The following is a 56,716-nucleotide window of genomic DNA, read 5'->3' on the forward strand; positions in this document are numbered from 1 at the left end:
GCGGCCGGACGTCACGCCGAGACCAGCGGCCGTTCCCGCCGTGCCCGCGCCCGTGCCATCGCCGCGGGCGTGAGCACCGGGGCCGGCACCACGATTCCGCAGCCCGTGCAGACGGCGCCCGAGGAAGGCTCGTGCGCCAGGCCGTGCGTCCAGACGAGATCGGACCGCGCGCACACCGGGCAGACCGTGCCCGGCTCGCGTTCGAGCGCCGCGATGAGCCGGCGCAGTACCTCGGCGAGCGGCTCACAGGGATGGACGCCGGGGTCGTCGCACCAGGCGACCCCGCACCCTCCCCAGGTGCAGCGGTGCCAGTCGTCGACGCTGCCGGGGCTGCGGAGCCCGTCGTGCTTCTCCTTGCGGCGGCGTTCCGCGAAGCCCTCCTCGTAGGCGAGCCAGACCGCCCGCGCCGCTTCCAGTTCGTCGAGCGCGGCCACGAGCCGCGCCGGGTCGGGCGACCGGTCCTCGGGCCCGAAGCCCGCCCGGGAGCACAGATGGTCCCAGGTCGCCCGGTGGCCGTAAGGGGCGAACCTCTCCAGGCACTTGCGCAGCGAGTACCGTCGCAGTGCCAAATCACTCAGCGGATCACGCACCTGTCTCGCGAGACTCCGGAATCCGGCCATCGCCCTGCACCTCCGTCGCACGTTCTCGGACGTTGCCGAGTAGACGTATCGACACGCGATTCGGCTCCCTTGTGGCCCATCCGATTTCGGATGGCTGTCATCAGACCCGCGATGTGGAGCTCTGAGCAGTGATGATGTGGCGATTCTGGAAAAGCGACGCATGTTCATCTTCCGGGTTCGGCAACCCGCCAGTAACCTCCGCCCCAACTCCCTCCCACAGGAGCACAAGCGGAGCCCAGAGGAGCACACATGCGACAGCGCATCGTCCGGCTCAGAACCCTCACCGCCACGGCGGCGCTCGCGCTCGCCGCGGGTCTCCTGGCGCCGCAGCCGGGGACGGCCGCCGCCGACGAGCCACCACCGGCCACCGACTACTGCGGGGCGCAGTGCGCGGACGTCCTGCCGCCGGGCGCGAACGGCAACGCCACACTCGCCGAGATCCTCAGCCACCGGGTGTTCGGCACACAACCCGCGCACGCGAACGACCAGTTGGGCCCCTACGACGCGCTCTCCTCCGGCTATCAGTCCCTCACCGACGACAAGCTGACGGAGTTCTTCAACGACGCCTCGTTCGGTGTCCGCGACGGCCAGGTCGCCTCCGTCACCAAGCCGCGCGACGACGTGACGATCACCCGGGACAAGAAGTACGGCATCCCGCACATCAAGGGCAGCACGCGCTACGGCACCGAGTTCGGCGCGGGCTTCGCGGCCGGGCAGGACCGGCTCTGGCTCATCGACCTGTTCCGGCACATCGGCCGCGGCGAGCTGACCTCGTTCGCGGGCGGCGCGCTCGCCAATCAGGGCCTGGAGCAGCAGTTCTGGCCGCAGGCGCCGTACACGGAGAAGGACCTGGAGAAGCAGGTCGAGTACATCAGGTCGACCCAGGGCGAGCGCGGCAAGCAGGCCATGGAGGACGCGCAGGCCTACATCGACGGCCTCAACTCCTACCGCGTGAAGTCCAAGAACGGCCGCTATTTCCCCGGTGAGTACGTCCTGACCGGCAAGATCGACGCGATCACCAACATCGGCGAGATCGAACCCTTCAAGATCACCGACATGATCGCCCTCGCGTCCGTCGTCGGCGGACTCTTCGGCAACGGCGGCGGCGGAGAGGTCGAATCGGCCCTCTCCCTCCTGAAGTCCCAGGAGAAGTACGGCGTCGAGAAGGGCACGAAGGTCTGGGAGTCCTTCCGCGCCCGCAACGACCCCGAGGCCGTCCAGACCATCCACGACGGCACGAGCTTCCCGTACGCGGGCAAGCCCAAGGACGCGCGCGGCACCGCGATGCCCGACGCGGGCTCGGTCGAGCGCGAACAGCTCGTGTACGACCGGGAGGGCGGCGCCAAGACCGCGGCCAAGGACCCGGTCAAGGCGCCCAAGAAGCTCGAACCGCTCCAGGGGATGTACGACGACGGGGTGCTCCCCGGCGACCTGTTCCAGCAGGACGGCCACAAGAAGGGCATGTCGAACGCCCTGCTCGTCTCCGGGAAGCACACCGCGAGCGGAAACCCGGTCGCCGTCTTCGGTCCGCAGACCGGCTACTTCGCGCCTCAGCTCCTCATGCAGCAGGAGCTGCAGGGCCCCGGCATCAGCGCGCGCGGCGTCTCCTTCGCGGGCGTCGGTATGTACGTCCAGCTGGGCCGCGGCCAGGACTACGCCTGGTCGGCCACATCAGCGGGGCAGGACATCACGGACACGTACGCCGTCGAGCTCTGCGAACCGGGCGGCGGCGCCCCCACGAAGCAGTCCACGCACTATCTCCACCACGGCACCTGCACCCCCATGGAGAAGCTGGAGCGCAAGAACGCCTGGAAGCCGACCCTCGCCGACTCCACGGCCGCGGGCTCCTACCGCATGCAGGTCTTCCGCACGAAGTACGGCGTCGTGACGCACCGCGCGAACGTCGAGGGCAAGCCCGTCGCGTATGTCTCGCTGCGCTCCACCTACCGCCACGAGGCCGACTCGATCATCGGCTTCCAGATGCTGAACGACCCGACGTACGTCAAGGACGCGTCGACCTTCAAGAAGGCCGCCGAGAACATCAGCTACGCCTTCAACTGGTTCTACGCCGACTCGCGCGACACCGCGTACTACAACAGCGGCGCCAACCCGCGGCGCGCGAAGGACATCGACCCCGCCCTGCCCGTCAAGGCCCAACAGGCTTACGAATGGCAGGACTTCGACCCGGAGAACAACACATCGGCACAGACGCCGGCGGCCGAGCACCCGCAGTCCGTCAACCAGGACTACTACATCTCCTGGAACAACAAGCAGGCCAAGGACTTCAGCACGGCGGGCTTCGGGGTGAGCGCCGTGCACCGCGGTGACCTGCTCGACGGACGGGTGAAGAAGCTCACCGAGGAGGGCGGCGTCACGCGGGCCTCGCTGACCCAGGCCATGTCCGAGGCGGCCGTCACCGACCTGCGCGGCGAACAGGTGCTGCCCGAACTCCTCAAGGTGGTGCGGAGCAAGCCCGTCACCGACCCCCAACAGGCCAAGGCCATCCAGCAGTTGGAGGCCTGGCGCAAGGCCGGGGCGCAGCGCAACCAGACGGCGGCAGGCTCCAAGACGTACGCCCACCCCGACGCCGTACGCATCATGGACGCCTGGTGGCCCCTGTTGATCGAGGCCGAGTTCAAGCCGGGCATGGGCAAGGAGCTGTACGACGCCCTGACGGCGCAGCTCGGCACCGACGAGTCACCGTCCGCCGGGCACGGCCCGACCGGGGCGCACGCCGGATCGGCCTTCCAGTACGGCTGGTGGGGCTTCGCGGACAAGGACCTGCGGTCGGTGCTGGGGCAGCCCGTCGAGGGCGAGCTGGGCGACGCGTACTGCGGCGAGGGAAAGCTGGACGCCTGCCGTGACGCGCTCCTGGCCACCCTGACGCAGGCCGTGGCCAAGCCCGCGACCGAGGTCTATCCCGGCGACGACAGCTGCAAGCCCGGCGAGCAGTGGTGCGCGGACTCGATCATCCACCGGGCGGTCGGCGGCATCACGCACGGGCCGATCCAGTGGCAGAACCGGCCCACGTACCAGCAGGTCGTCGAATTCCCCAAGCACCGCTAGGGAAGGACGAGCGGTCCCAGGGCAAAAGAGTCACGCCCGAGCGATCCGCCCTGCGGCGAACACGACACGCGCCAGCTCCTCATGGCAGATGTCACTGTGTGCGCCGGAGGGCGGACCGCCGCGCCGCACCACCGACGACGCGTCCACGCTCACGCACCCCTTGGCGGGGATCGCCCGGCCCAGCTTGACGCGCTTGGCGCCGTCCACCGCCCGGATGCCGTCGTACCCGATGGCGCCCCAGCGCTCCCAGAGGCCGAGGAAGGTCGAGGAGTCCCCGGCGATCTTCGACGCCAGGGGATAGATCTTGCCCAGGGCGTCGTCGTGGCGGGAGTAGCAGGACACCAGCGGGCCGTCGATCCGCCGCTGCACCCCGTTGAGCGCGCCGCTGCGCGAGGGAGCGTGCGGCAGGCGCTTGGAGAACGCGTAGTGGGAGAAGGCGCCTTGGAGCAGCGTCGTGGACTTCACACTGCGCACCGGCGCCGGCATCCCGCGCAGCGCGTACGACACGAGCCGTGCCCCGAAGCTGTGCCCGATGAGATGCACGCGCACGTCCGGTGCCTCGCGGGCGAGCAGCCCGATCGCGGGGCCGAGGCCCAGCTGGCCCACGGAGCCCGCCCGGCGTTTCATGGCGTAGTAGCTGGCCTGGCGCAGGAGTTCGTGCGCCCCGTTCCACAGACGTCTGCGCAGGCTGCCGAAGAGCTCCTGCTGTCCGGTCTCCTCCATCGCGGCGGCGAACACCTGGCACACCTCGACCGCGTCGTCGGTCAGCATGGCGGGCTCGCCCGCCCAGGTGTCGTTGGCGAAGCGCTGGGCCGCGCTGTTCTGGTGCACGGCGACCAGGTCGCGTACGAGGCGTCCGTACTCGTAGAGGCGCGAGGGCACCTCGGAGCGCTCCTCCAACAGTTCGCCGATGCGCCGGAGTCCGGCTTCGTGGTCGGGGAACGTGCGCGTCAGGAGGAGCCGGGTCGGCTCGTCGAGCTGGGGACCCACGCCGGGCGGTGGGCCCGCCCCGGTGTCCGTGAGCGAGGGTTCGAAGTCCGGGATCGGCTCGTCGGGGAAGCGGATGGCGGGCCAGAGCACGCCCACGTATCCCAGGCGTACGCGCGGTCCCGCGAGGCCCTGGCACGGAGCGTAGAACCGTCGGTAGAGGTCGGTGGCCATGTCTTGGTCGTTGTTCCAGCCGTGCGCGAGGACGAGGAGATCGGTGACGCGCTCGGCGGCCACCTCGGCGAGGAGGTGGTCGCGCTGCGTGGTGTCGACGTCCCCGTCGGCGTCGAAGGTCAGTTCCCAGTAGGGCTCCACGCGGCCATCGTCCTGCGGCCCCGGTGTACTGACCAGATGTCCCGCAGCACGCGTTGGGGCAGACGCCCACCCCCGGCGGCACCTGCCCCGATGCGGTCCCGTGTGCCGTCGGTCAGCCGACGGCCTTCCGCGAATCCCGCCCGCGCGGCGAGCCGGGCAGCGCCTCACGCCAGTTCACGCTCGCGGGTTTCCGGAAGTGCGAGAACACACACCAGGGACACGACCGCCATCGCGCTCACGTACCAGCCCACCGACGAGGATCCGAACGCCGACTGCAGCCGTGTCGCCACCAGAGGGGAGACCGCGCCACCGAGCACGCCGCCCAGGTTGTAGGCGAGCGAAGCACCCGAGTACCGCACGTTCGCGCCGAACAGCTCCGGCAGATACGCGCCCATCGGCCCGTACACCACCCCCATGCAGAACAGCGCGCCGCCGAGCGCCAGGGCCATGAGCACAGGCTGCTCGGTGTCCAGGAGGGGGAAGAGCACCAGACCCCACACCACCGCGAGCCCGGCGCCCGCGAGAACCAGCTTGCGACGACCGGCGCCGTCGGAGCGCGTCGCGGCCAGCCACGTACCGGCCGCGAGGAACAGACAGGCGACCAGCGAGAGGCCCAGCATGGTGTTGCGTGAGACACCCAGGGTGCCGGTGGAGTAGGCGAGGCAGTACGTCGTCGCCGTGTAGAAGAGCCCGTAGGCGACGATCATCCCGCCCGCGCCGAGCAGCAGTTCGCGCGGATGGCGCCGCAGCACGTCGAGCGTGGGGACCTTGCTCGCCTCCTGCGCGTCCATGACCTTCGTGAAGACCGGCGTCTCGCTGATGCGCAGGCGTACGAAGAGTCCGACGCCGACAAGCAGGAAGGAGAGCAGGAACGGCACGCGCCAGCCCCAGGACCTGAACGCGTCGTCGGAGAGCGCGGCGGACAGCAGCCAGAAGACACCGGTCGCCGCGAAGAACCCTACGGACGGGCCGAGTTGGGGGAAGGCGGCGTACATCCCGCGCTTCTTCTTCGGCGCGTGCTCCACCGCGAGCAGCGCGGCCCCGCCCCACTCGCCGCCGAGCCCGATGCCCTGCAGGAAGCGGAGCAGGATGAGCAGGATCGGCGCCCAGATGCCCAACGTGCCGTACCCGGGCAGGAGTCCGACGAGCGCCGTCGAGAGCCCCATGAGCAGCAGCGAGGCCACGAGCACCGACTTGCGCCCGACCCGGTCGCCGAAGTGCCCGAAGATCACCGACCCGATGGGCCGCGCCGCGAACGCCACCGCGTAGGTGGAGAAGGAGGCGAGCGTGGCGTTGACCGGGTCCAGGGTCGGGAAGAACGCCTCGTTCAGGACGAGGGCGGCCGCCGTGCCGTAGATGTAGAAGTCGTAGAACTCGATGGCCGTCCCGATGAAGGACGCGACGGCCACCCGGCGCATGCTCTCGGGGCTGCCTCCGGCGTCCTGGACCTGCTGTTCCTCTGCTGCTGTCGTTTCACTCCGCACGATCGGCACTGTCGCGTTGGATGTAGGGGGCAGTCAATACCTGGGACGGCTTGTCTCGGTCATTGAGACCGGCGGTGAGCTGCCGTGACGTCGTGCAGGTGGACGAGGATGTCGTGCGTGGGCGCGAGGCGGATCTTGTACGGCCCGTCCGGCCAGCCGGAGCCGATGCTGCGGGTCACCCGGGCCTTGCTCAGCCACGTCCGGGCGGCCGGGGGAGCGGTCCGCAGGTCCAGGAAGTAGTCGTCGTACCGCACCCTGTCGAGCGTGTACTCGTTCATCCCGCGCGTGGCCGCGCCCACCGAGCGGGACTTCCATGACTCGGACTCGGCGCCCTGCGCCAGGAACGACCCCTGGTCGAAGGTGAACCCGATGCTGACGTACCGATCGCCGAGCCGGTCCCGTAGGAAGGCGCCCTGCATCTTCGGGTAGCGCGGGTCGTAACTCTCGTACCCGACATGGGCGTTGTGGGCCGACAGGAGCACCTTGTCGCCCGTCCTGCGCTGCCACCACGCGGTGTTCTGCGCCATGAGGCGGTCGCGGTACAGCATCGCTTCCTTCTGGCCCTCGGGGGCGTCCAGGGCGAAGGCGTAGACCGTGGCGGTCTGCGAGAGCGACCGGGCGTGCTGCAGTGCCCAGGTGAACGCCCCATCAGCCGACGAGTGCTGACGCTGCTTCAGCAGCTTCAGCGCCTCCCGCGCGTTGCCCGCCAGCTTCTTCCGCTCCTCAAGGGGCCTGCCCATGTACGTGTCCCCGTCCGCGAGGCGGCGGATCGGCGCGTACAGCTCGGTGATCCTGGGCAGCAGATCCGGCTCGTGCGCGCGGACATAGTCCTCGACCCCGTCGAACAACTCGCCGCCGATCTCGGGATAGTTGAGGTCGTTGCCCATGAAGCGCACCTGGCGGCCCGGGTGCTTGTCGTTGTACGCGCGCATCCACGTCAGGAGGTCGACGTACTCCTCGGTGTCCCAGGGCGTCTTCGCCAGCTCCTTGTGGACGAGCTCGCGCACGTCTCCCGCGCCCCCGCGCACGTACGCGTCGAAACGCAGGCCCGTGGTCCAGCTGACCTCCTGCGCGAAGGTGGTGAACCCCTTCTCCTCCACGAGGTAGCGGAAAACGCGGTCCTTCATCGTGAAGAATTCGTGCGAGCCGTGTGTGGCCTCGCCCAGGCCCACCACCGAAGCGTCACCCACCATCCGGCCCATCGGCCGCAGGTCCTTCGCGGAACCGCCCGGATCGGTCGAACGCAGGGGGTGCGCAGCGCGCTCGATCGCCGGGACGGGATCCGGGGCCTTGGGTTCGGCCCCGGCGGCCTGGGGCGCGACGAGCACCCCCAGGCCGAGCGTTCCGGCCAGTGCGAGCCGAACCGTGCGGCGTGCCGTCCGTGCCATGCGGGGGTCTCCTCAACTCGGGCGTACGGAGCTGAAGATCACGATCCCGGTCCGGCAGGGGTACCTGCCATCCGGCAGGCACCCCTCTCACCGGTGGGGCGTACCCCACCTCCCGGCTAGGGATAGCGCAGATACCGCTTCCGCACGGCACGGAACCGTGCGAGGTCGTCCTGCCAGGCGGCCACCACCTCGTCCGTGTCCGCGCCCGCGTCGATCATGGTGCGGACCCGTGTGGTGCCCGTCAGCTTGTCGATCCAGTTGTCGGGGCGCCAGGCGAACCCGCTCCACGTCTTCTTGGCGGTCACCAGGAGCGCGATGCCGGTGCGCACCGGGTCGTACGACTCCCGGTCGTGCACGTGGAGCTGGACGCCGCCGATCGTCTTGCCCTGGAACTTGGAGAACGTCGGCGCGAAGTAGGCCTCCCTGAAGTCCACGCCGCGCAGCCCCACGTCGTTGGCGGCGGCCGCCCACTTCCGGTCGATGCCCTCCGCGCCGAGCAGTTCGAAGGGACGGGTCGTGCCGCGCCCCTCGGAGAGGTTCGTGCCCTCGAAGAGGCAGGTGCCGCTGTAGACCAGGGCGGTGTCGGGCGTGGGCATGTTCGGGCTCGGCGGCACCCAGGGCAGCCCGGAGGCGTCGTAGAAGTCCGAGCGCTTCCACCCCGTCATCCGTACGGTCTCAAGATCGGCGGGCCGCTCCAGGAACTCGCCGTTGAACAGCAGCGCGAGCTCCGCCACCGTCATCCCGTGCGCCTGCGAGATCGGCTGGCGCCCGACGAACGTCGCGAACTCCTTGTGCAGGACGGGCCCGTACGCGCCGCGCCCCGTCACCGGGTTCGGCCGGTCGAGGACGACGAACCGTTTCCCCGCGAGCTCGGCCGACTCCATGCAGTCGAAGAGCGTCCAGATGTACGTGTAGAAGCGCGCCCCCGCATCCTGGATGTCGAAGACGATCGTGTCGACGCGTGATGCCGTGAAGATGTCGGCAAGGGCCTTGCCGCTCTTCTGGTACGTGTCGTAGACCGGGAGCCCGGTGGCCGGGTCGTCGTACCGCCCCTCGGAGCCGCCCGCCTGGGCCGTCCCTCGGAAGCCGTGCTCGGGGCCGAAGACCGCGACCAGGTTCACGCGCTCGTCGGCGTGCATGACGTCGACGATGTGGCGTACGTCCCTGGTGACGCCGGTCGGGTTGGTGACGACGCCGACCCGTTCCCCGTCCAGGAGCGCGTAGCCGTCGGCCGCGAGCCGCTCGAAGCCGGTGCGCAGCCGCCGGCCGCCGCCCGAACCGCCACCGCCTCCCGCGGCCGCTGCGGGGGCCGCCGAGGTGAGGGCCGTGGCGGTGGTGGCGGCCAGCAGGCCCCGTCTGGACAGACTGCGGCGGGACAGGTTCATGCAGAGACCTCCGTGAGCGCGGTGGCTGTCATGGCCACGCACGCTAGCGCGCGGACCCTCCGCGGGGAACGAACCTGGCGGCCCGGCCCCCTTCCATCCGAACATACCGACTGGTTAGTCTGCGATCACAGCGGAGCCGCAGTCGAAGGAGACTGATCGTGGAGACCCTGCAGGACAAGGGAGTTGTCGTCACCGGTGCCGGAGGCGGAATCGGGGCCGCGCTGGCCCGCCGGTTCGCCGCCGCCGGGGCGCGCGTCGTGGTCAACGACCTGGACGCCGCCAAGGCGAAGGCGGTGGCCGACGAGATCGGCGCCGTGGCCGTGCCGGGCGACGCGTCCACGGTCGTGCCGGAGGCCAGAGAGGCCCTGAGCGGCACCATCGACGTGTACTGCGCCAACGCGGGCCTCGGCTCGGGCGGCTCGGAGGCGGCGCCGGAGGAGGTCTGGGCCACGGCCTGGGACGTCAACGTCATGGCCCATGTCCGCGCGGCCCACGCGCTGCTCCCCGACTGGCTGGAGCGCGGCAGCGGCCGCTTCGTCTCCACCGTCTCGGCGGCCGGCCTGCTCACCATGATCGGCGCCGCTCCCTACAGCGTCACCAAGCACGGCGCGTACGCCTTCGCCGAGTGGCTCTCGCTCACCTACCGGCACCGCGGGATCGACGTCCACGCGATCTGCCCCCAGGGCGTGCGCACCGACATGCTCGCCGCCACCGGCACCGCGGGCGACATCGTGCTCACCCCGACCGCGATCGAGCCGGAGGACGTGGCGGACGCCCTCTTCGCCGGGATAGAGGAGAACCGCTTCCTGATCCTGCCGCACCCCGAGGTCGCCGAGTACTACCGCACCCGCGCCGCCGAACCCGACAAATGGCTCACCGGCATGAACCACCTCCAGCAGAAGTGGGAGGCGGCGGAGCAGTGAGCGACGCGACCCCGACTGCGTCCATATACGCCGCCAAGCCCTGGCTCGCCCGCCTCAGCGAGGCCCAGCGCGGCCCCGTCGAACCCGCCGCGTCCGTCGTGCACGCCTTCCGCGCCTCGGTGCTCAAGGCCCCCGAGCACACGGCCCTCGCCTACTTCGACGGGCGCCTGAGCTACCGCGAGGTGGACGCCCTCACCGACTCCGTCGCCGGGCACCTGGCGGCGCGCGGCCTCGCGCGCGGCGACCGGGTGGCGATCCTCCTGCAGAACACCCCGCACTTCGTGATCGCGCTGCTCGGCGCGTGGAAGGCGGGCGCCACGGTCGTGCCGGTCAACCCCATGTACAAGTCGGCCGAGGTCAGGCACGTCCTGGCGGACGCCGACGTGGCCGCGCTGATCTGTTCGGACCGCGCATGGGAGACGTATCTGCGCGAGACGTCCGCGGCCTCCTCCGTGCGCATCGTGCTCACCGCGTGCCAGCTCGACCTGCAGACCCGGAACGACACCCGCGTCCTCGACTTCGAGCGCCTCCCGCAGGCCGCCGACGTCGAGGACCTGGTGACGGTCGCGCGCCAGGGGCTCCCGGCTCCCGGAGACCGCGGGCTCGGTCCTTCCGACATCGCGCTGATCAGCTACACGTCGGGTACGAGCGGCACCCCCAAGGGCGCCATGAACACCCACGGCAACATCACCTACAACGCCGAACGGCAGCGCACGGGCTCCGGCATCCCCGAAGGCGCCTGCTACTTCGCGATGGCGCCGCTCTTCCACATCACGGGCATGGTCGCGCAGGTGGTGGGGTGTCTGACCAACGCGGGCACCCTCGCGCTCGCCTACCGCTTCGAGGCCGGGGTCGTCCTCGACGCCTTCGCCGAGCACCGGCCCGCGTACACCGTGGGTCCGTCCACGGCCTTCATGGCCCTCGCCGCGCACCCCTCCGCCACACGGGAGCACTTCGACTCCTTCGCGATGATCTCCTCGGGCGGTGCGCCGCTGCCGCCCGCCCTGGTGGAGAAGTTCCGCGCGGGCTTCGGCCCCTACCTCCACAACGGGTACGGCCTCACCGAGTGCACCGCTCCTTGTGCCTCCGTGCCGCCGGGCCAGGAGGCCCCGGTCGACCCGGTGTCCGGCACGCTGGCGGTCGGCGTCCCCGGCCCGGAGACGGTCGTCAGGATCGTCGACGACCACGGCGCGGACGTCCCCTTCGGGGAACAGGGCGAGATCACCGTGCGCGGCCCGCAGGTCGTGCCCGGCTACTGGAAGCGCCCCGACGCCACGGACGAGGCGTTCCCCGGCGGGGAGCTGCGCACCGGCGACATCGGCTTCATGGACGTCGAGGGCTGGCTCTACGTGGTCGACCGCAAGAAGGACATGATCAACGCGTCCGGTTTCAAGGTCTGGCCGCGCGAGGTGGAGGACGTCCTCTACAGTCACCCGGCCGTCCGTGAGGCGGCGGTGATCGGTGTCCCGGACAGTTACCGCGGCGAGACGGTCAAGGCGTTCGTCAGCCTCCGGCCGGGGGCCGACGCGGCACCGGACGACCTCGCCGCGTACTGCAAGGAGCGGCTCGCCGCCTACAAGTACCCGCGCGCGGTCGAGATCCTGCCGGAACTCCCGAAGACCACAAGTGGGAAGATCCTCCGGCGGGAACTGCGTTCCCACACCCACACGGGCTCTCGGCAAGACGAGAGCTAGCCAAACTCGAAAGGCAGGTGGCGGCAGTGGCCAGGACGACGGACGGTGACGGCACGCCCGTCCCTCAGCGGCTGCTCGCCGCCGCCACCCGGCTCTTCGCCGACCGCGGCTACGACCGCACGTCGGTGCAGGAGATCGTGGAGTCGGCAGGCGTCACCAAGGGTGCGCTCTACCACTACTTCGGATCGAAGGACGACCTCCTGCACGAGGTGTACGCACGCGTCCTGCGCGTGCAGCAGGAGCGTCTTGACGCCTTCGCGGACGCCGACGCGCCGATCGAGCAGCGGGTGCGGGACGCGGCGGCCGACGTGGTCGTCACGACGATCGACAACCTCGACGACGCCTCGATCTTCTTCCGCTCCATGCACCACCTGAGCCCGGAGAAGAACAAGCAGGTACGGTCCGAGCGCCGCCGCTACCACGAGCGGTTCCGCGCGCTGATCGAGGAGGGCCAGGAGGCCGGGGTCTTCTCCAGGGCGACCCCGGCGGACCTGGTGGTGGACTACCACTTCGGCTCCGTCCACCACCTGTCCACCTGGTACCGCCCCAACGGCCCGCTCACCCCGCAGCAGGTCGCCGACCACCTGGCGGACCTGCTGCTGAGGGCGCTGCGGCCGTGAACTGAGCGCCGCCCGGTAGCGCCCCGAAGGGGCGCGGGGAACTGCGCGACCAGCCACGACGAACCCGCAGCGACGCACAGTCCCCCGGAAGGGCCCCTACAGGTACTTCTTCAGCTCCCGCCGCGCCAGCGACCGCTGGTGCACCTCGTCGGGCCCATCGGCCAGTCGCAGCGTCCTCGCCGCGGCCCACAGCTCGGCCAGCGGGAAGTCCTGGCTCACTCCGCCCGCGCCGTGCAGCTGGACGGCCTGGTCGAGGATGCCGACGACCGTGCGCGGGGTGGCGATCTTGATGGACTGGATCTCCGTGTGCGCGCCCTTGTTGCCGACGGTGTCCATCAGCCACGCGGTCTTCAGGACGAGCAGCCGCAGCTGCTCCACCGCGACCCGGGCGTCCGCGATCCACTCCTGGACGACGCCCTGCTGGGCGAGCGGCTTGCCGAAGGCCGTACGCGCCACCGCCCGCTGACACATCAGCTCGATGGCACGCTCGGCCATGCCGATGAGCCGCATGCAGTGGTGGATGCGGCCGGGACCCAGGCGCGCCTGGGCGATGGCGAAGCCGCCGCCCTCCTCGCCGATCAGGTTGCTCACGGGGACCCGGACCCGGTCGAAGACGACCTCGGCGTGCCCGCCGTGGGAGTGGTCCTCGTAGCCGTACACCTGCATCGCGCGCCGTACCTCGACACCCGGGGTGTCGCGCGGCACGAGCACCATGGACTGCTGGCGGCGCGGGTCGGCGCCGTCGGGGTCCGTCTTGCCCATCAGGATGAAGATCTGGCAGTCGGGGTTCATGGCCCCGGAGATGTACCACTTGCGCCCGGTGATGACGTACTCGTCACCGTCGCGCTCGATGAGCGTGGTGATGTTCGTGGCGTCGGACGAGGCCACCTCCGGCTCGGTCATCGCGAACGCCGAGCGGATCTCACCGGCGAGCAGGGGCTCGAGCCACTGCTTCTTCTGCTCGTCGTTCCCGAACTGGGCGAGGACCTCCATGTTGCCGGTGTCCGGGGCGGCGCAGTTCAGCGCGGTGGGCGCCAGGTGCGGGGAGCGGCCGGTGATCTCGGCGAGCGGGGCGTACTGGAGGTTCGTCAGCCCGGCGCCGTGCTCGGCGTCCGGCAGGAAGAGGTTCCACAGGCCCTGCTTGCGGGCCTCGGCCTTCAGTTCGCCGACGACGGCCGGGGTGTCCCAGGGCGACGCGAGGAGTGCGCGCTGCTCGTCGGCGGTCTTCTCCGCCGGGTAGACGTGCTCGTCCATGAAGGTGAGGAGCCTGTCGCGCAGCTCTTCGGTGCGGGCGTCGAATGCGAAGTCCATGGCTGTCTCAGCCTTCCTGTCGTCCTTGGAGGGTGGTGAGGCCGTGCTCGATGAAGACGGGGACCAGCTCCCCGATGCGGTCGAAGCCCGCGCCGACCGTCTGGCCGAGGGTGTACCGGTAGTGGATGCCCTCCAGGATCACGGCGAGCTTGAACCACGCGAACGCCGTGTACCAGGAGACGGCGGAGACGTCGCGCCCCGAGCGCGCGGCGTACCGCTCGATCAGCTCGGCGGCCTGCGGGTGTCCCGGCGCGCCCGCGGTGGTGCTGATGGGGGAGTCCGGGAGCTGGAGCCTGGTGCTGTACATGACGAGCAGACCCAGGTCGGTGAGCGGATCGCCGAGCGTGGACATCTCCCAGTCGAGGATCGCCTTGATCCGGTCGTCCTCGCCGATCAGGACGTTGTCGAGGCGGTAGTCGCCGTGCACGACGGTGGCCGCGGGGGAGACGGGAAGCTGCCGGCCCAGGGCCGCGTGCAGCTCGTCGATCCCCGCCAGGTCGCGGTTGCGCGAGGCGTCGAGCTGCTTGCCCCAGCGGCGCAGCTGCCGGTCGAGGAAGCCGTCGGGCCGCCCGAAGTCGCCGAGGCCGACGGCTTGCGGGTCCACGGAGTGCAGGTCGACGAGGGTGTCGACGAGCCCGATGACCGCAGCGCGGGTGCGTTCGGCGCCCAGCGGCGCGAGCTCCTCGGCGGTGCGGTACGGGGTGCCGTCCACGAATTCCATGACGTAGAAGGGCGCACCGATCACGGCGTCGTCCTCGCAGAGCAGCAGCGGCTCCGGCACCGGCACATCGGTCCCGTGCAGCGCGCTGATCACCCGGTGCTCGCGCTTCATGTCGTGCGCGGTCGCGAGCACGTGCCCGAGCGGTGGCCGCCGCACGACCCAGCGGGTGGTCCCGTCCGTCACGGCGTACGTGAGGTTCGACCTGCCGCCCTCGATCAGCCGGGCGGTGAGCGGGCCGCCCACGAGGCCCGGCCGCTCGCGGTCCAGATGGCCGCGCAACTGGTCGAGGTCGAGGCCTGGTGGATGGTCTGAGCTCATCTTCGCTCCTGGTCGGACGGTCGTCGTCGAAATGCCGCGCTGCGTCGCGCTGACGTTCATGATGCCGACCAGTCGGTATGTAGTCCAGAGCGCAGGGGGAACGTGATCGGGATCGCGGTGGCCCGGACGCCCCCGAACACACCGATCCCCCGCCACGGACTGCCAGTTGGCGCCCGCGCGGGGGAAGTCGGCCGAGAGTGGGTGGCGGCACCCCTCAGTGGTCGTCTCGTGGTCGTCTCAGTGGTCGTCCCAGTGCCCGTCGTGCGCCGCGTGCCGGTGGCCGTCGTGGACGTAGTCGACGTGGTCGCCGTGCAGCACCGAGCTGTGCCCGCAGCCCTCGCCGTGCCGGTGGTCGTGCCCCTCGTGCACGGAGTGCTCGTCCGGCTCGCACTCGTCCCAGTGGCCGGAGTGCAGACGGTGCATGTGGCCGTCGTGCGCGTAGTCGACGTGATCGCCGTGCGGCACCTCCGGGTGGCCGCAGGCCGGGCCGTGGATGTGCTCGTGGACGGGGTGTTCGTGGTGGAGCGTGCTCATGGCGCGTGCACCTTCTGTGGGAGGGGGTGACCCTCTCAGGCTAGTACTCGATGCCCCTTTGATGGGGATATGGAAGCCTTGTTGATGTTTCCACCACCGGAGGACCACCGGAGACCCCATGAAGGCGATCAGCTACCGCCAGTACGGCGGCCCCGAAGTCCTCGAGTACGGCGATGTCCGCGACCCCAAGGTCGGCCCCGACTCCGTCCTGGTGAAGGTCCGCGCCGCGTCGGTGAACCCGGTCGACTGGAAGTGCATGGGCGGGCACCTCGACGGCATCCTCGACCCCGTCTTCCCGGTCATCCCCGGCTGGGACGTCGCGGGCGTCGTGGTGCAGCCGGGCGCCGCCGTCCCGGAGTTCGTGGTGGGGGACGAGGTCATCGGCTACGTACGCGAGGACTTCCTCTCGCGCGGCACCTTCGCCGAGTACGTCGCGGCCCCCGTGCGCACCCTCGCCCGCAAGCCGCGCAACCTCACCTTCGAGGAGGCGTCAGGACTGCCGCTCGCCGGGCTCACCGCCTTCCAGGTGATCACCAAGACGCTCGACGTGACGGAGGGCGACGTCGTCCTCGTGCACGCGGCGGCCGGCGGCGTCGGCTCCGTCGCCGTCCAGCTGGCCCGGCACGCGGGCGCCCGCGTCATCGGCACCGCGAGCGAGCGCAACCACGACTTCCTGCGCGAACTCGGCGCGCAACCGGTCACCTACGGCGACGGTCTGGCCGAACGCGTGCGCGCCCTCGCGCCGGAGGGGGTGGACGCCGCCTTCGACACGGTCGGCGGCGACGCCCTCAAGGTGTCCGCCGAGGTCCTGGCGCCCGGCGGCCGCCTCGCGTCCATCGCGGACGGCGCGGTGATCGGCCTGGGCGGCCACTACTGCTTCGTACGTCCGGACGCCGACGACCTGCGGCGCCTGACGCAGCTCGTGGAGCAGGACGTCGTCACGGTCCACGTCTCCGAGACCTTCCCGCTGGAGCGGGCGGCGGACGCGTACCGCCTCAGCGCGGAGGGCCGTACGCGGGGCAAGATCGTCGTCACGGTGGACTGGACGGCGGAGGACTGAGGACGGGCCCGCAAGGCACTGGGCACGGGCCCCGCGCGGAGCGCCCGTCAGAACACCATGGCCGTCGCGCACGCCGCGAGCGCCATCGTGCACAGCGCGGCCGTCGCCGCGGCCCGCGCCGAGAGCCGCCGCGGCCTGCTGGTGGCGGCGAGTTCGGTCATCCTGTGGTGCGCCACACCCAGGAAGCCCAGCCACAGGAGCAGGCACAGGGCGCAGGCGACGACGGCCACCGCGGTGGTTCCCTCCTGCAGGGCGGCCCGCGCCGCCAGGACCGCCGCGACGGTGCAGGACAGGGTCGTACGCCGCCACGCGAGCCTCGTACGCTCCGGCTGCAGCCCCGGATCGCGCTCGGGCACCCCGGCCTCGTCCCGGTCCGTCACCCCTCCCACCCGAAGAGCACGACGACGACCATGGCGAGCGCCACGACCGCGACGGCCAGGCTCAGGACGGTCGGGAAGCGCGAGACGGGCAGATCGTCGCCGCGCCGCATGGCCCGCTCGCAGCGCACCCAGTGGTTGACCGCACGCAGCGAGCTGAGCACGCCCGCGGCGAGCAGGGCGAGCGCGAGCCCGATGCGCCAGCCCCAGCGCAGGTCCGGCAGGAACTGGTCCACCGCGAAACCGCCGCCGATGAGGGCAAGCGCGGTGCGCAGCCAGGCGAGGAAGGTGCGTTCGTTGGCGAGCGAGAAGCGGTAGTCGGGGGTGTCGCCCTCGTCGCGGATCCGCTCGGGCGCGAACCACAGGCGCAGGCTCTGTACGAAGTTGCTCACTCGCCGCACCCTAACCCGCCCTAACCCGCACGGAACTCCCGCAGCCGCTCGTACGCCGCGAGCCCGTCCGGCACCCACGCCCACTCGCCGAGCCGCTGCTCCAGCTCCGCGTCGGTGAGGAAGGCGTGCCAGGCGACCTCCTCGACCTGGGGGTTCACGGGCAGGTCGCAGCGCACCTCATAGAGGTACGACCACCAGCTGAGCCCCGCGCCGTCCTCGTACAGAAACTTGAACAGCGGTGTGGGGCGCGGGAGTCCATGGACCCCGAGCTCCTCCTCCGCCTCGCGCAGGGCGGCGTCGTCGTAGGACTCGCCGGCCCCGACGACACCGCCGACGAACATGTCGTACATCGAGGGGAAGACCAGCTTGACCGGTGTGCGCCGGTGCACGAAGACGCGGCCCTCGGCGTCCCGCGCCTGGATGAACACGCAGCGGTGGCGCAGGCCTCGCGCGTACGCCTCGCCGCGCGGGGCCTCGCCGACGACCTCGTCGTTCTCGTCGACGATGGCCAGGATCTCTTCGCGGGGGTCGGGCACGGGCCGGCTGTTCGTCGTCATGCCGGCCATCCAACCTCACCACGGAGCGGCCGGCCTCACTGCCCCATGACGTACTTCACGGTGGGTCCTGCGGTCCAGCCGCCGTCGACGGCGAGCTCGGCGCCGGTCACGTACGAAGCGGCGTCCGAGAGCAGGAAGACCATGGCGCCCGCGATCTCGTGCGGCTCGCCGACCCGGCCCATCGGGGTGTTGGGGTACTTGCCCTCGCCCTTCTCGACGCCCACGTGCGCGGTCATCGGCGTGTACGTCATGCCCGGGTGGACGGAGTTGACGCGGATGCGTGCGGTGCCGAGCTCCACGGCCCCGATCTTGGTGAGGCCGCGGACGCCCCACTTCGAGGCGCCGTAACCGGCGGTGAGCGCGAGGCCCATGAGCCCGGCCGCCGAGGAGATGTTGACGATGGATCCGCCGCCGGCCTCCTTCATGGCCGGGATGACGCTCTTCATGCCGATGAAGACGCCGGTGAGGTTGATGTCGACGACCTTGCGGAAGTGCTCGACCGACTCCGACTCGAGGAACTGGCCCGTGGATATCCCGGCGTTGTTGACCAGGCCGTGGATCCCGCCGAACTCGGTGACCGCGAGCTCCACGACGCGCTGCCAGTCCTCCTCCGACGTCACGTCGTGGTGCGCGAAGCGGGCGCGCTCGCCGAGCTCGGCGGCGGTGGCCTTGCCCTCGGCGTCGAGCACGTCGGTGAGGACGACGTTCGCTCCGGCGGCGACCGCCTGGCGCGCGGCCTCGGCGCCCAGGCCGCGGGCGGCGCCGGTGATGACGACGGTCCTGCCGGTGAGGTCGTGCGGGTGCGATGCGGTCATGGCATGTCTCCAAGGGCGGGGGTGGGGGCCAGCAGCAGGGCCGTGGTGGTCGCGACGAGGTCGGCGAGGAAGAGGTCCTCACCGGTCAGGGGGGTGGTGCCGGCGAGGTACTGACCGGCGCGGTCGGCCATGGCGGCGCCGACGAGGGTGAGCGCGAGGTCGAGGCGTTCGAGCCGCAGCGGCTCCGGGAGCGCGGTGAGGCAGCTCTCGACCCGTCCGATCAGGTCCCAGTAGACGGTGCCGTCGATGGTGGGGTGCGGGGTGCGGGTGCGCACGCCGCTCTCGTGGCTGAGCTGGGTGGAGATGCGCAGGCAGCGGCGGCCACGCTCGGTGCGCAGCTCCGTGGCCTCGGCGGCCACCAGGGCGCGCAGCAGGCCGCGAAGGCCGTTGTCGTCGGCCCGCGCGAGCTCCGCGGTGAGCACTTTCTCCGTACGGGTCTGGCGCTCGGCCATGACGGCGTCCAGGAGGCCTGCCCGGCTGCCGAAGTGGTACTGCACGGCGGAGGGGTTGCTCTGCCCCGCGAGGCGGACTATGTCGCGCAGCTGCGCGCCGTGCACGCCCTGCGCGGCGAACACTTCCTCACCCGCGCGGATGAGTTTCTCCCGGGTCTCGGGTCCTGAGGTCCTCGGCATGGGACCACTGTAATGCCGGACATTAATAAAGGGCGAGAGGGTCCCCGACCCCTCCCCTTCCTGGCAGTGGCGGTGCGGGGTCTCCTCGGACGCCGGACGGGCTGACGGACGGGCAGACGGATTCAGCCCGTCCGGCGTTCGAGGACGAACTCGGCGGAGCCGGTGATGACGGCGGCCAAGGCCCCCGCGCCGGAACCGTCACTCCACCGCCCGCACCGGTAATCGCCCCCCGGCCCTCGGCATCGCCGGGTGCAGCCCAAGGAGCACGATCCCGCCCACGATGGCCGCGAGGCCCGTCGCCTGCCAGGCCAGCGCCCCCGCGTCCATCCGCAGCTGATCCCCCAGGAACCCCACCCCGCACACGATCCCCGCCAGCGGCTGCGCGGCGGTCAGCGCGGGCAGCGACATGCGCAGCGGTGCCGTCTCGAACGCGCTCTGCACCAGGAGCAGCCCGGTCACCCCGAGCACGAGCACCGCGTACGGCTGCCACCCCGTGAACAGCGCGACCCAGCCCTCCTCGGAGAGCCGCTTCCCGCTCACCCGGGTCAGCGCGTCCTGCACGCCGTACAGGAGCCCCGCCGCCACGCCCAGCAGCACGGGCCCGGCGGTGAACCGGTGCCTTGACCCCTTCGCGTACACCGTGAGGAGCATGGCGGTGCCCACCACCACGCCGATGATCAGCCACTGCCGCAGCGGATCGGACTCGGAGTCCCCGCCCCGCGGCTCACCCGCCACGATGAACGCGGTGACCCCGCCCGCGAGCAGCGCGAGCCCGGCCCAGCCCTGTCGCCCCAGGGGCTGCTTGGTCCGGTGGCGGGAGAGCACGAGGGCGAAGATCAGGTTCGTGGCCAGGAGCGGCTCCACCAGCGACACCTCGCCCTGGCCGAGCGCGAGCGCGCCGAGGACCATGCCGCACACCATGAGGCCGATCCCGCCGAGCCACTCCGGCACCCGCACCAGGTCCAGCAGCAGCCGCGGCGAGAGGAAGTCGCTCAGGGGCGCGCGCTGCGCCGCGTCCTGCTGGAAGACGAAACCGAAGCCCAGGCAGCAGGCGGCCGAGACGGAGAGGACGAGGACCAGGACCGACACGTCGTACCTCAAGACGGGAGACGGGCTCGAGGCGGGGCAGAAGCCAGGGGTTTGGCGGCTACCCGGCCGACGATAGCCCTACCCGGGTCCCTCCGCTCCGCGAGTCACCCGCGCCGGACGGTTGACGCCGGTCACTTCGCTGCCCAGGATCTGACTCACCAGTAAGCCCCTGCTTAGGAGGAACACCCCGATGGCCTACGACGCAGACGTCATCGTGATCGGCGCGGGCCTCGCCGGCCTCGCGGCCACCGCGGAACTCGTCGACGCGGGCCGCCGGGTCATCCTCCTCGACCAGGAGCCCGAGCAGTCGCTCGGCGGCCAGGCGCACTGGTCCTTCGGCGGGCTCTTCTTCGTCGACTCCCCGGAGCAGCGCAGGCTCCGCATCAAGGACTCGCACGCCCTGGCCCTCCAGGACTGGATGGGCACGGCCGCCTTCGACCGCCCCGAGGACCACTGGCCGCGCAAGTGGGCCGAGGCGTACGTCGACTTCGCCGCGGGCGAGAAGCGGTCCTGGCTGCACCGGCAGGGCGTGCGGTTCTTCCCGGTGGTCGGCTGGGCGGAGCGCGGTGGATACGACGCGCAGGGCCACGGCAACTCCGTGCCCCGCTTCCACATCACCTGGGGCACGGGTCCGGGCCTCGTCGCCCCCTTCGAGCGCCGCGTCCGCGAAGGAGTCGCCCGCGGCCTCGTCCAGCTCAAGTTCCGCCACCGGGTCTCCGGGCTCTCCCGCAGCGCGGGCAGCGTCGACACCGTCACCGGCGAGGTCCTCGAACCCTCGGACGCCGAGCGCGGCAAGGCCAGCAGCCGCGAGGTCACCGGGTCCTTCGAGTTCCGGGCCCAGGCGGTGATCGTCACCTCGGGCGGCATCGGCGGCAACCACGACCTCGTGCGCGCCAACTGGCCCGAGCGGCTCGGCACCCCGCCGGAGCGGATGGTCTCCGGTGTGCCCGCGCACGTCGACGGGCGGATGCTCGGCATCACCGAGGAGGCCGGGGCGCGCCTCATCAACCGCGACCGCATGTGGCACTACACCGAAGGCATCCAGAACTGGAACCCCATCTGGGACAACCACGGCATCCGCATCCTGCCGGGCCCCTCCTCGCTCTGGCTCGACGCGCGCGGCGACCGTCTTCCCGTGCCGCTCTTCCCCGGCTTCGACACCCTCGGCACGCTCGAACACATCATGAAGTCCGGGTACGAGTACACGTGGTTCGTGCTCAACCAGCGCATCATCGGCAAGGAGTTCACGCTCAGCGGCTCCGAACAGAACCCCGACCTCACCGGCAAGTCCGTGCGCGGCGTCATCGACAGGGCGCGCGCCGACGTGGCCGCACCCGTCAAGGCGTTCATGGACAACGGCGCGGATTTCGTCGTGGAGAAGGACCTCTCCTCCCTCGTGCGCGGCATGAACGCGCTCACCAAGGAGCCCCTCATCGACGAGGCCGCGCTGCGCCGCACGATCACCGCGCGCGACCGCGAGATCGCCAACCCCTTCACCAAGGACCTCCAGGTCACCGCGATCCACGGCGCCCGCAAGTTCCTCGGCGACCGGCTCATCAGGGCCGCGGCCCCGCACCGCATCCTCGACCCCAAGGCGGGCCCGCTCGTCGCGGTGCGGCTCAACATCCTCACCCGCAAGACCCTCGGCGGCCTGGAGACCGACCTGTCGTCGCGCGTCCTGACCGAGGGCGGTCAGCCGCTTCCCGGTGTGTACGCGGCGGGGGAGGCCGCCGGGTTCGGCGGCGGGGGAGTGCACGGTTACCGCTCGCTCGAAGGCACGTTCCTCGGCGGCTGCCTCTTCTCGGGGCGCGCGGCGGGCCGTGCGGCCGCCAAGTCGGTGAGCTGAAGGGGGCGTTCGTCGCATCGCTGCGTGATCGTCGCCGCTTGTCCGAATCGTGTCCTTGCGGGCAACCCCGCAGGTGAGGGATGAAGTCTGCGGATTCTGAAACGAGTTGGTGAAGGGCCCCGGCGTGGGCAGACCTTGACTGGAGGGCTGCCTACCGCTTTGCTGTGCGTGATCATCCGAACGCGAGCCGCGCCGGGGAGGAAGTCCCGCGGTGTCACCACCCCCACCCCCCTTGGGCCGTTCCCGCAAGCGAGCGGCCTACGCCTTCGACCCCGCACTCGACGACGCCGAACTCGCCGATGCCCGCACCGCTCTGACCCAGGGCCGCTGGACCGAGGTCCGCGCGCTGCTCGCCGCGACCGGCGACGACTGGGACCGCAGGGGCCACCGGTTCGACGTACTCGCGCAGGAGCACACCACCACCGCCTGGGCCGGTGACTGGCGGCTTGCCGAGCCGGAGAGCACCGATGCCGTGCTGCTGCTCGCCCATGCCTCGGTGCACCTCGCGCTGCGCGGCAAGGGGCGCTCGGACAAGGCGCGGGACGCCTGCCGCGAAGCGGCCGCGCTGCTGCCCGCCGACCCCACGCCGTGGCTCGCGCTGCTCACCCTGGAGCGTTCCCTGGGCCGCGAGGAGGACGTCGTGCGGCTCTTCGACGAGGTCCGTCACCGGCACCCCGAGCACCACCACGCCCACCACCTGATGGTGGCAAGGCTCGCCGAGCGGCGCCCCGCCGCGGGCCAGGACCCGCTGCACGAGGTGTACGACTTCGCCGCCTGGGCGGCCGAACAGGCGCCCACGGATTCGCCGTTGGCGGTTCTGCCCGTCATCGCGCACGCCGAGCGCTACCGCGTCCTCGCCGCCGCCGGCAGCGAGCCCGTGAACCCGGCGGCCTCCGAGCACTGGACGGGACGCCGGGCACGCCAGGTCATGAAGGCCGCCTTCGACTGGTGGCTGGAGTGGGAGATGCCCGGGAACAGGGCGCACCCCCGCGGTCGCGTCGACCTCAACTTCCTCGCCCACGCCAAGTTCTGCGAGGGCCGGGCGGCCGAGTCGGCCGCCCTCTTCCACCGCATCGGGCGGCACGCGACCCGAGCACCCTGGTCGTACCCGGACCGGGACCCGTACAAGGCATTCACCGCCGCGCGCAACGCCGCGCTCGGCTCCGCCTGACCCACCGCACCAACCGGCCCACTCGAAAGGACAACCGCGCCATGGCGACGGGCAGTTCGAGCAGCACGAGCGACACGAGACCCGCGAGCAAGGCCGCCGGGAGCGCCACCGACGGCAGTGGGATCAGCACGTACAAGGGTCAGGAGACGGCACTGCGCGCCGGCCGGCTCGGCACGGCGGGTCTCCTCCTGTCCGTGCTCGCGGCGACCGGACCGCTCATGGTCGTCGCCGGTGTCATGCCCACCACATACGGCGTGATGGGTGTGGTCGGACAGCCGCTGCTGTTCCTGATCCTCGGCGTGGTCCTCGGCCTGTTCAGCTTCGGCTACGCCGAGATGAGCCGCCATGTCCACAACGCGGGCGCCTTCTACGCGTACATATCGAGGGGCCTGGGCGGCACCGCGGGCGCGGGCGCCTCGCTGGTCGCGCTCGTCGCCTACAGCGTGCTGCAGGCGGGCCTCTACGGCCTCCTCGGCTTCGAGGTCTCCGGGCTGCTCAACACCTACTTCGACGTCGAAGTCGCCTGGTGGATACCGGCACTCGTCACCGTCGCCGTCGTCGCCGTGCTCGCCTGGCTGAAGATCGACCTGAACGCGCGCGTGCTCGGCGTGCTGCTGCTCATCGAGGTGGCGCTCGTCGTCATCTTCGACATCGCGGCCATCGCGGACCCGGCCAAGGAAGGCCTGTCCCTGCACGCGTTCAACCCGGACACGCTCACCGGCGCGGGCGTCGCCACTTCGCTCTGCTTCTGCATCGCCGCCTTCACCGGCTTCGAGCAGGCTCCCGTGTACGCGGAGGAGACCGACCGCCCGCAGGTCGTCGTCGCCCGCGTGATGTTCTTCGCCGTCGGCTTCGTCGCGATCTTCTTCGCGATCAGCTCCTGGGCGCTCACGGTCGCGGCCGGCCCCTCCGGCATCGTCCCGGCCGCACAGGAACAGAGCGCAGGGCTGCTCTTCGGGCTCACCGAGTCCCGGCTCGGCGGCACCTTCACCGACGTACTCCATGTCCTGTTCGTGACCGGCATGTTCGCGGCGATCCTCTCCTTCCACAACGTGGTCGCGCGCTACGCCTTCGCCATGGGCCGCGAGGGTCTGCTGCCCGCCACGTTCGGCAGGACCAACACCTCGACCGGTGCTCCCGGCACCGGTTCCCTGCTCCAGACGGTCATCTCCGTCCTGGTCGTGGTGGCCTTCGCGGTCACCGACGACGGCGAGTTCGGCGACCCCACCGCCCCGGTCCTGCACCTGTTCACCTGGGGCGGCAACATCGGCGCCCTGGGCGTCATCCTCCTGATGGCCACGGCGTCCGTCGCGGTCATCGTCTTCTTCGTACGCCGAGGGGCCGCGCGAGCCCAGGCCTGGCGCATCACCGCCTCCGCCCTCGCCGCGGTCGGCCTGCTCGTCATCGCGGGCTACACCGTCAAGGACTTCGACGTCCTGGTCGGCGCGGGCCCCGGCTCGGCGCTCAGCTGGGTGCTGCCCGGCATCATCCTGCTCGCCGCCGTGATCGGCGTGGTCTACGGCGCGGTCCTGCGCTCCACCAAGCCGGAGGCGCACGCGCGGATCGGCCTCGGCAACGAGGCGTTCCAGCTGGAGAAGGCGGCGAAGACCCCGGGCGAGTAGTCCGGGCCCGGATGTGACGGAACGCTGACGGACACCCGCGGCCCCTGTACCCCGGGGGCCGCGGGTGCTCGAATCAGAGGGTGACGACTCCCCATCCGCACCGCCCCGAAGAGGACACCGGCACCGGCGCACCCGTCGGCCGCCGCCTGGTCATCGGCATGCTCGGCCTGGGCGTCGCGGGCGTGGCCTTCGCGCCACCGCTCCAGCGGGGCCTGGAGTCCTTCCTGGGCGCCGCGTCCGACAAGGACCCCACGGGCCTGACGGACCTGCTGCCCAACGGCGGCGGCTTCCGCTACTACTCGGTGGCCGCGTCCGTCCCGCACAAGAGCGCGTCCGCCTACCGCCTGAGGATCGACGGCCTGGTGGACCGCCCCACGACCTACTCACTGCCCGAACTGCGCGCCCTGCCGCAGACCCGCCTGGTGCGCGACGTCCAGTGCGTCACGGGCTGGCGCGTGCCGAGCACACCCTTCGAAGGCGTACGTCTCTCCGCTCTCCTGGACGCGGCGGGGGTGCGCCCCACGGCCCGAGCCGTCCGCTTCACGTGCTTCGACGGGACGTACAGCGAGAGCCTGACGCTGAAGCAGGCGCGGCGGGCTGACGTGCTGGTGGCCCTGCGCATGCAGGACAAGGACCTGGGCCACACCCACGGCGGCCCGGCCCGCCTCTATGTCGCCCCCATGTACTTCTACAAGTCGGCGAAGTGGCTCTCCGGGATCACGCTCACGGACGAGGTGGAGCCGGGGTACTGGGAGAAGCGCGGCTACGACGTCGACGCCTGGGTGGGTGATTCGAATGGCAGGGACGACGAGCCCACTGCCTGAAGTGGCCGCGCGGGTGCGCAGGTTCAGCCCCGCGGAGCGCTGGGTGCACCGGGTGACGGCACTCCTGATGGGGGTCTGCGTCGCGACCGCCGCGTGCCTGTACGTCCCTCAGCTGGCCGAGCTCGTGGGGCGCCGCGCGCTGGTGGTGACCGTCCACGAATGGTCGGGCCTGCTGCTCCCGGCCCCGTTCCTCGCGGGCCTCGCGTCCCGCGCCTTCCGCGGCGACCTGCGCCTCCTGAACCGCTTCGGCCCGCACGACAGGGCCTGGCTGCGGCGGGGCGCCGAGCGCCGGAAGGCGGGGAAGTTCAACGCGGGCCAGAAGCTGTACGCGGGCTGGCTCGCGGGGGCGGTCCTGGTGATGCTGGGCACGGGCCTGCTGATGTGGTTCACGCACCTCACCCCCCTGGCCTGGCGCACGGGAAGCACGTTCGTCCACGACTGGCTCGCCCTGACCCTGGGCGTGGTGATCGCCGGGCATGTGGGGATGGCGTGGGCGGATCCGGAGGCCCGGCGGGGGATGCGGACCGGGTCGGTGGACCCGGAGTGGGCGGAGCAGAGGCATGCGCTGTGGCGGAGGTAGCCGAGGCCTTGCGCGCCGCCATCACCGGCTCCGCCGAGTTCGTCCTCAATCGCCGGACGGGCTGGATAGTTCCAGCCCGTCCGGCGATTGAGGACATCTTGTCGGGGGTCCAGGGGGTCCAGGGGGGGGCGGAGCCCCATGGTTCGGGAAGGGGCGGGATGGGGGGAGAAGAACCCGCTCCGACCGGCTAAATCACAAGGGAGAGCAACAGCACCAGCCCACCCGCGACCACGGAGATGATCGTCTCCATGACCGACCAGGTCTTGATCGTCTGCCCGACGCTCAACCCGAAGTACTCCTTCACCAGCCAGAACCCCGCGTCGTTCACGTGCGAGAAGAAGAGCGACCCGGCCCCGATGGCAAGGACCAGCAGCGCCGTGTGCACGTCGGACATGTCAGCGGCCAGCGGAGCCACAAGACCGGCGGCCGAGATGGTGGCCACCGTCGCCGACCCGGTGGCGAGACGGATCACCACGGCGATCAGCCACGCGAGCAGCAGCGCCGGAATCGACCAGTCCTTGGAGATGTCGAGGACCATCTGACCGACACCGGAGTCGATGAGGGTCTGCTTGAAGCCGCCACCCGCACCGACGATCATCAGCACACCGGCGATCGGCGCGAGCGACTTCTCGACGGTGGTCGAGAGCCGGTCCTTGGTGAAGCCGGCCGCACGGCCCAGCGTGAACATGCCCACGATCACCGCGGCGAGCAGCGCGATCAGCGGCGAACCGATGACGTCGAAGACCCGCTGAACCGTGTGCTCGGGGTTGTCGACGATGATGTCGACCAGGGCCTTGGCCAGCATCATCACGACGGGCAGCAGCACGGTCGCGATCGTCACGCCGAAGCCGGGACGCTTGTCCAGGTCCTCCGAAGGACGCTGCGGCATCATCTTCTCGGGGGCGGGAACATCCACCCACCGGGCCGCGTACTTCGAGAAGACCGGACCGGCGATGATCACCGTCGGGATGGCGACGAGCACGCCGAGCGCCAGGGTGATGCCCAGGTTCGCGCCCACCGCGTCGATGGCGACCAGCGGGCCGGGGTGCGGCGGGATGAGACCGTGCATCACGGACAGACCGGCCAGGGCCGGGATGCCGATCCGCATCAGCGAGTAGTTGCCGCGCTTGGCGACCATCAGGACGACCGGGATCAGCAGCACGATGCCGACCTCGAAGAAGAGCGGAAGCCCGATCACCGAGGCGATCAGGACCATCGCCCACGGCATCGCCCGTCCGCCCGCCTTGGCGAGGATCGTGTCGACGATCTGGTCGGCGCCGCCGGAGTCGGCGAGCAGCTTGCCCAGGATCGCGCCGAGCGCGATCAGCACACCCACGCCCGCGACCGTCGAGCCGAGACCCGCGGTGAAGCTGGCGATCGCCTTGTCGAGCGGGGCACCGGCGAAGGCGCCGAGGGCGAGCGATCCGATGGTCAGGGCCAGGAACGCGTGCAGCTTGAACTTCGTGATGAGCAGGACGATGACGGCGATGCCCGCGAGGACGGCGATACCCAGCTGGGCGTGGCCAGCGGAGGTGATCGGCTCGACGGCGTCCGCTGCCAGCATCTCAACGCTGAGACTGGTCACGGTGTCTTCCTTGTACGTCAGGGGAGGGGGGTGCGGGGGGACGGGTTTTCACGGGGGCTACAGGGGACTTCGGGGACTACGGGGACTACGGGGAACTACTGGTCGAGCGCGCCCAGAGACCGGAAGGCCCGCTCGCTGATCTCTTCGGGGGTGCCGGTGACGTCGACCGCGACGCCCGCCTCGTCCGCGCCGAGCGGCTGCAGCGTGGCGAACTGCGAGTCGAGCAGGGCCGTCGGCATGAAGTGGCCCTGGCGGTGCGACATCCGGTCCTCGATGAGGGACCGGTCTCCGGTGAGGTGGACGAAGACGATGCCGGGCGCCTCGGCCCGCAGACGGTCGCGGTAGGAGCGCTTCAGCGCCGAGCTGCTGACCACACCGCCGAGCCCGGCCCTGCCGTGGGCCCAGGCACCGATGGCATCGAGCCACGGCCAGCGGTCGTCGTCGGTCAGCGGGGTCCCGGCCGACATCTTGGCGATGTTCGCCGGGGGGTGGAAGTCGTCGCCCTCGGCGTAGGGAACGCCGAGCTGGGCTGCGAGCAGGGGGCCGATCGTTGTCTTGCCGGTTCCTGCCACGCCCATCACTACGACGACGTGGGGGGTGCTCATCGCTGTCCTGCCTCGCTGTCTTCTTCGACATCGGTCCGAGAACGAGCCACGGGACGGGGGAGACCCATGGCTCGTTCACGTCACTGAAACCCATTAGGTCTGACAAATTCAAGAGGCTGTGACACAAAAGTCTGACTTTTTGTTCCCGAGGGTCCCCACATACCCTGACGTCATGACCGCACAGGCCCGTGGGCTGCACGCTCGCGTACTGGAAAGCCTCGGGCCCGCCATCACCGGCGGCGAGTACCCGCCGGGCAGCGTGCTGCGCACGGACGAGCTCTCCCAGCGGTTCGAGGTGTCACGCTCCGTCGTACGGGAGGCCGTGCGGGTCCTCGAATCGATGCACCTCGTCGAGTCCCGGCGCCGGGTCGGCGTGACGGTGCTGCCCACCGCGGAGTGGAACGTCTACGACCCGCAGGTCATCCGGTGGCGTCTCGCGGGCGCCGACCGGCCGCGCCAGCTGCGCTCCCTCACGGTCCTGCGCTCGGCGATCGAACCGGCCGCAGCGGGGCTCGCGGCCCAGCACGCCACCCCCGAGCAGTGCGCGGCCCTCACCGAATGCGCCCTCGGCATGGTCGCCACCTCGCGGGGACAGCAGCTGGAGGGCTACCTCTTCCACGACATCAACTTCCACCGCATCGTCCTGAACGCGTCGGGCAACGAGATGTTCGCCCGCCTCGGAGACGTCGTCGCGGAGGTCCTCGCGGGCCGCACCCACCACCAGGTCATGTTCGAGGACCCGGACCCGGCGGCCGTCACCCTGCACGTCCGGCTCGCGGAGGCCGTACGCGAGGGCGACGCGGCGCGGGCCGAGGAGCTGACGCGGGAGATCGCCGTGGGGGCACTGCACGAGCTGGACATCCTCGCCCCCTAGCGGACGACCCCTGCGGGGCACTCCCGCCGGTCAGGGACAATGGCCCGCATGTCCCGACGCGCCACCCGCCCCCAGACCACCTGCCCCTGCGGTCACCCCGAGCCGTACGAGAAGTGCTGCGGACGGCTGCACCGGGGCGAGGCCACGGCCGCCGTGCCCGAGGAGCTGATGCGCTCCCGCTACTGCGCCTTCGCCGTCAAGGACGAGGCGTACCTCCTGCGCACCTGGCACCCGCGCACCCGGCCGCCGCGCGTGGAGTTCGACCCCGGCCTGCGCTGGGTCGGCCTGGAGATCCTGGACACGGCGGACGGCACCGCGTTCCACACCACCGGCACGGTCGAGTTCCGGGCCCGCTACACCGACGGGGGCCGCAAGGAGGCGCTGCACGAGCGGAGCCGTTTCGAGCGGCTCGACGGGGCCTGGGTGTACGTCGACGGCGCCTTCATCGACTGACCGCCCGTCCCTTCAACCGGCCCCCGGCCCTTCAACTGCCGTCCGCTCAGCGGCGAAGAGCAGCGTCGAGCTCGTAATAGAGCGTGTCGAGGCGGCTGCGCCCCGGGCTGCGGTCCGGCATCCGCCTCACCAGCTCGCGCACGGCGGGCGATACGCGCTCGATCGCCCACCGGAGCTCCTCGTCACCGGCCTCGGGGCCTTCCCCGGCGGCGAGTTCACGGGCCAGCGCCTGGTGGACCGCGGGCGCGAGGGCGTGCTTCGACTGGTGCGGGGTGGCCAGCGGGTGGATGTAGGGGCTCGCCGCCGCGTAGCACGCGGCGCGGGCCGCGGCGGTGGCGGCCGGGTCGTCGACTTCGCGTGCGGCCGCGTGCGCCGCCCAGGCGAGGGAGCGCAGCCGCCCGGTCCGCTTCCCCTCGCGCACGTACTCCCGGATGCCCTCGATCGCCTCGCGGGGACGGCTGTCGCCGGGCGCCCGCGCCTCGAACAGCGGAAGCACCCGCTCGACGCAGTCGGCCGCCCAGAGCCCGAGAAGCCTGCGGTCTTCGTCGCTGATCGTCACTTCGTCCACCGGGACATCATGCCGCTCGGGGTGCCGCCTGTCGCCGGAGTTTCAGCGGACGTCCCCGTACTCGCTCATGACCCCCGGCGGAGCCAGCGCGTTCACGTAGTGCCCCGGACCGTGGTCCTCGAAGGAGTACGTGAACGGGACGCTCCGGGTCAGCGCGAGCCGGGCCGCGAAGAACGCCAGGGGTGCCACCACCGCGAGCCCCGCGAGGCTGTCCATCTGCGGGTAGCGGGGCGCAGGATCGCGCACCTCGACCCAGCCGGGCTCCTGGCCCGGCCCCCGCACCACATCCGCCAGGGCCCGCCCCACCGCCTTCGCCCTGCGCCCCGCCACGGCAGGCAGCCGCCCCCCGAGCAGATCGCCCGGCAGCGACAGCGCCTCGATCGCCGCCTCGGCCACGAGCGTCAGGGCCCCGTCGACCGGGCCCCTCCGCCGCCGGTAGTGGAATTCGCGGCCGAAGGGCGTGTACGGCCCGACCGGGCGCGGCGGCAGCGAGGGCACGACATCGCGGTCGTAGATGTAGCGGATCAGCCGGTCGCGCAGCACGTGGACGCCCCGCGGATCGCAGGCCCGGTGGCAGGCGCGGGCGAGCTCCGGTCCGCCGAGCATGGGCTGGCCGAAGGTGTAGACGGCCTTCAGGCGTTCCGCGACGGCGGCGTAGCGCGGCTCGTGGGCCAGCACGACGCCCATCAGCGCCGCCATCGCACCGCCCAGGCTGTGCCCGGTGATGTACAGCGCCTCCATGCCGTCGCCCACCGTGCCCTGCTCGTCGGGGTCGACCGATTCGCCGCGCAGCGCCCGCTCCAGGGCCTGCATGACCAGGTACCGCGAGGCCCGCATGTTGCGGTAGAAGCCCGCGTGGACGTCGTGCAGCTCACCGCCGAGGTCCACGTGGAGCGTCTCGGGGCGTACGTCGGCGTCGGTGAGGATGCTGATGATGTCCTCGGGCTGGGTGCCGCGGTAGCAGAGGATCACCACCCGCCGGTCCTTGTCCTGCAGCAGGTACGCCGCCGACGCGATGTAGAGCGCGCCCACCCGCTGCTCGAAGACCCGGCAGCGGTTCTCCTCCAGGCCGAGCCTGGCCATGATCATGGCGAGCGTCGCGGGGTCGGGGTCCTCCGGGGTGCCGGCGTAGGCGTACGCCGCACAGGTCGCAAGAGCGTGCGGGACCACGCCGTCCGGATCGGGTTGCGCCTTGTCCTCCGCCAATCGCTCCACCAGGTCCGGATAGACCGGGAAGCCCACGGCGGGGCCCGTTCCTGTGACGTCCTTGTACGGGCGCAGATCGGTGAAGGGCGGTGCCTTGGCGTGGTGGTCCCGCATGGTTCCCCCCGGGAACGGGCGCTGACGGCAAGGGAGTTGCGAGCACACCACCGGCCCGATCCGCAGTCAACTCGCGTGCTCCGGTCACCTGTTCACCCGTTGCGGACCGGCCATCGGCGGCGCCTGCCTCCTGGGGTTGCTGGGAGAGGAGACCCCAGAGGGACTGCCGGACGATCACCCGCGCCGTGCCGCACGGCCGCGCCAGGGCGCCCGACGGGCCCAAATGCCGCCGCCCGCCTGCCTGTTCGACCTCCGCGCGGCGCCCCGCACATAGGCGGGAACCCGCGCTGCGGGGCTCCGGCGGCGCCAGTAGCGTCCTAGGCCCTGTCGGCAGACTCCCGCCTGCCCCGAGGCGTCTGGCAGCAGGGCCGAGCCCCCCGTCCCGTACGCCTGCGTGCGAAGGAAGCGCCTGATGGCCGACACCGGACAGTACGAGCAGACCTACGAGCGCTACGCGGGCGGCAGCCCCGAGGCGGAGCACCGCCTCTTCGAGCGCCTGGCCCAAGAGATCATGAAGGTCCAGGCGAAGAACCGGCGGGCCGGCGGCGCCGGTTCCCTCGCGCGCACCCAGCACGCGAAACCCGCGCTCGGCGTGGAGAATGCCCGCCTCACCATCCACGACGACGTGCCCGAGGCCCTGCGCGGCGGATTCGTCCGGCCGGGCGCCGACTATCCGGCGACCGTGCGGCTCTCCAACGCCAGCGGCACCCGGCAGCCCGACGCCGCGGCCGATCTGCGCGGACTGGCCGTGCGCGTGACGGTGTCGGAGGAGGAGAGCCACGACCTGCTCGCCACCAACTTCCCGGTGTCGCACGCCCGGGACGCCCGTGAGTTCGTCGCCTTCGCCAAGTCCATGGCGGGCGCGAACAGCACGCTGCAGAAGGCCTTCGGCCTGTTCGTGAAGCTGCCGCTGGCCGTCGGCCTCTCCACCGCGACCCGGATGCGGCGCAACATCCAGGCCGCCACCCGGCACAAGGTCGACAGCCTCGCCAAGGAGACGTACTGGAGCCGCGGCGCCATCCTCTGGGGCGACGCGGGACCGGTCCGCTATCTCCTGCGCCCCGTCGTGGGCAGCGCCCCCGAGCCCAGGCCCGAGCGCCGCGACCCCGGCTTCCTCCACCGCGAACTGGCGCACCGCCTCGTCACGTCCGACGTCGCCTTCGAGCTGTGCGTCCAGCGGTACGTCGACGAGCAGCGCACGCCCGTCGAGGACGGCTCCGTGGAGTGGAAGGACGCCATCACGCCCGCGGTGCCCGTCGGACGCCTCACCGTGCCACGCCAGGACCTGGCCACCGCCGAGGCCATGGCGGCGGCAGGGCGGGTCGAGGAGCTCGCCTTCAACCCCTGGTACACCACCGACGCGTTCCGCCCCCTCGGCAATCTCAACCGCGCCCGCAAGGCCGCGTACGAGGCGAGCGCCGCCCACCGCAAGGGCCTGCGCTTCAGCACCGAGGAGCCGCTGCGCAACACACTCCTCGGCATCCCCGTCGGACGGTTCTTCGCCGCGCTCAACCGCTATGTGCCGTGGCACCGGCTGCCGGTGTCGGCGAGCCTGCTGAACCTGGTCTTCCTGCGCAAGGCGCTCAGGCGCCTCAACCTCATCGACACCGACGTCCACGAGGCGCCGCCGAAGGCCGTCCCCGTGCCGGCGGGGGTCGACGAGCGGCTGCGCACGGCCCGGTCGTACGACGGGTCGTACAACGACCTCTCCGCGCCCTCCATGGGAGCCGTGGGCGCGGCCTTCGGACGCAACCTCAAGCCGGACTACCGGCCCGACCTCTTCGACACCCCGAATCCCGTCACCGTCAGCCGCCGGCTCCTGCAGCGCGACACCTTCGTGCCGGCGACCTCGCTCAACATCCTGGCCGCCGCCTGGATCCAGTTCCAGGTCCACGACTGGGTCAACCACCGTCGCTACCCCGTCGGCGGCAAGGCCGTCGAGGTGCCGCTGCCGCCCGGCAGCACCTGGCACAACACCCCCGGCGGACCGCCCGAGAACGTGATGCGCTTCGCCGAGAACGAGGGCATCCAGCAGCCCGGCAACCAGCCCCCGGTCCTCTTCGCCAACTCGGCATCCCACTGGTGGGACGGCTCCGAGGTGTACGGCGCGGACGAGCACACCGCGAAGTTCCTGCGCGAGCCCGACGGCAGCGCCGACCTCCGTCTGGAGGAGGGCCACCTGCCCGTCGGCCAGAACGGCATCCCGCTCACCGGCTTCAACGAGAGCTGGTGGCTGGGCCTCAGCGCGATGCACACGCTCTTCGCCCGCGAGCACAACGCGGTCTGCGCGGCCATGCGCCGCGAGTATCCGGCGATGAGCGAGGACAGCATCTACCACGCGGCGCGTCTGGTCGTCTCCGCCCTCATCGCCAAGATCCACACGGTGGAGTGGACCCCGGCGATCCTCGCCACCGAGGCCATCGACCTCGGTCTGCACACCAACTGGGAGGGCCCGCCGGACAATTGGCTCGACAAACTCGGCCTGTGGCTCCTGGAGTCCCACTCGCTGACCGGCATCCCCAAGACCCTGCCGGACCACCACGCGGCGCCGTACTCCCTCACCGAGGACTTCGTCACCGTCTACCGCATGCACCCGCTGATCCCCGACGACTACGTGATGCGCGAGCACAAGTTCGGGCAGCGCCTGGAGAGCCTGACCTTCCAGGACATCCAGGGCGGCGCGGCGGAGGCCGCCATCCGCAAGACGGGCCTGGCCGACACGCTCTACTCGTTCGGCATCGCCCACCCCGGCGCGATCACCCTGAACAACTTCCCGCGCGCGCTGCAGCGCTTCGAGCGCGACGGCGAGATCATCGACCTGTCGGTCGTCGACCTCGTCCGCACCCGCAGGCGGGGCGTGCCGCGCTACAACGACTTCCGCGCGGGCCTGCACAAGCCGCGCATCAGCCGCTTCGAGGAGCTGAGCCAGGACCCCGAGACCGTCGCGCGCCTCAAGGACGTCTACGCCTCGGTCGACGAGATCGACACCGTGGTCGGCCTGTTCGCCGAGAACCCGCCGACCGGCTTCGGCTTCAGCGACACGGCCTTCCGCGTCTTCATCCTGATGGCCACGCGCCGCCTGCAGAGCGACCGCTTCCTGACCGTCGACTACCGCCCCGAGATCTACACACCGCTGGGCATCGAATGGGTCGAGAAGAGCGGCATGAAGTCCGTGATCCAGCGGCACGCCCCGGAGCTCGCGGGGCTGCTGCCGCGCGACGCGAGCGCGTTCGCGCCGTGGCGGCAGGTGCAGCCGATGCGGGGCGGAGGCAGCGATGCCACCGAGTGAGGACGGGCCCGACGGCCGGGCGAACGGACACCACCCCGGGCTCGCCGACCTCTTCGTACGTCCCCTTCTGGAGACGGTCTGGCGCCGCCGCACCCACCGGGTCAGCCGCGGCGCCACCGTCCCCGCGGGATCGATGAGTCACGTCTCCAAGAACGCCCCGCAGCCGCTGACCGAGCTGGAGGAGGCGGTCCTGATCGCCCTCACCGGCTGCACCGGGCTCACCATGCCGGACCGCCCCTTCGAGGACCCGCGCGACGGCAAGCCGATCATGGCGAAGCCGAACCTGACCATGGCGGGGCGCACGGCGGGCAGCCCCGACAACGCGCAGGGCACGCACTTCTTCCTGATCAACGACACCGGCACGTACTACCTGAGGAAGCTGCCCCCGGCGCCGCAGGAGCCCTTCGACGACGTGACCCTGACCGCCCGTGCGCGCGAGTCCAAGGTCAAGGTCCTCGACCACCGCCTCGACGTGGCGGAGGGCCTGCGGGACTTCCCGGCCTACCTGGACTCGAACCGCTTCCTGTCCAACCTGCCGGGCACGACGGTCCTGTTCCCGGTGGTCGACCTGTCCCACCAGTACATCAACGCCCTGATGTACCTGCTCACCCAGCCGGACGGGGCGCGGCCCACGCTGGTGGACGACCGGAACTTCTACCGTCCCGCCGGCGTGCAGAAGTGGATCAAGAACGGTTTCCTGAACGAGGAGCTGAAGCTGCCCCTGGGGGTACTCGGCCCGCTCCGCACCCAGATCGAGGCGGACCTGCTGCTCCAGAACCTGATGCTGGTGGCGGATGCGATGGGCCTGGGCGCCTGGATCCACGCCTCCATCAACCCTCAAATCGCCCTGGGCGACCCGAAGTTCTCCCGTGCCTACGGCAGGATGCTCGGCTTCACCTTCGTCACCCCGCGCTGGCGCCCCGCCGACGTGTGGCGCTGGCACATCCCGCTCCCGAAGTACGCGAACGTGCGCTCGCACCCGGTGGGCCTGAAGGCACCGGACGGCGAGCAGCTGATCTCCGCCATGTGCCCGCCGGCGTTCGCGTCGATGTCCGACGCGGTGGACGCGGTGATCCGCGAGAAATTCGGACCCGGGGGCGTCTACGGCGACAAGGACGTCTTCGGCCGCATCTACCGCGAGGACTACGGCCAGCGCTATCTGGCCGAGGCGAGCGAGTACGAGGAGCGGGTGATCGAGTGCGCCCGCGACATCTGCACGTACATCCTGCGGACGCACCGCCGCTTCCCGGCGCACACGGACGCGATCCACGTCCCCGGGATCTGGCTCCAGGCCCACCACGTGGAGAACGAGTACTACGACAAGTACTTCACCCAGGGCCTGACGCGGGCGCACCGTCGGCACAGTGGCCTGTGGGACGGCTGAGGCGGCCGGGCCGAAGAAGTGCTGGTGCTCTACGTCCTGGGCCGTCGTCCTGGTGGACACGCGGCGCCTCGCCTCCAGCTTCCGGGCGATCGAGGAGATGGAGCGCCAGGACGTGCCCTTCGTCATCGCCCTCAACGTCTTCCCGGACTCCAGGGAGCACCCCGTCGAGGAGATACGTGACGCGCTGGACATCCCCGATCACATACCGGTCGTCGCCTGCGACGCCAGGGACCGGACGTCGAGCCGCGACGTGCTCATCGCCCTGATCCGGTACCTCAAGGAGCGTTCGGCCCCCGTGCTGGAAGCCGCCCGCTGACCACCGCAAAAAGAAGAGCGGGCCAGGATTTCCTGGCCCGCTCCTCGCGGTGTATCGCTGTGTCCGAGGGGGGACTTGAACCCCCACGCCCGATAAAGGGCACTAGCACCTCAAGCTAGCGCGTCTGCCATTCCGCCACCCGGACCGGTGGTCTGTCGCGGTTTCCCGCGGCGACGTGGAAAACAATAGCAAACATTCAGGGGCCTCTGATCACACGGGCCAGGTGCGTGAACGGCGCATGACGAGGGGTGCCCGGCCTTGGGTGTCGGGGGGTGGGCGCGGGAGGATGAGGAGGACCACCAGCAGCGATAGCGGGAGGAACCATCGTGAGCGAGTCGAGCAGGGCCGACAGGGCGGGCGAGACGGACCGGTCCCGGCCCGTCACCGGTGAGGACGAGGTCGTCGATCTCTGCCGCGACCTGATCCGCATCGACACCAGCAACTACGGCGATCACTCGGGCCCGGGGGAGCGCAAGGCCGCCGAGTACGTCGCGGAGAAGCTCGCCGAGGTGGGACTCGAACCGCAGATCTTCGAGTCGCACCCCGGCCGCGCCTCCACGGTGGCCCGCATCGAGGGCGAGGACCGCTCCCGGCCCGCGCTGCTCATCCACGGCCACACCGATGTCGTACCGGCGAACGCCCAGGACTGGACGCACCACCCCTTCTCCGGGGAGATCGCGGACGGCTGTCTGTGGGGCCGTGGCGCCGTCGACATGAAGGACATGGACGCGATGACCCTCGCGGTCGTCCGGGAACGCATGCGCACCGGCCGTAAGCCCCCGCGCGACATCGTGCTGTCCTTCATGGCCGACGAGGAGGCCGGCGGCACGTACGGCGCGCGCTACCTCGTCGACAACCACCCGGAGCTCTTCGAGGGCGTCACGGAGGCCATCAGCGAGGTCGGCGGCTTCTCCTTCCAGGTCAACGAGGACCTGCGGCTCTATCTCATCGAGACGGCCCAGAAGGGCATGCACTGGATGAAGCTGACCGTGGACGGCACCGCCGGGCACGGTTCGATGATCCACAAGGACAACGCCATCACCGAACTGTCCGCGGCCGTGGGCCGGTTGGGGCAGCACAAGTTCCCGGTGCGGGTGACCAAGACGCTGCGGCACTTCCTGGACGAGCTCGGCGACGCCCTGGGCACCGAGCTCGACCCCGAGGACATGGACGCGACGCTCGCCAAGCTCGGCGGCATCGCCAAGCTCATCGGCGCCTCCCTGCAGAACACCGCCAACCCGACCCAGCTGGGCGCGGGTTACAAGGTCAACGTCATTCCGGGGCAGGCGACGGCGCATGTCGACGGCCGCTTCCTGCCGGGGTTCGAGCAGGAGTTCCTCGCCGACCTGGACCGGATCCTCGGCCCGAACGTGAAGCGGACGGACGTGCACGCGGACAAGGCCCTGGAGACCACCTTCGACGGCGCGCTCGTCGACGCCATGCAGACGGCGCTCCAGGCCGAGGACCCGATCGCCCGCGCCGTTCCGTACATGCTCTCCGCGGGCACCGACGCCAAGTCCTTCGACGACCTCGGCATCCGGGGCTTCGGCTTCGCGCCGCTGAAGCTGCCGCCGGAGCTGGACTTCGCGGGCATGTTCCACGGCGTGGACGAGCGCGTGCCCGTGGACGGGCTCAAGTTCGGTGTGCGCGTGCTCGACCGGTTCATCGACGCGTCCTGAACGCCGGTGCACGCGCCCCTCGGTGACGCGTTGCGTGCTGAAACGACACTCCAATAATCGTCAGCACGTACGTACTTGACTGAAAAGAGTGAAAGGAACCATAGGCTCGTAGCCCCGTCACTTCCTCCTCGTTACAGGTGGTGCGGTCCGCGGCTGGGATCGCATTGCCAACAAGGAGGAATAATGATCAAGAAGGTCGTCGCTGCTGCGGCTGCCACTGGTGGTCTCGTGCTCGCGGGTGCGGGTATCGCTGCTGCTGACGCCGGTGCTCAGGGTGCCGCCGTGAAGTCTCCCGGTGTGCTCTCGGGCAATGTCGTCCAGGCGCCCATCCACGTGCCGGTCAACGTCTGTGGCAACACGGTCTCCGTGATCGGGCTGCTGAACCCCGCCTTCGGCAACACCTGCGTCAACAAGTGACGTTGCTGTGTCTCACCCCATGAGGGTCTGAGTCTGTCGGCCCCGGAGTGCGTGCCATGCACTCCGGGGCTTTCGGGCATTCCGCGTACGCACCTCAAGGGGCGTGCGCATTCCTGAAGGTCATAAGACAGGGAAAACCTATGCGACAGGTCACTCGTAAAGGCCTGATCACGGTGGCGGCCGCGACGGGCGTGCTCGCCATCAGCGGTGGATACGCGCACGCCGACTCGGGCGCCCGTGGGGGTGCGTCGGATTCTCCCGGTGTGCTGTCCGGCAACTCGGTCCAGCTGCCGGTGCACGTGCCGGTGAACGTCTGCGGCAACAGCGTCAACGTCATCGGGGTGCTCAACCCCGCGGCCGGCAACAACTGCGCCAACACCTCCGACGAGGGTGGCAGCGGCACGAGCAAGCCTCCGGGCGGCGGGGCCGCGGCGGAGGGGCACACCAGTGACTCGCCCGGTGTCGGCTCGGGCAACGACATCCAGCTGCCGGTCGACGTGCCGGTCAACGTCTGCGGCAACAGCGTCACCATCGGCGGTCTCGGCAACGCGACCACCGGCAACGAGTGCGCCAACGACTCGGGTGAGGTGCCCCCGCCGGGCAGCGAGAAGCCGCCCACGAAGCCGGAGCGGCCGCCGGGCGGGCCCGAGAAGCCGGAGACGCCTCAGAAGCCGGAGCAGCCGGGGAAGCCCGGCACGCCGGGTGAGAAGCCGGTGGACGACCGGGCCGTGCCGAACCAGCCGGGTACGCAGACCATCGCGCAGCCGAAGGGCTCGGAGACGCTCGCATCGACGGGCAGCGAGCTGCCGGTCGGCGTCGTGCTTCCGGTGGGCGCGGGCATGCTGCTCGCGGGAACGGTGCTGTACCGCAGGACGCGGTCGGCCGCCTGATCGAGGGCGGCACGCCGCCGCTCGACCCCGTACACGGAATGGAGGGTGCCCCGCCTGATCGGGGCACCCTCCATTCCTGCTTTCTCACTTCACCAAGTGGCCCGCAGCTGGCGGATGATCCGCCGCTTCAGCCGCACTCTGCGGCTGCCGTCTGCGTGCAGGCTCAGGCGGTCCAACTCCCAGTGTCCGTACTCTGCGTGGTCCGTCAGCAGGCGCGTTGCTTCCTTGCGGGTGACCCCGCGCGGCACATACACGTCGACAAATTCGTATTCCGGCATCGCATCTATTGTGCAAGTACAGGCCCGGTACGGATAGCGTCTGCACTATGTCTGATGCTGCGCAGCCCACCGCTGCCGAGGTACGCGCCGCCGCCGAGGCGGTCAAGACCGCGCTCGACCGTCACCTTGCCGCGGTCGAACGCAGGTCGGGTGAGGACGACCCGGCCGTCTACGAAGCGTTCAACGAGCTGGCCGCCGCGGCCGAGGAGTACGACGAGCTTCTCTACGACCGCTATGACGAGGTCACCCCCTTCGAGATCCCCGGTTCGGACAGCGATGTGCTGCCGCCCTACCAGGGCCCGGAGGAGGCGAACGCGCTGAGCGTGCTGATCCGCAGGGACTACGCCGTCGCGGAGCCGCAGCGGCTCCTGGCGCAGGCCCAGCGGGTCGCGGACCTCGACGCGGACACGGTGGACGGGAGTCCCGCCGCCGCGGCGGCGGGCAGCAGCGTGCACGCCGCGCTCGGAGTCCTCTTCGGGGAGTTCGAACCGGACGAAATCGCCTCCCGGCACAAGGAGTTCGGCCTGGAGGAGGGCGACTCCACGCTCTGGGTCACCGCGGCGGACGAGCCCGCCGAGCCGGGGGAGTGGCTCGACGCCCCCTTCGACCAGGCGGACCCGCACCGGGTGGTGTGCCGGTTCGACGTCAGCGCGGTCTTCGACGACGACCCGGACGACGATGGCGTCCGGGTCCGCGTCGATCCCGACGCCGTGGCGGTGCTGGAGGAACTCGACGACATCGACGACGGCGACGACGGCGACGAGGGGGACGTGGGGGACGCGCTCGACGTCGACGACGACAGAAGCCCCCTCGACGCGGACCGCTGACCCCTCAGGCGCGTGGCCGCAGCTTCCGGGCGCCGGTGGACGTGATGGCCACCGGCGCCCGGAAGCGCGGGAGCCAGGCTCCGCTCAGGACGTGGCGGGGACCTGGGGGCGCAGGAGCGTCTGGAGGCGCGTCGTGCGGGCCTTCGGGGGGATCTCCGCCACCGCGCGCGGCAACGCCTGCTCCGCGCCCTGGACCACCGACAGGTGCCGCTCACCGCGGCTGAACGCGGTGTAGACCCACGGCCTGCTCAGGGCCGCCGTGGCGTCGCCGGGCAGCACCACGACCGCCGCGGGCCAGCTCAGGCCCACGGCCTGGTGCGCGGTGAGTGCCCAGGCGTGCCGCACGGTCTGCTCCACCAGCTCCTTCGGTACGACGACGGGGGTGCCGTCACACTCCAGGTGCAGTCCCTCCGCGTCGGCCCGCAGGACCCGGCCCGGCGTCGTGCGGCCGGGCGCCGGGACGTGGGCGACGCGGTCGCCGGGGTCGAAGCCGCCGAACCGGCCGGGGCCGGGGTTCAGCCGCTCCTTGAGCGCGGTGTTCAACGCGCGCGTGCCCGCGGCGCCGCCGTGCCCGGGAGTGATGACCTGGGTGTCCTCCGGGGGCACCCCGATCGCCCGGGGCACCGAGTCCGCCACGAGCTGCACCGTGCGGTGGACCGCCTCGCCCGCGTCGCGCACGGGGACGATCACGACTTCCTTGCCCGGCGCCTCGACCTGGTTCAGCTCGCCGATGCCGATGCCGGAGACCAGCTCCCCGATGGGGCCGGGGTCCGGGACGCGCGAGACGACCTGCGGGCAGCAGCGCGCCGCGAGGAGATCCGCGAAGACCCGTCCGGGGCCCGCCGACCACAGCACTCCCGGGTCGCCGCTCAGCACCAGACGGGCGCCGTCCGGCAGGGACTCCACCAGCATCGCGGCGGTCTCCACGTCCAGCTGCGGTGCGTCGAGGACCACCAGGAGGTCGAGGGCGAGCGCTCCGTCCCTGTCCCGGCCGGGGCCCTCGGCGCCCGAGAGCAGCCCCGCCACGGTCGCGGCGCCCGCCTCGTCCGAACCTGTGAGCCCGGCGACGCGGCGCCGTCCCGCGGAGCTGTGCGTGGCCGCCCACGCCCGCAGGCCCAGGCCCGCCGCGGTCGCCACCAGCGCGGCGGGCTCGGCGCGTGCCGCCTCGCCGCCGGTGTGCAGCACGAGGCCGTGACCGGCCGCGGCACGGATCAGTTCGGCGGTGGAACCGGATGCCTCGCCCGCTGCGGACTCCCAGTCGGCGGACCGCGGGCCCGAACCCTCTTCCTTGGGCAGGGAGTTGATCACGCGGGCGAGCCCGTCGGCGAGGCTCTCCTCCGCGAGTGCGTACTGCTCGAGGCCGACCAGGACGCGGACCGGTTGCGCGGTCTCCTCGCCATCGCCGTCGTCCTCATCCTGCGCGGGGGCCGGAGCGCCCGGTGTCTCGATGGCGTCCTGGAAGACCAGGATGTCGCCCTCCGCGATGGCGTCCTGCACCGCCGCGTCCGGATCGGGCACGGCACGCTGCCCGAGCGCCGCGGTGAGCGCCGCCGCGTCCAGGGCCGTGTGCCCGGCGACGGCCGCCTGCTCCAGGAGCCAGGCGGTGATCGCGCGCCCCCTGCGCTCGTCGTCGGGCCCGCACTCCGCGCCGAGCAGGGCCCGCGCGAATCCGTCGGCCTGCTCCGTGCGCACACCGCTGACCCGCAGCAACTGCCAGGGGTCGGAACGGAGTTGCGCATCAGCGCCTTCGCCGAGCGCCGCCGCCGTCCGCGCGGCGAGGTCGGCGGGCGCCCCTCCCTCAGAGAGCACCGCACGGACCGCTGTCACGGCGTCGTCCCCGGGGCCCGAGGGGGCCGCCGCGACGGGCTGTGGGCGCCGTGCCGGTTCGGGCGCGGCCTTGCGGGGTGCGGGCTCGGGCTCGCGGAAGGCGCTGGCGGCCGGCTGCTCGCCGCTCTCCACCGCGCGCACGGCGGCCAGCAGATCGGCCGCCGTGCCGCTGAGCTTGGCCCCGGCGTCGACCGGCCCCTGCTTGGCGGCCTTCCGCTCGGCGATCCGCTCCAGGAGCTCTCGCTGGGCGGCGATCTCCGCCTCGGTCTCCGAGAGTTCCTTGCTTTCGGCAGCGGTGTCGGCAGTCGTGTCGGCGGTGGTGTCCGTGGCGGCGTCGGCGGTGGTGTCGGAAGCAGTGTCGGCAGAAGTGTCGGCAGCAGCGTCAGCGCCGGCTTCAGGGCCCTCGGAGCTGTCCGCGTCCGTGGCTTCCGGAGCCCCCGCCCCGGTCTCCTCCGCGGCAGCGGCCTCCGCTTCCTCCGCGGCAGCGGTTTCCGGCTCCGTACTCACAGCGTGCTCCAGTCCTGATCGGGGTAGCGGTGCACGGGCGCCGACACGTCGTCGAGCGCCTGGCAGATCTCGTCAGGAAGACTAAGGGTCTCCACTGACAATGCGGCCGTGAGCTGCTGCGCGTTGCGCGCGCCGACGATCGGCGCGGTCACTCCGGGGCGGTCGCGCACCCAGGCGAGGGCGACTTGGAGGGGCGTGGCCGCGAGGCCGTCCGCCGCCGTGGCGACCGCGTCGACGATGCGGCTCGCGGCGTCGTCCAGGTAGGGCGCGACGAACGGCGCCAGATGCTCGGAGCCGCCGCGCGAGTCGGCCGGGGTGGAGTGGCGGTACTTCCCGGTGAGCACGCCGCGGCCGAGCGGCGACGAGGGCAGCAGGCCCACGCCCAGGTCCATCGCCGCGGGCAGCAGCTCCCGCTCGACGCCGCGCTGCAGCAGGGAGTACTCCATCTGCGTACTGGCCAGGCGCGTGCGCGTGCCCGGGGCCGCGAGCTGCCATGTCGCCGCCTTGGCGAGCTGCCAGCCGGAGAAGTTCGAGATGCCCGCATAGCGTGCCCGGCCGCTGCTGACGGCGATGTCCAGGGCCTGCAGCGTCTCGTCCAGGGGCGTCCAGGGGTCGAAGGCGTGCAGCTGCCACAGGTCCACGTAGTCCGTACCCAGGCGGGCCAGGGACGCGTCGAGCGCGGAGAGGAGGTGGCCCCGCGAGCCGTCGAAGCGCCGGTCGGGGTCGGGCACGCTGCCCGCCTTGGTCGCGATGACCAGGTCGCGGCGCGGCACGAGCCGTTCTATGAGTCGGCCGAGCAGATACTCGGCCTCCCCGTCGCCGTACACATCAGCCGTGTCGACGAGGCTGCCGCCGGCCTCCCAGAACACCTTCAGCAGATCGGCGGCGTCGCTCTCCTGGGTGTGCCCCCAGGTGAGGGTGCCGAGTCCGATCCGGGACACGCGAAGGCCGGTACGGCCGAGATGCCTCTGCTCCATGGGCGCTGAGATTACTGGCCGTGCTCCAGTGGCGTGAGGGGCTGTGGACAAACCTGTGCCCTGTCCACGACTCGGCGGACCCGGCCACCCGTCCGCCCGCCGCTGACGGCGCACGGGGCCACGCGCTACAGTCCCCGGCACAGGGACGTTACTGCTCAGTAAGGGGATTCGGCCATGCAGCTCGGGATCAACCTCGGCTACTGGGGCGCGGGGATGGACGCGGACAACCTCGCCGTCGCCAAGGAGGCCGACAAGCTCGGCTACGCGGTCTGCTGGGCCGCCGAGGCCTACGGCTCGGACGCGGCGACGGTGCTGTCCTGGGTGGCCGCCCAGACCGAACGCATCGACATCGGATCCGCGATCTTCCAGATCCCGGCCCGGCAGCCCGCGATGACCGCCATGACGGCCGCCACGCTCGACTCGCTCTCCGGCGGCCGCTTCCGCCTGGGACTCGGCGTCTCGGGACCGCAGGTCTCCGAGGGCTGGTACGGAGTCAAGTTCGACAAGCCGCTGGCCCGCACCCGCGAGTACGTCGAGATCGTCCGCAAGGCGATGACGCGCGAGCGCCTCAGCTACGAGGGCGAGCACTGGACGCTCCCGCTGCCGGGCGGTCCGGGCAAGCCCATCAAGCTCACCGTCCACCCGCAGCGCGAGCACATCCCGCTGTACGTCGCCGCGATCGGCCCCAAGAACCTGGAGCAGACCGGCGAGATCGCCGACGGAGCCCTGCTGATCTTCCCCTCCGCCGAGCACCTGGAGGACACCGCGATCCGCCACCTGCGCGCCGGACGCGAGAAGGCGGGCAAGACGATGGAGGGCTTCGACGTCGTCCCGACGGTGCCGCTCGCGGTGGGCGACGACGTCAGCGCCCTCGCGGACATGTTCCGTCCGTACACCGCCCTCTACGTGGGCGGCATGGGCAGCCGCAAGCAGAACTTCTACAACCAGCTCGCCCAGCGCATGGGCTACGAGAAGGAAGCCGCCGAGATCCAGGACAAGTACCTGTCCGGCGACAAGGACGGCGCCGCGGCAGCGGTGCCGCGCGAGCTGATCGACTCGACCACGCTGCTCGGTTCCGTGGACCGCATCGCCGAGCGGATGCAGGCCTACGCCGCCGCCGGGGTCACCACGCTCACGCTGGCGCCCGCCGGCTTCACTCTGGAGGAGCGGATCACGGCCCTGCGCGCGGGTACGCAGGCGCTGGAGCGCGCTGGACTGGCGTAACCCGGAGGGAGAAGTTCTGCGGCCGTGGTGGGGGCTCGGGGGTCTTCCCCGCCACGGCCGTCACGGAGCACAACGCGTCATGCGGCCCCTCGGTTACGGCCCCGTCCGGGGTCAGCTGTCCTCCGTTTGGCGGAGCTGCCCCCGGCAGCTGTTGCCACACTCGCGTCACGGCATTTGACTTGTTCTTTGCGTGGTTCGCGCGGAGGGCATGGAGGTGCCAGTGATGCTTTCGGCCAGGAGTGTCTTCGAGGAGATCCTCGACAACGACGAGTCTTTCCAGCTCTTCTGTTCCATCGCTGCCAGCGGGGAGTCGCAGGGAGGCTGGGAGAACGGCCGTATCGCGGCGCTCCTCCCGGAGAGCCAGCGGGCCCTCACCTCCAAGGTCGCCCGGCACGGCGCCGACGAGGACAAGCACGGGCGGATCTTCAACGCCCTTCTGAAGAAGCGCGGCCTCGAGCCCGTCCCGGTCCCGCCGGAGACCGACTACACCATGCTCCTGGAGCGGCAGGGGATCGGCCTGACGCACGAGAAGCTGCGCCGCGAAGAGCCGCTGACCGAGCGGGACGTCGTCGTCTACCTCTCCCACAGCCGCGTCACCGAACAGCGTGCCGCCGACCAGATGGACATGCTGGTCACGTACTTCGGGGACCACCCCGAAGTCGGCAAGGCCATCAAGATGATCTGCCACGACGAGGACAACCACCTGGCGTACTGCCACGAGGAGTTGCTGCGCCTGGCGGCCGCGGGACACGGGCGGACGATCCTGAACACCCTGCACGAGTGCGCCCGTGCCGAGACGCGCGTGTACCGCGACGTGAGCCTCGCCGTGATGGGCCACATGGGGCGCATCCTGGGCTGGCCGAAGCCCAAGTCCATGGCGCTCGCCTCGGGCGTGCACGCCATCTACGCGTACGAACGGCTGGGCGGCTGGCGGCGGATGGTGTCCCTGGAGATGCCCGAGCGGCGCGACGCACTCGGCGGGCCCGCCCTGCCGGCGACCGGCTTCGCCTGACCGGGCCGCACGCCACGACAGGCCCTAGAGCCAGCCGCGGCGCTTGAACAGCCGGTAGAGGAAGACCTCGAGCGCGACCATCAGCAGGATCACGGCCGGATACGACCACACCCAGTGCAGCTCGGGCATGTGGTCGAAGTTCATGCCGTAGATCCCGGCGATCATCGTGGGGACCGCGGCCATGGCGGCCCACGCCGAGATCTTCCGCATGTCGTCGTTCTGCCGCACGCTCATCTGCGCCAGATGCGCGGAGAGGATGTCGGACACCAGACGGTCGAGGCTGTCCACCCAGTCGTTCACGCGCGTCAGATGGTCGCTGACATCCCGGAAGAACGGCTGTGCCGTGTCCATCACGAACGGCACGTCCGGCGCGAAAGGACCCGCTCCGGAGAGGCGCATCATGGGCATCGCCAACGGTCCCGTGGCCCGCCGGAACTCGACGATCTGGCGCTTGAAGCGATAGATCCTGGACGCCGTGTTGCGGCTGCCCCCGCTGTCCGGCGAGAAGACCTCCGCCTCCAGCTCCTCCAGGTCGGTCTGCAGCTCGCCCGCGACGTCCAGGTAGTGGTCCACCGTGGCGTCCGCGACCGCGTACAGGACGGAGGTCGGACCGTGCCTGAGCATCTCGGGCTCCGCCTCCATGCGATGGCGTACGACACCGAGAGGCGAGCCCTCGCCGTGCCGGACCGTCACCACGAAGGCGTCGCCGATGAAGACCATGACCTCGCCCGACGAGACGGCGTCGCTGTCCGCCTCGTACACGACCGGCTTGAGGACCACGAACAGCGAGTCGTCGAACACCTCCAGCTTGGGCCGCTGATGCGCCTTCAAGGCGTCCTCCACGGCCAGCGGATGCAGCCCGAACTCCCTGCTGACCTCGTCGAACTCCGCCTCCGTGGGTTCGTAGAGGCCCACCCAGACGAAGGCGTCCCCCGTGGCACGCGCCTCGCCGAGGGCGTCCGAGAAGTCCGACGCGCACTCGGTCCGGCGCCCGTCCCTGTACATCGCGCAGTCCACGATCACGGAGCGCATTCTTCCGAACCTCTGCTCGGGGCGCACCCCGTCGGCGGCTTAGGCTGGCCCGCATGCCCACGCTGATCCTCGTCCGGCACGGACGATCCACCGCCAACACCGCGGGTCTGCTCGCCGGGTGGACCCCCGGCGTGGCCCTGGACGAGCGCGGCGCCGCACAGGCCGCGGCGCTCCCCGGACGCCTCGCGGACCTGCCGCTCGCCGAAGTCGTCACCAGCCCCCTCCAGCGCTGCCAGGAGACCGTCGCCCCGCTGCTCGCCGCGCGGCCGGGCCTCCGGGCGCACACCGAGGACCGCATCGGGGAGTGCGACTACGGCGACTGGTCGGGCCGCAAGCTGGCCGAGCTGTCCGGCGAACCGCTGATGGAGGTCGTGCAGCAGCATCCGTCGGCGGCCGCCTTCCCGGGCGGCGAGTCGATGCGGGCCATGCAGACACGTGCGGCCGAGGCGGTACGCGAGTGGAACGCGCGCGTGGAGCGTGAGCACGGCCCGGACGCCGTGTACCTGATGTGCTCGCACGGCGACATCATCAAGTCCCTTGTCGCGGACGCCATCGGACTGCACCTGGACCTCTTCCAGCGCATCTCCGTGGAGCCCTGTTCCGTCACCGCCATCCGTTTCACGCGCCTGCGGCCCTTCCTCGTGCGCCTGGGGGACACCGGCGACTTCGGGTCGCTGGCGCCGCGCGTGGAGCCGCCCGGCAGCGACGCGGCGGTGGGCGGCGACACGGGAGCACCGTGATCGTCGCCCGCAGTAGGGTGCAGTCGTCGCGCCGAACAGGCGCAATTGAGCAATCGCAGTCGATCCCAATGGAGACAGGACGTGTCGCGTCAGGTGTTCCTCTACGACCCGCCGGAACGCTTCGTGGCCGGAACGGTCGGGCTCCCCGGACGGCGTACCTTCTTCCTCCAGGCGTCCGCCGGAGTCCGGGTGACGAGTGTCGCCCTGGAGAAGACCCAGGTGGCAGCCCTCGCCGAACGCATGGAAGAGCTCCTCGACGAGGTCGTGCGCCGCAGCGGCGGCAATACTCCCGTGCCCGCCGTCGCACCCAGCGAGGTCAGTGACAGCGCGCCCCTGGACTCGCCCGTCGAGGAGGAGTTCCGCGTCGGCACGATGGCGCTCGCCTGGGACGGCGACGAGGAACGGATGATCGTCGAGGCGCAGGCCCTGGTCGAGCTGGACGCCGAGTCCGACGAGGATCTGGCGGAGGCCGAGGAAAGGCTTCTGCAGGACGAGGAGAACGGGCCGCCGATGCTGCGCGTCCGGCTCACCGGGGCGCAGGCGCGCGCGTTCGCCAAGCGCGCCCTCGACGTCGTGAACGCGGGACGGCCGCCGTGTCCGCTGTGCAGCCTCCCGCTCGACCCGGAAGGACATGTATGCCCGCGGCAGAACGGGTACCGGCGGGGCGCGTGAGCTCCTGCGGGGTGGACACCTCCGACGGCGTCGTGGACCTGCTCACCCGGGGTGAGCTGACCGTCCGCGGGCGGATTCGTGAGGCCTCCAACGCGGTGCTCTACTGCTCCGTCTCGTACGAGGGGCGGGAGGCCACCTGCGTCTACAAGCCCGTCGCCGGTGAGCGGCCCCTGTGGGATTTCCCCGACGGGACGCTCGCGCAGCGGGAGGTGGCCGCGTACGAGGTCTCCGAGGCGACGGGGTGGGGCCTAGTCCCGCCGACCGTGCTGCGGGACGGGCCGCACGGCGAGGGCATGTGCCAGCTGTGGATCGAGGGCTCGGAATCCGACCCGGACTCCTCCGAGGACGGCGGGGAGCTGCTGGCCCTCGTCGAGGGCGCGGAGCCCGGTGACGGCTGGAAGGCGATCGGCTTCGCCGACGTGGGGGAGGGGCGGACGGCGCTCCTCGTGCACGCGGACGACGCACGGTTGCGGCGGCTCGCGGTGCTCGACGCCGTGATCAACAACGCGGATCGCAAGGGCGGGCATCTGCTGACCGATCGCGGGCGTCTGTACGGGATCGACCACGGGGTCACCTTCAACGCCGATGACAAGCTGCGGACGCTGTTGTGGGGGTGGGCGGGGGAGCCGCTGACCGCCGAGGCGGTCGGGGTTCTCGAGTCCCTGCGGGACGGGCTCGCCGGGGAGGCGCCGCTGGGCCTGCGGCTGGGGAAGCTGATCACCGGGGCTGAGGTGGACGCGCTGCGCGCGCGGGTCGCCGCGCTGCTGGCCTCCGGGAAGCATCCCGTGCCCAGCGGGGAGTGGCCGGCCATTCCGTGGCCGCCCGTCTAGCACGTACGGGGCGGTGGCACACGCGCCACAGGTGACCTGAGCTGCGTTGTCAAGAATGTCTCCTCGGCCATAAACCTTGATCCCCGCTCGTATACGGACGCTCCGTCCGGTTAGGCTCATGTCATGCATGCCTGGCCCGCTTCTGAGGTCCCCGCCCTGCCTGGCAAGGGCCGCGACCTCCGGATCCACGACACCGCGACCGGTGGTCTTGTCACCCTTGACCCCGGTCCCGTCGCCCGTATCTACGTCTGCGGCATCACTCCGTACGACGCCACCCACATGGGTCACGCGGCGACCTACAACGCGTTCGACCTCGTGCAGCGCGTGTGGCTCGACAACAAGCGGCAGGTTCATTACGTCCAGAACGTGACCGACGTGGACGACCCGCTCCTGGAACGCGCCATCCGCGACGGCAAGGACTGGGTGGAGCTCGCCGAGGGCGAGACCGCCCTGTTCCGCGAGGACATGACCGCCCTGCGACTGCTCCCGCCGCAGCACTACATCGGAGCCGTCGAGGCGATACCCGGCATCGTGCCGCTCGTCGAACGGCTCCGCGACATGGGCGCCGCCTATGAGCTGGAGGGGGACGTCTACTTCTCCGTGGAGTCCGACCCGCACTTCGGTGAGGTGTCCGGGCTCGACGCCGCCGCGATGAAGCTGCTCTCCGCCGAGCGCGGCGGCGACCCGGACCGTCCTGGCAAGAAGGACCCGCTCGACCCGATGCTCTGGATGGCAGCCCGCGAGGGCGAGCCCAGCTGGGACGGTGCCTCGCTCGGCCGTGGCCGCCCCGGCTGGCACATCGAGTGCGTGGCCATCGCCCTCGACCACCTGGGGATGGGCTTCGACGTGCAGGGCGGGGGATCGGATCTCGCCTTCCCGCACCACGAGATGGGCGCTTCGCACGCCCAGGCGCTCACCGGTGAGCACCCGTTCGCCAAGGCGTACGTGCACGCCGGCATGGTCGCCCTGGACGGCGCGAAGATGTCCAAGTCCAAGGGCAACCTCGTCTTCGTGTCGAAGCTGCGGCGGGACGGGACCGACCCGGCCGCCATCCGCCTCGCGCTGCTCGCCCACCACTACCGCGCCGACTGGGAGTGGACCGACGCCGTCCTGACCGAGGCCGTGGAGCGGCTCGGCCGGTGGCGTGCCGCCGTCTCGCGACCCGACGGACCCTCCGCCGACGCCCTCGTCGAGGAGATCCGCGAAGCCCTGGCCAACGACCTGGACGCACCGGCCGCGCTCGCCGCCGTCGACGCGTGGGCCGCCCGCCAGGACGCCGAAGGCGGCACGGAAGAGGGCGCCCCCGGCGTCGTGTCCCGTGCGGTCGACGCGCTGCTCGGGGTCGCGCTGTAGGACTCGTCAGCCGGGCCGCCGCCGGATCTCCGTTCCAGGAGTCCAGCAGCGGCTCGGCAAAGTCCATGGCCTTTGCACCCTCCGGGGCGCTAGACACCGGCCATGAGATCACCCACTCGCTTCAGACGGGCGGCCGTCGCAGCCGCCCTGCTCGGCCTCCTCGCGGTGTTCGCGGGACCCGGTGGCGGCGCGGCGCAGGCCGCCGACGACCCCGCGACCACGGTCGGGGACGTCACGGACTTCGCCGCCGACGGCTCCGTCTACCGCCTCACCGCTGGCAAGGCTGTGGCCCGCGTCAGTTTCGTGTCGACGGAGACCTTCCGGCTGGAGCTCGCCCCCGAGGGCGACTTCACCGACCCGACGGGCAAGGACATCGTCCTGCCGCAGGGGGACCCGCCGCGCACCAAGTGGTCCGACAAGGGCGACCGCTACGAACTGAGCACCTCCAAGGTGACGCTGCGCGCCTACAAGTCGCCGCTGCGCTTCGCCCTGTACCGCGCCGACGGCACCCAGGTCTGGGCCGAGTCCAAGGGCCTGAGCTGGACCAAGGACGCCACCACGCAGAGCCTGGCCCGCGGCGCCGACGAGCAGTACTACGGCGCCGGGATGCAGAACGGGCGCGGCAACACCTCGCACCGCGGCAAGAAGGTCGAGGTGAGCGTCGACTACAACTGGGACGACGGCGGCCACCCCAACTCCGTGCCTTTCTACCTGTCTTCCAAGGGCTACGGCGTCTTCCGGAACACGTACGCACCCAACACCTACGACTTCGCCGAGCCGGTGACGGCGACCGCCGAGGAACAGCGCTTCGACGCCTACTACTTCGCCGGACGCGGCAGCGACGCGGCCAAGGACGTCATAGGGCAGTACACGAAGCTCACCGGAAAGCCCTTCCTGCCGCCCATATACGGGCTGGAGATCGGCGACGCCGACTGCTATCTCCACAACGCCAACCAGGGCGAGCGCCACACCCTGGACTCCCTGAAGGTCGCCGACGAGTACCTCGAGCACGACATGCCCAACGGCTGGATGCTCGTCAACGACGGCTACGGCTGCGGCTACGAAGACCTCGCCGAGACCGCCAAGGGCCTCCAGGACCGCGACATGCAGCTCGGCCTGTGGACCGAGGACGGCATCGACAAGATCGCCGACCAGGTCAAGGCGGGCCAGCGCGTCGCCAAGCTCGACGTCGCCTGGGTCGGTGACGGCTACAAGAAGGCGCTGGACGGCTGCAAGGACGCGTACAAGGGCATCGAGGACAACAGCGACGCCCGCGGCTTCACCTGGGCCCCCGAGAGCTGGTCGGGCGCCCAGCGCTGCGGAGTGCAGTGGTCCGGCGACCAGAGCGGCAGCTGGGAGTACATCCGCTGGCAGATCCCCACGTACGCGGGCGCGACCATGTCCGGCATGGCCTACACGACCGGTGACGTGGACGGCATCTTCGGCGGCAGCGCCAAGACGTACGCGCGCGATCTGCAGTGGAAGTCGTTCCTGCCGGTCACGATGACGATGGACGGCTGGGCGGCCAACGACAAGCAGCCCTTCCGCTACGGAGAGCCCTACACCTCCATCAACCGCAAGTACCTGAAGCTGCACGAATCGCTGCTGCCCTACCTCTACTCGTACGGGCACGAGGCGACGAAGACGGGCGTCGGCGCCGTGCGCCCGCTGGCCCTCGAATACCCCGACGACCCGAAGGCCGCCACGGATGCCGCCAAGTACGAGTTCCTGACGGGCGAGGACTTCCTCGTCGCGCCCGTCCACAAGGACACCACCGTGCGGGACGGCATCTATCTGCCCAAGGGGACGTGGACCGACTACTGGAGCGGTCGCACATATCAGGGACCGACGACCGTCGACGGATACAGCGCGCCTCTCGACACCCTGCCGCTCTTCGTCAAGGGCGGTGCCACCGTGCCGATGTGGCCCGGCATCAGGTCCTACAAGGACCGCACCGCCTCCTCGCCGCTCGCCTGGGACGTCTACCCGCAGGGCAAGTCCTCCTTCGAGCTGTACGAGGACGACGGCGAGACCCGGCAGCACCGCGACGGCAAGTACGCCACCCAGCGTGCCGACGTCGACGCGCCCCGCTCCGGTGCGGGCGACGTGAGCGTGCGGATCGGCGCGAGCAAGGGGGAGTTCAGCGGCAAGCAGACCAAGCGTCCTTACGCCTTCACGCTGCACACCGGTGACGCGCCGAGCCGCGTCGAGCTGGGCGGCGGCAGGCTGCCGCGGCTCGCGTCGAAGGAGGCGTACGAGAAGGCGGCGCAGGGCTGGATCTACGACCGGGACGACCGGGGCGGTGTCGTCGAGGTGAAGACGGCGGCGCTCCGCACGGACCGGGCCTTCGAGCTGGAACTCGACGACACCAGCGCGGTCGGCGGAGCCGTGCCCGGCGCGAGCGCCGCGCTCAGCGCCCCCGCGGGTCAGGAACTCGGCGCGGGATCGGCGGGCAAGGTCGCCGTCGACGTCACGGCGGGCACACGGGACGCCACCGGCGTCGACGTCAGCCTGGACGTGCCGAAGGGCTGGACCGCGGGCACCGCCCACGCCGACCGCGTCCCGGCGGGGACCACGCGCCGCGTCGAGGTCGCCGTCACCCCGCCCAAGGACGCCGACCCCGGCGAACAGCCGCTGACGGCGACCGCGCGCCACCGCGCGGCGGGCCAGGACCGCACCGCCACCCAGCGCATCGCGGTGGCCGTCATGCCGCCGGCGCCGACGGCCGACACCTGGGCGAGCGACATGGTGTGGCTGAAGTCCGCCAACGGCTACGGCCCCGCCGAACGCGACCGCAGCAACGGGGAGTCGGGCGCCGAGGACGGCCACACGCTGACCCTCGCCGGTAAGACGTACGAGAAGGGGGTCGGCACCCACGCCGACTCCGCCGTCGAGGTCTACACGGGCGGCAAGTGCGCGCGATTCACCGCTGACGCGGGCATCGACGACGAGATCAACGGCTATGGGGAGGTGGCCTTCTCCGTGGAGGCCGACGGCAAGGTGCTGTGGACCTCGCCCAAGGTGACGGGCGCCTCGGCGACCGTGCCGGTGGACGTCGACGTGAGCGGGGCGCGGCACGTGGAGCTGAAGGTGACCGACACCAACGGCTCCAAGAGCGGGGACCACGGGGACTGGGCGGCGGCGAAGTTCAGCTGCGCGTAGGCCGGTCGCCGACCGGCGGAGCCGGTCGGGCAGGGAGCGGCGCCGGGCGGGAAGGACTCCGCCCGGCGCCGCGGTCCGTCACCGGCCCCGCGTCACTTCGTCGTGATCACGATGGCCACGAGATAGGACGGGTTGGTCGCGTCGTAGTAGCCGATCACCTGCTGGCCGAAGGCGAAGGCCTCCCGCACCGCGTCGTGGGTCTGCTGACTCGGGTTGATGAACGCCTTCCAGCCGTTCTCGATCATCAGGTAGAGGACCGGCGACTGGCCCGGCATGGGCTGGACGACGTCCCAGAACGACGTGGCGATGTTCGACGCGACCGCCTGGGTGGAGATCTCCGGGGCCTGCGCCTGCGGGACGCCGTCCTGGCCCAGCTCCTTGAGCAGTTGCTGGTAGGGCTGCTGCTGGCCGAGCTGCTGCAGCTGCTGTTGCGGGCCGAAGTGCTGGGAGCCGTGCCGTTGCGGCGGCGCGGTGCTCGGACCCTGTTGCTGGGCCTGCTGCTGTCCCTGTTGCTGTCCTTGCTGGGTGCCGAACTGCTGCTGGCCGTACTGCTGCTGGGATCCGTACTGCCTGCCTTGCTGCTCCATGGGGCTCATGTGCGGGGTGGTGCTCATGCGATTGCCACCTTCCCAATGGTTGGGGTGCTTCACGCGGTGCGTCACGTCGTGCTTCACGCGGTGCGTCGAGCGGTCCTTCAGCCCGTGACGACCAGGCCCACGACCTCGTCGTCCGAGAACCAGACGCGTACGTCGGGGTGCCCGCCCGCGAACGCGGCGTGCACCGCCTGGCGGATGTCGGGGGACGGGTCGTTCAGGTTGCGCCACTCCCCGGCGACGAACAGCCTCAGGCGTGGCGGGAGTTCGGGGGGATAGGGGAGCAGCTCGTCCCAGTAGCGCTCGGCCCGGCCCGAGCCGACCGCCGACGGCAGCAGATTCGTGACCGCCGCCTTGATGTCGGGACGGTTGCCGATCCGCTGCGAGGCCGGGCGGCCCGGAGCGTCCTGCTGCGGCGAGCCCGTCGAGCGCAGCACCGCACGCGCGCGGGCCGGCGTCATCAGCTGCTGGCCCGCGGCCTTCAGCATGCCCTGCAGACAGGCCAGGGCCCCGACGACGACCGGTGAGGCGGACGAGGTGCCGGAGAACGTGTCCGTGTACCAGGCGATCTCTTCGGTGCCGCCCTGCAGGTCGCCCGGCTGGTTCCAGGAGCCGCCGGTCGTGGTGGTCTCGCGGCCCCAGCCCTGCGCGTCCACGCGGGCGCCGTAGTTCGAGAAACCCAGGCGCGAGCGGTCCGGGCCGTGATCGCGGCCGTGCGTGCCGGGCGGCGGTGCGCCCGCGCCGACCAGGACGGCACCCGAAGGCCGGTTGGAGGGGTTGAAGGGGTTGCGCCACCACTCGGGGAACTCGTCGGGCCTGCGCTCGTACACCGCGTCGTCCAGGGACTCCGCGCCGTTGCCCGCCGCGCCCACGACGATGACGCCCTTCGCGGAGGCGTACCGGATCGCCGCGTGGTCGTCCGGCCACCACTCAAGGGCGATGTAGCCCCGCTGGTCGTCGCGCGGCTCGTAGTCGAACCGCGGTCCCGGCCGGTGCAGTTCGATCAGCACGATGTCACCGGGGCCGAGCCGCTCCGCCGCCGCGTGGATCGTGGCCGCGGTGCCCAGGGGCTGGAAGGACGCCGCCGCGGTCATGGCCTCGGGGGCGATGCCGGTGATGCCCACGTAGTTGCGGTCGCCGCCGATCACGCCGATCACCGCGGTGCCGTGGTTGCGCCAGGCCACGTCCTGGATGGGCGTTCCGATGACCACGCCGGCGAGCTTGCCGGTCAGGTCCTCGTGACCCAGCTGCCAGGCGCCCTCGATGTCGATCACCGTGACGCCCTCGCCCGATCCGCCGAGCCGCTGCCACGCCCACTGGGCGTCGACGCCTTCGGGCGCCGGGCGCAGATAGCCCTGGCGGCCGGTGAAGTCGGGGGTGACGGGTGCGCCTTCCTTGCGGCGCCCGGACTCGCCGACGTCGGGAGCCCGGTCCGTCGAGCCGATCGACGCCGGTACGGCGCCCGGCTTGACGTACGCCGTGTCGATCCCCGGCAGCGCCGCCATCCGCGAGCACAGCTCCTGCGCCCTGCTCCCGCCGCCGCGCACGCGGTAGAAGAGCGCCAGGTCCGGCACGTCGTCGCCGTCGTCCGCATCGACGTGCCGCCGGTCCGCCGGGCGGAGGCGCTCCTCGTTGCCGAACAGCGGCTCCAGGGTGAGCTGTTCATCGCCGAGGAACATGTTCAGGGCCGACACGTCGGAGCCCGCCGCCGAGCGGACGCCCTCGGCCTGGGCCCGCAGCCGGGCCTCGGGCCGTGCGACGACGATCAGCTCCTGCTCGGACGCGCGGTAGGTGAACCCCGCCCCGTCGGGTCCGGGGCCACTGGCTCCCGGGCCGCCTTCCGGCTCTACCTGGTCGGTCATCGCTTCACCGCTCCCTTCGATCATTGGGGTCTCCCCTGCTCGAACGGAGTCGAGAGCCTGGGGAAGGGTGCCGTGCTGTGCGCTGTGGCCGCGCATTCCGGGGCACACC

Annotated in this window: 49 protein-coding genes, 1 tRNA gene and 1 pseudogene; 26 read left to right on the top strand and 25 right to left on the bottom strand. The window is 71.2% G+C overall.

From position 1 onward, the window contains the following. Positions 1-11: 11 nt before the first annotated feature. Positions 12-620: a hypothetical protein gene (locus AC07AG_RS31490; protein ID WP_478759536.1), complete on the bottom strand. Its 609-nt coding sequence runs from the start codon at positions 618-620 to the stop codon at positions 12-14. Positions 621-869: 249 nt separating this feature from the next. On the opposite strand from AC07AG_RS31490, the gene AC07AG_RS31495 reads away from it, so the two are divergent. Further along, positions 870-3,686, top strand: coding sequence for a penicillin acylase family protein (locus AC07AG_RS31495; protein ID WP_478759537.1), 2,817 nt, complete (start codon positions 870-872; stop codon positions 3,684-3,686). Positions 3,687-3,716: 30 nt separating this feature from the next. Here AC07AG_RS31495 and AC07AG_RS31500 read toward each other — a convergent pair whose 3' ends face one another. The 4 genes from AC07AG_RS31500 to AC07AG_RS31515 form a co-directional block, all read right to left on the bottom strand. Then, a complete protein-coding gene (locus AC07AG_RS31500; RefSeq protein ID WP_478759538.1) occupies positions 3,717-4,988 on the bottom strand; it encodes a serine-threonine protein kinase in 1,272 nt (423 codons plus the stop codon). A gap of 164 nt (positions 4,989-5,152) precedes the next feature. Further along, positions 5,153-6,406 (bottom strand): MFS transporter, encoded by a 1,254-nt coding sequence (locus AC07AG_RS31505; protein ID WP_478759941.1) that lies wholly within the window; start codon positions 6,404-6,406, stop codon positions 5,153-5,155. Positions 6,407-6,531: 125 nt separating this feature from the next. After that, on the bottom strand, positions 6,532-7,860 hold the full coding sequence (locus tag AC07AG_RS31510) for an erythromycin esterase family protein (RefSeq protein WP_478759539.1): 1,329 nt from the start codon (positions 7,858-7,860) through the stop codon (positions 6,532-6,534). A 116-nt stretch (positions 7,861-7,976) separates the two neighbouring features. Next, positions 7,977-9,245: an exo-beta-N-acetylmuramidase NamZ family protein gene (locus AC07AG_RS31515; RefSeq protein ID WP_478759540.1), complete on the bottom strand. Its 1,269-nt coding sequence runs from the start codon at positions 9,243-9,245 to the stop codon at positions 7,977-7,979. Positions 9,246-9,400: 155 nt separating this feature from the next. On the opposite strand from AC07AG_RS31515, the gene AC07AG_RS31520 reads away from it, so the two are divergent. From AC07AG_RS31520 to AC07AG_RS31530, 3 genes are read left to right on the top strand one after another with little or no spacing between them, the layout of a single operon-like run. Next, positions 9,401-10,168, top strand: coding sequence for an SDR family oxidoreductase (locus AC07AG_RS31520; protein ID WP_478759942.1), 768 nt, complete (start codon positions 9,401-9,403; stop codon positions 10,166-10,168). Further along, complete coding sequence (locus AC07AG_RS31525; protein WP_478759541.1) at positions 10,114-11,862, top strand: class I adenylate-forming enzyme family protein; 1,749 nt, start codon at positions 10,114-10,116, stop codon at positions 11,860-11,862. Before AC07AG_RS31520 ends, AC07AG_RS31525 begins: the two co-directional genes overlap by 55 nt. 26 nt (positions 11,863-11,888) lie before the next feature. Continuing rightward, a complete protein-coding gene (locus AC07AG_RS31530; protein WP_478759542.1) occupies positions 11,889-12,482 on the top strand; it encodes a TetR/AcrR family transcriptional regulator in 594 nt (197 codons plus the stop codon). 96 nt (positions 12,483-12,578) lie between these two features. Here the strand turns inward: AC07AG_RS31530 and AC07AG_RS31535 are convergent, their stop codons facing one another. The 3 genes from AC07AG_RS31535 to AC07AG_RS31545 all read right to left on the bottom strand — a co-directional run bounded on the left by AC07AG_RS31535 (position 12,579) and on the right by AC07AG_RS31545 (position 15,366). Beyond that, the gene (locus AC07AG_RS31535; protein WP_478759543.1) at positions 12,579-13,793 is read right to left on the bottom strand and encodes an acyl-CoA dehydrogenase family protein; all 1,215 of its coding nucleotides are present in this window, start codon (positions 13,791-13,793) and stop codon (positions 12,579-12,581) included. A 7-nt stretch (positions 13,794-13,800) separates the two neighbouring features. After that, positions 13,801-14,832 carry a phosphotransferase family protein gene (locus AC07AG_RS31540; RefSeq protein ID WP_478759544.1) on the bottom strand — a complete coding sequence of 344 codons (1,032 nt, stop codon included), beginning with the start codon at positions 14,830-14,832 and terminating at the stop codon, positions 13,801-13,803. A 237-nt stretch (positions 14,833-15,069) separates the two neighbouring features. Further along, positions 15,070-15,366: a hypothetical protein gene (locus AC07AG_RS31545; protein WP_249590910.1), complete on the bottom strand. Its 297-nt coding sequence runs from the start codon at positions 15,364-15,366 to the stop codon at positions 15,070-15,072. A 118-nt stretch (positions 15,367-15,484) separates the two neighbouring features. On the opposite strand from AC07AG_RS31545, the gene AC07AG_RS31550 reads away from it, so the two are divergent. Further along, positions 15,485-16,426, top strand: coding sequence for an NADP-dependent oxidoreductase (locus AC07AG_RS31550; protein ID WP_478759545.1), 942 nt, complete (start codon positions 15,485-15,487; stop codon positions 16,424-16,426). Between the two features lie 47 nt (positions 16,427-16,473). Here the strand turns inward: AC07AG_RS31550 and AC07AG_RS31555 are convergent, their stop codons facing one another. From AC07AG_RS31555 to AC07AG_RS31580, 6 genes are all read right to left on the bottom strand, one after another. Continuing rightward, positions 16,474-16,815, bottom strand: a complete 342-nt coding sequence (locus AC07AG_RS31555; RefSeq protein WP_478759546.1) for a DUF202 domain-containing protein — start codon at positions 16,813-16,815, stop codon at positions 16,474-16,476. Further along, positions 16,803-17,195 (bottom strand): YidH family protein, encoded by a 393-nt coding sequence (locus AC07AG_RS31560; protein WP_361052801.1) that lies wholly within the window; start codon positions 17,193-17,195, stop codon positions 16,803-16,805. The genes AC07AG_RS31555 and AC07AG_RS31560 overlap by 13 nt, the downstream gene beginning before the upstream one ends. A gap of 20 nt (positions 17,196-17,215) precedes the next feature. Then, positions 17,216-17,752, bottom strand: a complete 537-nt coding sequence (locus tag AC07AG_RS31565; protein WP_478759547.1) for an NUDIX hydrolase — start codon at positions 17,750-17,752, stop codon at positions 17,216-17,218. Positions 17,753-17,787: 35 nt separating this feature from the next. Beyond that, complete coding sequence (locus AC07AG_RS31570) at positions 17,788-18,567, bottom strand: glucose 1-dehydrogenase (protein ID WP_478759548.1); 780 nt, start codon at positions 18,565-18,567, stop codon at positions 17,788-17,790. Further along, a complete protein-coding gene (locus AC07AG_RS31575) occupies positions 18,564-19,199 on the bottom strand; it encodes a TetR/AcrR family transcriptional regulator (RefSeq protein ID WP_478759549.1) in 636 nt (211 codons plus the stop codon). The genes AC07AG_RS31570 and AC07AG_RS31575 overlap by 4 nt, the downstream gene beginning before the upstream one ends. 198 nt (positions 19,200-19,397) lie before the next feature. Further along, on the bottom strand, positions 19,398-20,288 hold the full coding sequence (locus tag AC07AG_RS31580; RefSeq protein ID WP_361053030.1) for a DMT family transporter: 891 nt from the start codon (positions 20,286-20,288) through the stop codon (positions 19,398-19,400). 190 nt (positions 20,289-20,478) lie between these two features. On the opposite strand from AC07AG_RS31580, the gene AC07AG_RS31585 reads away from it, so the two are divergent. From AC07AG_RS31585 to AC07AG_RS31605, 5 genes are all read left to right on the top strand, one after another. Then, positions 20,479-22,134, top strand: a complete 1,656-nt coding sequence (locus AC07AG_RS31585; RefSeq protein WP_478759550.1) for an FAD-binding dehydrogenase — start codon at positions 20,479-20,481, stop codon at positions 22,132-22,134. A gap of 211 nt (positions 22,135-22,345) precedes the next feature. Continuing rightward, positions 22,346-23,305, top strand: a complete 960-nt coding sequence (locus tag AC07AG_RS31590) for a hypothetical protein (RefSeq protein ID WP_478759551.1) — start codon at positions 22,346-22,348, stop codon at positions 23,303-23,305. A gap of 41 nt (positions 23,306-23,346) precedes the next feature. After that, complete coding sequence (locus tag AC07AG_RS31595) at positions 23,347-24,927, top strand: APC family permease (RefSeq protein ID WP_478759552.1); 1,581 nt, start codon at positions 23,347-23,349, stop codon at positions 24,925-24,927. Positions 24,928-25,085: 158 nt separating this feature from the next. Then, positions 25,086-25,751 (top strand): molybdopterin-dependent oxidoreductase, encoded by a 666-nt coding sequence (locus tag AC07AG_RS31600; RefSeq protein ID WP_478759944.1) that lies wholly within the window; start codon positions 25,086-25,088, stop codon positions 25,749-25,751. Beyond that, entirely contained in the window at positions 25,723-26,331 is a 609-nt protein-coding gene (locus tag AC07AG_RS31605; RefSeq protein WP_478759553.1) for a cytochrome b/b6 domain-containing protein, read from the top strand. The genes AC07AG_RS31600 and AC07AG_RS31605 overlap by 29 nt, the downstream gene beginning before the upstream one ends. A 187-nt stretch (positions 26,332-26,518) precedes the next feature. Here the strand turns inward: AC07AG_RS31605 and AC07AG_RS31610 are convergent, their stop codons facing one another. Continuing rightward, positions 26,519-27,916, bottom strand: a complete 1,398-nt coding sequence (locus AC07AG_RS31610; RefSeq protein WP_478759554.1) for a GntT/GntP/DsdX family permease — start codon at positions 27,914-27,916, stop codon at positions 26,519-26,521. Between the two features lie 95 nt (positions 27,917-28,011). Continuing rightward, positions 28,012-28,521, bottom strand: coding sequence for a gluconokinase (locus AC07AG_RS31615; protein WP_478759555.1), 510 nt, complete (start codon positions 28,519-28,521; stop codon positions 28,012-28,014). 172 nt (positions 28,522-28,693) lie between these two features. Here AC07AG_RS31615 and AC07AG_RS31620 point away from each other — a divergent pair, with 172 nt between their 5' ends. Both AC07AG_RS31620 and AC07AG_RS31625 read left to right on the top strand, forming a co-directional pair. Then, the gene (locus AC07AG_RS31620; RefSeq protein ID WP_478759556.1) at positions 28,694-29,395 is read left to right on the top strand and encodes a FadR/GntR family transcriptional regulator; all 702 of its coding nucleotides are present in this window, start codon (positions 28,694-28,696) and stop codon (positions 29,393-29,395) included. Positions 29,396-29,443: 48 nt separating this feature from the next. After that, positions 29,444-29,848 (top strand): YchJ family protein, encoded by a 405-nt coding sequence (locus tag AC07AG_RS31625; protein ID WP_478759557.1) that lies wholly within the window; start codon positions 29,444-29,446, stop codon positions 29,846-29,848. A gap of 46 nt (positions 29,849-29,894) precedes the next feature. Here AC07AG_RS31625 and AC07AG_RS31630 read toward each other — a convergent pair whose 3' ends face one another. Further along, positions 29,895-30,416 (bottom strand): putative immunity protein, encoded by a 522-nt coding sequence (locus tag AC07AG_RS31630; RefSeq protein WP_478759558.1) that lies wholly within the window; start codon positions 30,414-30,416, stop codon positions 29,895-29,897. Positions 30,417-30,458: 42 nt separating this feature from the next. After that, the gene (locus AC07AG_RS31635; RefSeq protein ID WP_478759559.1) at positions 30,459-31,736 is read right to left on the bottom strand and encodes a lipase family protein; all 1,278 of its coding nucleotides are present in this window, start codon (positions 31,734-31,736) and stop codon (positions 30,459-30,461) included. A 412-nt stretch (positions 31,737-32,148) separates the two neighbouring features. Between AC07AG_RS31635 and AC07AG_RS31640 the strand changes: the two genes are divergently transcribed. From AC07AG_RS31640 to AC07AG_RS31650, 3 genes and pseudogenes are all read left to right on the top strand, one after another. Then, positions 32,149-35,025: a peroxidase family protein gene (locus AC07AG_RS31640; protein WP_478759560.1), complete on the top strand. Its 2,877-nt coding sequence runs from the start codon at positions 32,149-32,151 to the stop codon at positions 35,023-35,025. Further along, entirely contained in the window at positions 35,012-36,409 is a 1,398-nt protein-coding gene (locus AC07AG_RS31645; protein WP_478759561.1) for a hypothetical protein, read from the top strand. Before AC07AG_RS31640 ends, AC07AG_RS31645 begins: the two co-directional genes overlap by 14 nt. Positions 36,410-36,449: 40 nt before the next feature. After that, positions 36,450-36,725, top strand: a pseudogene (locus AC07AG_RS31650) (ATP/GTP-binding protein); the annotation flags it as partial. Positions 36,726-36,785: 60 nt separating this feature from the next. Here AC07AG_RS31650 and AC07AG_RS31655 read toward each other — a convergent pair. Then, positions 36,786-36,870 (bottom strand) — tRNA-Leu (locus AC07AG_RS31655). Positions 36,871-37,051: 181 nt separating this feature from the next. Between AC07AG_RS31655 and AC07AG_RS31660 the strand changes: the two genes are divergently transcribed. The 3 genes from AC07AG_RS31660 to AC07AG_RS31670 all read left to right on the top strand — a co-directional run bounded on the left by AC07AG_RS31660 (position 37,052) and on the right by AC07AG_RS31670 (position 39,711). Further along, positions 37,052-38,404: a M20/M25/M40 family metallo-hydrolase gene (locus AC07AG_RS31660; RefSeq protein ID WP_478759562.1), complete on the top strand. Its 1,353-nt coding sequence runs from the start codon at positions 37,052-37,054 to the stop codon at positions 38,402-38,404. 183 nt (positions 38,405-38,587) lie between these two features. Then, entirely contained in the window at positions 38,588-38,821 is a 234-nt protein-coding gene (gene chpH / locus AC07AG_RS31665) for a chaplin ChpH (protein ID WP_249590930.1), read from the top strand. A gap of 140 nt (positions 38,822-38,961) precedes the next feature. Continuing rightward, on the top strand, positions 38,962-39,711 hold the full coding sequence (locus AC07AG_RS31670; RefSeq protein WP_478759563.1) for a chaplin: 750 nt from the start codon (positions 38,962-38,964) through the stop codon (positions 39,709-39,711). A gap of 89 nt (positions 39,712-39,800) precedes the next feature. On the opposite strand, the gene AC07AG_RS31675 is transcribed toward AC07AG_RS31670, so the two are convergent. After that, entirely contained in the window at positions 39,801-39,989 is a 189-nt protein-coding gene (locus AC07AG_RS31675; RefSeq protein ID WP_190082655.1) for a DUF5703 family protein, read from the bottom strand. A 47-nt stretch (positions 39,990-40,036) separates the two neighbouring features. On the opposite strand from AC07AG_RS31675, the gene AC07AG_RS31680 reads away from it, so the two are divergent. Then, positions 40,037-40,816, top strand: coding sequence for a hypothetical protein (locus AC07AG_RS31680; RefSeq protein WP_478759564.1), 780 nt, complete (start codon positions 40,037-40,039; stop codon positions 40,814-40,816). Positions 40,817-40,900: 84 nt separating this feature from the next. On the opposite strand, the gene AC07AG_RS31685 is transcribed toward AC07AG_RS31680, so the two are convergent. Beyond that, positions 40,901-43,150: a helix-hairpin-helix domain-containing protein gene (locus AC07AG_RS31685; protein ID WP_478759565.1), complete on the bottom strand. Its 2,250-nt coding sequence runs from the start codon at positions 43,148-43,150 to the stop codon at positions 40,901-40,903. Further along, positions 43,147-44,127 carry an aldo/keto reductase gene (locus AC07AG_RS31690; protein WP_478759566.1) on the bottom strand — a complete coding sequence of 327 codons (981 nt, stop codon included), beginning with the start codon at positions 44,125-44,127 and terminating at the stop codon, positions 43,147-43,149. The genes AC07AG_RS31685 and AC07AG_RS31690 overlap by 4 nt, the downstream gene beginning before the upstream one ends. A 174-nt stretch (positions 44,128-44,301) precedes the next feature. Between AC07AG_RS31690 and AC07AG_RS31695 the strand changes: the two genes are divergently transcribed. Further along, positions 44,302-45,351: an LLM class F420-dependent oxidoreductase gene (locus AC07AG_RS31695; protein ID WP_478759567.1), complete on the top strand. Its 1,050-nt coding sequence runs from the start codon at positions 44,302-44,304 to the stop codon at positions 45,349-45,351. Positions 45,352-45,574: 223 nt separating this feature from the next. Then, complete coding sequence (locus AC07AG_RS31700) at positions 45,575-46,363, top strand: ferritin-like domain-containing protein (RefSeq protein ID WP_478759568.1); 789 nt, start codon at positions 45,575-45,577, stop codon at positions 46,361-46,363. 24 nt (positions 46,364-46,387) lie between these two features. Here AC07AG_RS31700 and corA read toward each other — a convergent pair whose 3' ends face one another. Beyond that, positions 46,388-47,386, bottom strand: coding sequence for a magnesium/cobalt transporter CorA (gene corA / locus AC07AG_RS31705; protein WP_478759946.1), 999 nt, complete (start codon positions 47,384-47,386; stop codon positions 46,388-46,390). Positions 47,387-47,448: 62 nt separating this feature from the next. Here corA and AC07AG_RS31710 point away from each other — a divergent pair, with 62 nt between their 5' ends. From AC07AG_RS31710 to AC07AG_RS31730, 5 genes are all read left to right on the top strand, one after another. Beyond that, on the top strand, positions 47,449-48,135 hold the full coding sequence (locus AC07AG_RS31710; protein ID WP_478759569.1) for a histidine phosphatase family protein: 687 nt from the start codon (positions 47,449-47,451) through the stop codon (positions 48,133-48,135). An 81-nt stretch (positions 48,136-48,216) separates the two neighbouring features. Further along, the gene (locus tag AC07AG_RS31715; RefSeq protein WP_363210848.1) at positions 48,217-48,807 is read left to right on the top strand and encodes a DUF3090 domain-containing protein; all 591 of its coding nucleotides are present in this window, start codon (positions 48,217-48,219) and stop codon (positions 48,805-48,807) included. Further along, complete coding sequence (locus tag AC07AG_RS31720) at positions 48,771-49,637, top strand: SCO1664 family protein (RefSeq protein WP_478759570.1); 867 nt, start codon at positions 48,771-48,773, stop codon at positions 49,635-49,637. The genes AC07AG_RS31715 and AC07AG_RS31720 overlap by 37 nt, the downstream gene beginning before the upstream one ends. A gap of 123 nt (positions 49,638-49,760) precedes the next feature. Further along, positions 49,761-50,990, top strand: a complete 1,230-nt coding sequence (gene mshC / locus AC07AG_RS31725; RefSeq protein WP_478759571.1) for a cysteine--1-D-myo-inosityl 2-amino-2-deoxy-alpha-D-glucopyranoside ligase — start codon at positions 49,761-49,763, stop codon at positions 50,988-50,990. Between the two features lie 102 nt (positions 50,991-51,092). Then, a complete protein-coding gene (locus tag AC07AG_RS31730; protein ID WP_478759572.1) occupies positions 51,093-54,152 on the top strand; it encodes an NPCBM/NEW2 domain-containing protein in 3,060 nt (1,019 codons plus the stop codon). Between the two features lie 92 nt (positions 54,153-54,244). On the opposite strand, the gene AC07AG_RS31735 is transcribed toward AC07AG_RS31730, so the two are convergent. Together AC07AG_RS31735 and AC07AG_RS31740 are read right to left on the bottom strand one after the other, a co-directional pair. Then, on the bottom strand, positions 54,245-54,766 hold the full coding sequence (locus AC07AG_RS31735; protein ID WP_478759573.1) for a hypothetical protein: 522 nt from the start codon (positions 54,764-54,766) through the stop codon (positions 54,245-54,247). Positions 54,767-54,846: 80 nt separating this feature from the next. Then, the gene (locus AC07AG_RS31740; RefSeq protein WP_478759574.1) at positions 54,847-56,607 is read right to left on the bottom strand and encodes a S8 family peptidase; all 1,761 of its coding nucleotides are present in this window, start codon (positions 56,605-56,607) and stop codon (positions 54,847-54,849) included. Positions 56,608-56,716: the final 109 nt, after the last annotated feature.

It is taken from the genome of Streptomyces sp. NPDC044044 (assembly GCF_056434405.1).

Bases quoted from the DNA above. Each gene is read 5' to 3' on its own strand.
- AC07AG_RS31490 (WP_478759536.1), bottom strand. From the start codon at position 620: ATGGCCGGATTCCGGAGTCTCGCGAGACAGGTGCGTGATCCGCTGAGT.
- AC07AG_RS31495 (WP_478759537.1), top strand. From the start codon at position 870: ATGCGACAGCGCATCGTCCGGCTCAGAACCCTCACCGCCACGGCGGCG.
- AC07AG_RS31505 (WP_478759941.1), bottom strand. From the start codon at position 6,406: ATGCGCCGGGTGGCCGTCGCGTCCTTCATCGGGACGGCCATCGAGTTC.
- AC07AG_RS31510 (WP_478759539.1), bottom strand. From the start codon at position 7,860: ATGGCACGGACGGCACGCCGCACGGTTCGGCTCGCACTGGCCGGAACG.
- AC07AG_RS31515 (WP_478759540.1), bottom strand. From the start codon at position 9,245: ATGAACCTGTCCCGCCGCAGTCTGTCCAGACGGGGCCTGCTGGCCGCC.
- AC07AG_RS31525 (WP_478759541.1), top strand. From the start codon at position 10,114: ATGGCTCACCGGCATGAACCACCTCCAGCAGAAGTGGGAGGCGGCGGA.
- AC07AG_RS31535 (WP_478759543.1), bottom strand. From the start codon at position 13,793: ATGGACTTCGCATTCGACGCCCGCACCGAAGAGCTGCGCGACAGGCTC.
- AC07AG_RS31540 (WP_478759544.1), bottom strand. From the start codon at position 14,832: ATGAGCTCAGACCATCCACCAGGCCTCGACCTCGACCAGTTGCGCGGC.
- AC07AG_RS31545 (WP_249590910.1), bottom strand. From the start codon at position 15,366: ATGAGCACGCTCCACCACGAACACCCCGTCCACGAGCACATCCACGGC.
- AC07AG_RS31550 (WP_478759545.1), top strand. From the start codon at position 15,485: ATGAAGGCGATCAGCTACCGCCAGTACGGCGGCCCCGAAGTCCTCGAG.
- AC07AG_RS31565 (WP_478759547.1), bottom strand. From the start codon at position 17,752: ATGACGACGAACAGCCGGCCCGTGCCCGACCCCCGCGAAGAGATCCTG.
- AC07AG_RS31570 (WP_478759548.1), bottom strand. From the start codon at position 18,567: ATGACCGCATCGCACCCGCACGACCTCACCGGCAGGACCGTCGTCATC.
- AC07AG_RS31575 (WP_478759549.1), bottom strand. From the start codon at position 19,199: ATGCCGAGGACCTCAGGACCCGAGACCCGGGAGAAACTCATCCGCGCG.
- AC07AG_RS31585 (WP_478759550.1), top strand. From the start codon at position 20,479: ATGGCCTACGACGCAGACGTCATCGTGATCGGCGCGGGCCTCGCCGGC.
- AC07AG_RS31595 (WP_478759552.1), top strand. From the start codon at position 23,347: ATGGCGACGGGCAGTTCGAGCAGCACGAGCGACACGAGACCCGCGAGC.
- AC07AG_RS31600 (WP_478759944.1), top strand. From the start codon at position 25,086: ATGCTCGGCCTGGGCGTCGCGGGCGTGGCCTTCGCGCCACCGCTCCAG.
- AC07AG_RS31605 (WP_478759553.1), top strand. From the start codon at position 25,723: ATGGCAGGGACGACGAGCCCACTGCCTGAAGTGGCCGCGCGGGTGCGC.
- AC07AG_RS31615 (WP_478759555.1), bottom strand. From the start codon at position 28,521: ATGAGCACCCCCCACGTCGTCGTAGTGATGGGCGTGGCAGGAACCGGC.
- AC07AG_RS31620 (WP_478759556.1), top strand. From the start codon at position 28,694: ATGACCGCACAGGCCCGTGGGCTGCACGCTCGCGTACTGGAAAGCCTC.
- AC07AG_RS31625 (WP_478759557.1), top strand. From the start codon at position 29,444: ATGTCCCGACGCGCCACCCGCCCCCAGACCACCTGCCCCTGCGGTCAC.
- AC07AG_RS31635 (WP_478759559.1), bottom strand. From the start codon at position 31,736: ATGCGGGACCACCACGCCAAGGCACCGCCCTTCACCGATCTGCGCCCG.
- AC07AG_RS31640 (WP_478759560.1), top strand. From the start codon at position 32,149: ATGGCCGACACCGGACAGTACGAGCAGACCTACGAGCGCTACGCGGGC.
- AC07AG_RS31645 (WP_478759561.1), top strand. From the start codon at position 35,012: ATGCCACCGAGTGAGGACGGGCCCGACGGCCGGGCGAACGGACACCAC.
- chpH (WP_249590930.1), top strand. From the start codon at position 38,588: ATGATCAAGAAGGTCGTCGCTGCTGCGGCTGCCACTGGTGGTCTCGTG.
- AC07AG_RS31670 (WP_478759563.1), top strand. From the start codon at position 38,962: ATGCGACAGGTCACTCGTAAAGGCCTGATCACGGTGGCGGCCGCGACG.
- AC07AG_RS31675 (WP_190082655.1), bottom strand. From the start codon at position 39,989: ATGCCGGAATACGAATTTGTCGACGTGTATGTGCCGCGCGGGGTCACC.
- AC07AG_RS31680 (WP_478759564.1), top strand. From the start codon at position 40,037: ATGTCTGATGCTGCGCAGCCCACCGCTGCCGAGGTACGCGCCGCCGCC.
- AC07AG_RS31690 (WP_478759566.1), bottom strand. From the start codon at position 44,127: ATGGAGCAGAGGCATCTCGGCCGTACCGGCCTTCGCGTGTCCCGGATC.
- AC07AG_RS31695 (WP_478759567.1), top strand. From the start codon at position 44,302: ATGCAGCTCGGGATCAACCTCGGCTACTGGGGCGCGGGGATGGACGCG.
- AC07AG_RS31700 (WP_478759568.1), top strand. From the start codon at position 45,575: ATGCTTTCGGCCAGGAGTGTCTTCGAGGAGATCCTCGACAACGACGAG.
- AC07AG_RS31710 (WP_478759569.1), top strand. From the start codon at position 47,449: ATGCCCACGCTGATCCTCGTCCGGCACGGACGATCCACCGCCAACACC.
- AC07AG_RS31720 (WP_478759570.1), top strand. From the start codon at position 48,771: ATGCCCGCGGCAGAACGGGTACCGGCGGGGCGCGTGAGCTCCTGCGGG.
- mshC (WP_478759571.1), top strand. From the start codon at position 49,761: ATGCATGCCTGGCCCGCTTCTGAGGTCCCCGCCCTGCCTGGCAAGGGC.
- AC07AG_RS31730 (WP_478759572.1), top strand. From the start codon at position 51,093: ATGAGATCACCCACTCGCTTCAGACGGGCGGCCGTCGCAGCCGCCCTG.
- AC07AG_RS31735 (WP_478759573.1), bottom strand. From the start codon at position 54,766: ATGAGCACCACCCCGCACATGAGCCCCATGGAGCAGCAAGGCAGGCAG.
- AC07AG_RS31740 (WP_478759574.1), bottom strand. From the start codon at position 56,607: ATGACCGACCAGGTAGAGCCGGAAGGCGGCCCGGGAGCCAGTGGCCCC.